We start from the raw sequence: 56479 nt of genomic DNA, 5'->3' as shown, positions 1-56479 counted from the left end.
ACGCTGCTTGTGCTTTTCGAGATAGCCTTCCGGATCCATCTGAAAAGCTCGCAACTTTTTTAGGTATTCTACCTCTAAACGCAGAAGTTCGTTTTCTCTCTCCAATTTTTGTTCGTACGTCATTTCTTTTTCTTCTGCAACTTTTTTATTTCTTTTGTTCTTATTAAGATCAGACATGGATGGCCGTCCTTTCGGTCTATCCAGGGCCTCAGGACCACCCTCCAAAAAAGCTTTCTTCCAAGAAGCTACCATAGAAGGGTTGGTTAGTCCAAATTGAAGGGCTGTATCAGTCTCTGAAGAACCTGTTCTTTTCATAAAGCTTAATACATCTAGCTTAAATTGAACAGAATAAGTTTCCTTGTTCTTCTTTCTCATTAACCCTTTCTCCCCAAATTTAAGCTTTTACCCATCTCAAAATACGTGTGGAGTCTTTCATATTATACTTTTGTGCTAATAATCTATATCCCAATTTACCTTCTAAATACTCTTTTACAAGCTTCAACTTAAATTCTTCACTATATTTAGCCACTAAAAAACACCCCAATAATTAGATTTCACTCTAACTTTTGGGGTGCAGTCCAGGAAAGCTGCTTTATTAATTGGAATCATTCTTCTATATAAAAGTCTGCATTATGATTAACAGGTAACCTGCCAAATCTAAAATGTAATATTACGAAACTTATTTGGAGGAAGACCATTTGCTTTTTTAAAAGAATTTATAAAATGTGTTTCGCTATGAAATCCACAGGTAAATGCAATACTTTTTATTGAATAATCGGTATTATGCAATAAATGTTTGGCGTGATTTAATCGGTGCCGAATTAAATATTGAATAGGTGTTAAATTAGTTGATTTTTTAAATAGTCTTAGAAAGTAATATGGACTTAAATTGACATGTGATGAAATTTCCTCCAAAGTGAGTTCATGACTAAAATTGACTTCAATAAAAGAAATGGCTTTAGTAACAACAGCATTCATTTGTTCTTGCTGCTTGAAGGCAATTTTGTTTAACTCGTAAAGAATCTTGCTGATAATAATAGACTGATTTTCTTCATCAATTTGTCTTTTTTCTGTATCTTCGAGAAGTTGGCTCAAATGCATTCTAAGGTTGTTCTGAATGGTGGGGAATACACACCCGTGTTTTGGAAAAATCTGTTCAAAATAGGCTTGGCTGGCATTTCCTGCAAAATGAACCCATTTAAATGTGCTATCTCCTTCCGAGTAATAGATATGAGGTTTATAGCAGTTTAGGAAAATGAATTCTCCTTCAGTAGCACAATACTCCTTGTTTTCAAACTTTACAACCATTCTGCCTTTTTCTACATATAAAAATAAAAAACTGTTCCAGTTATTGCGATTAACATAGTAATCACTATTTGTGTAAAATGTTCCGCTGTAAATCAAATGATATAAGGCCTTATAGGCGAAGTCGCTTGGTTGATAAAAACGCATTTCGGAATGAGGTAAAATACCTTTTTCATTCATTTTCATGTAATCACCTTCGTTTATATACACATTATTTATTTTAGAAACTTTTGAACTAGTAGAGCAATTATTTACAATATAACAGCAATAATCAATGATGACAACGCTTTCTGAAATCGATAGTATTAAATTAAATTTTTAATAGGGGGAGTAAAGAAGATGAATGTACGAATTGGTTTAGTAGGAGCAGGGTGGATGGGAAAGGCACATGTCACTTCATTTCATCAAGCTGCAATGGTTTTTGGAAGTAAATATGGAAATCCGGTTTTTGAGATCATTGCAGATGTTAATAAAGAGGTTGTTGAATCAGCCAAAAAAACCCTTGGTTTCAATCGTTCAACGACCAATTGGCTTGATGTTGTGACTGATGCCCAGGTAGATGTCGTTGATATTGCCACACCGAATGCCTTTCATTTTGAAGTCGCAAAGGCTGCGTTAGAAAATGGGAAACATGTGTATTGCGAAAAACCCTTAACACTTACGTTTGAACAATCCTATGAATTGGCGGAGTTAGCGAAAAAGAAAGGGGTAGTCAATTATGTAGGCTATAACAATGTCGTTAATCCTGCATCGGCCTACATTAAAGGGTTAATTGATTCTGGTAAACTGGGAGAAATCATTCGATTTAACGGTACTTATGATCAAGATAGCTTGCTCAACCCAGAGATACCGCTATCATGGCGCCATATCAACAAATATTCAGGATCAGGTGCATTAGGTGATCTTGGCTCACATTTACTAAGTTTGTCACAGTACTTAATGGGAGATATAAAAACAGTTCAAGCAACATCAAAAACATTCATTAAAACAAGACCAAAAACAATCGGCTCTCAAGAACATGGTCAGGTGGAAAATGAAGACGTGATCATTTCAATCGCCCAATACAATATCGGGGCAATTGGAACTATATCTTGCAGTCGTGTTTCCGCTGGAAGAAAGAACTATTTAACCTACGAGATTCAAGGTACAAAGGGAAGCGTGTACTATTCCCTTGAAGACATGAATGAAGTTCACGTGTACTTTACATCTGATGATCCTATTGATAGAGGATTCAGAAGGGTGTTTTTAAACGAAGGGCATGAAGGTTACAGTGCTTTCCAGCCAGCTGCCGGTATTGCAATTGGTTATAACGATATGAAGGTAGTAGAAGCGCATAAATTGCTGAAAGCTGTTACACAAGGTGAGTCATATACATGTGATTTTGCTTTTGCCGCAAAGGTCGATGCAACTGTCAAAGCTTTGTTGGAATCAGCCAAGAATAATATGGCGGTAGATGTGGCTTCAGAAGGGGGAGTTAAAGTTGCGTATTAAAATTGGTACTGCCCCTGATTCTTGGGGTGTTTGGTTTCCGCAAAATGAAAAGCAAATCGATTGGAAAACATGTTTAGATGAAATGGAACAGGCTGGCTATGAGGGGATCGAATTGGGACCTTGGGGTTATTTGCCTAATGACTATAAGTTGTTAAAACATGAATTAGATTCGCGTAACCTTGAATTAGTTGCTACGACTTTAGTAGGCGATTTGATGTCTGTTGAAAAAACAGACGATTTGATTGAGCAACTGCATAAAATGGCAAAGTTGCAAGTGCAGTTTGAAACGGCCCCATATGTCGTTTTAATTGATGATTGCTATACCGATTTATTTACTGGTGAGATTGTACGCCCAGTGGAGCTGGACGAACAGCAATGGAAGCAATTTATTGAGAATATAAATCGCATAAGGAATGTTGCAAAGGAAGACTATCAGCTAGAAGTTGTTTTTCACCCTCATGCACAAAGCCACATTGAAACAGAAGAACAAATTGAACGCTTGTTAAATGATACGGATATAAATCTATGCTTGGATACGGGCCATCATGCGCACAGTAACGGGGACCCAGTTACTTTTATGAAAAAGCATCATGAGCGAATCCCTTACTTGCATATTAAAAGCTGTGATCTGGAAGTAAAAAAGATGATGGAAGCAAATAACTGGTCATTCGCAGAAGCAGTTAAGAGAGATGTCATGTGTGAACCTGAGTTAGGTGTTGTGGATATGGAAGCATTCTTTAATGTGTTGGCTGACATTCATTATGAAGGTTGGTTAGTTGTTGAGCAGGATATGTACCCGGCACCTTTTGATAAACCATTTCCAATTGCAAAGCGGACAAAAGGGTATTTAGATAGATTGCTAACTGAGAGAGTGCATATATACAAATAAGAGCTGCTGTGAAAAGGATAGCAGTCGGACCAAGGACAACCAAGATGCCATTGCTATAAACAGCCGTACAATACCTAGGTAACAAAAAAAGATTTATGCGGTGTATTTGTACAGTCTTCGAAGCCTGATGATTGTACACCGCATAAATTTGCTGCAGGACTAAAAGATGCAGCACCAAAGCATAAAGAATTCGATTGATCAAATAATCTAGTAAGGGAGATGAATATTCTGAAAGCGTATTCAAACGAAAGAGAGAATCATTCCTCTAGGAAATACTTAATGTTAGTCGTAACCATCGCTACTTTTGGGGGATTATTATTTGGGTATGATACAGGTGTTATAAATGGGGCATTGCCATATATGTCGCAGCCTGGACAACTAGACTTAAACCCGTTAGGTGAGGGATTTGTTGCGAGCTCTTTATTGCTTGGGGCAGCGTTTGGTGCATTATTTGTTGGCAGATTATCAGACTTTCAAGGAAGGCGTAAAACAATCTTACAACTATCGGTTGTTTTTATCATAGCAACCATTGGTTGCAGCTTAGCACCGAATTTTCTGATGATGATCATCAGCCGATTTATTTTAGGAATCGCAGTCGGAGGTGCTTCTGTTACTGTTCCAACATTTTTAGCAGAAATGGCTCCTGCAGAAAAGAGAGGGAGACTTGTAACTCAAAATGAATTAATGATTGTCTCAGGGCAATTTTTGGCTTTTTTATTTAATGCACTTCTTGGAAATATGTTTGGAGACACAAGCCATTTTTGGCGTTATATGTTACTTATTGCAGCTATTCCGGCAGCGGTGTTGGGAATTGGCATGTTGTTCATGCCTGAAAGTCCGAGATGGCTTGCGGGAAAAAGAAGAGACCGGGACGCATTGGATGTGTTTAAAAAGGTGAGGGAGCCAAAACAAGCCTCTGCAGAATTAGAGGAAGTCAAAACGGCTATTTTACTAGAATCCAAACAAGCAAAGGTATCAATAAAAGATTTAAATATAAAATGGATACGAAATATTGTATTGCTCGGAATTGGGATTGGAGCTATTTCTCAATTAACCGGCGTAAATTCTATTATGTATTATGGTACACAAATCTTACAAAATTCAGGTTTCGAGACAGAAGTAGCGTTAATTGCCAATATTGCAAATGGGATTATATCTGTATTGGCATGTATTACTGGACTCTATTTGTTAGGGAAAGTCGGTAGAAGACCAATGTTTATTACAGGTCTAGCAGGAACAACAACGTCTTTAGTGTTAATAGGCATATTTTCCATTGTATTTGATGGTTCCGATTGGCTTCCATATCTTGTCCTTTCTATGACTATCATGTTTTTAGCGTTTTACCAAGGCTCGATTGGCCCGCTTACATGGCTGACATTAGCAGAAATTTTCCCAATGCGCTTAAGGGGATTAGGTATGGGAGCTGCAGTTTTTTGTCTCTGGATGATGAACTTTCTTGTAGGTCTTTTCTTTCCGGTTTTAATGAATAGTGTGGGTATTTCTATGACATTTTTTATTTTTGCAGGATTTGGTATTTTGGGTCTTGTTTTTATCATATATTATTTGCCGGAAACAAAAGGATTGAGTTTAGAAGAAGTCGAGCGTTATTTTAGAAATGAAACGGAAGAGATTCGAAAAATAAGCGGATAAGGGATCCAATAAGAAAGGCGAAAATTTTATTACAGAAGAACTATTTATCATAACAACCACATCGATTTCGCTATCAATAGAAATTGGTAAATAAACAAGTCAGAATTACTGAACTTCATTTAGCAGCGTAGGGTATCTATTGGTCTAAGACCGATGGTATCCTTTTTTCTTCTCAACATATACCACAAATAACTTAACTTTCCCATTCTCTATTATTTTTTTAAAAATCTCTTCCTTTTCACCAAGTTTTCACCAACCTCTACTAAACTACAACCAATGATATCGAAAGGAGGAAAGAAAACGATGAATACTAAAGTCAAAAAATCAATCTTTTGGGGGACGATCATCACTCCAATGATGCTGGGAGTCTACTTTCTATTTGGTGGGAAGAGTGCTCTGGCAGGAGGTCCTCATGGACATGGTCCAGGTGGTATGGGACCGCGGGGAGGCTTCGGTGGCCACCACATGATAAACGGTCCTCATCATGTTGGATTTTCCTGGTTGGGCTTCCTATTATTCCTGATCATCGGAATCGCTATTTTGTTTCTTTTAGTGAAATTCCTTAGAAAGAAAGCGAAAGCTTCCTCGATGCAACAGTTTATTGATACATCCCTGATGAGTTCACGTCAACCGGTCATGAACAAAAATGAGAGCTTCTTAGATCAGTGGGAAAAAAATGTAACAACGAAAAAGGAGAATGAGTAGGATGGGAATTTTTAAAAGAATAAAAACAATTGCAAAAGCTGATATTAATCAACTGCTAGATGGGATGGAAGATCCAATTGCCATGTTGAATGAATATACGAGAGAAATGGAGAAAGAAATGGCTAATGCTCAGAAGGCTCTTTCTCGGCAGATATTTGCAGAAAATAAACAAGCTGCGCTTATTCTTGAAACAAAAAATATAGTGGAGAAAAGAAACAGACAGGCAAAGCTGGCTGTCGAGCATGAGGAGGATTCGATCGCGAAACTGGCGATTCAAGAAAAATTACTTCACGAAAAGCAACTAAGTCTTTATCAACAGCAATACGATGCAATTCAAGGACAAACACAACTTCTCAAGGAAAAAGTAAGTGAGCTTCTGGAAATCTATTATGAACTGCAAAATAAGAAAGTTCTATTGGCTTCGCGAGTAAATGTGGCTCAGTCAATTAAACAAATTCAGAATACAACGGCTTCCTTCCAGACAGAAACGATTGCCAGAGGGGTTGCCCGTGCAGAAGAACGAATTTTATTAATGGAAGCAGAAGTACAAGCGGGCAGCCATTTAGTTAATCCTTTGGCACAGCATGAAGCTTCCTTCAGAAACTATGTCAATGAAGAGGAATTAAATAGAGAGCTGGACAAGCTAAAGGGTGAAAAAGAGAGTCTTTTTAAGTCGGAATAGGATGAATACTGGAAAGAAAGCACCAGCGCGATATGCTTAGGTGCTTCTTTTCTTAATCTGAAAAAGAAAGGAGAATTAATCATGAATCTGAATCTAAACTTCAATTATACATTTCCTATTTATGTTTACTTGCTTACTGCATTGATCGTATCCCAAATTCCTTATGTAAGAGTGTATTTTTCTCTCTGCAACACCCTCCTCCACGAGGTCATTCGTGTCATTTTAACAGGGGGGGTGTTCAATAAAATGACATTGCATAACAAACAGAACTTAAACAGTGAACATCCACGATTTACACACACGCTTATCAACTATGCAGGATATACAGGAGAGTCACTCGCGGCCATTGGCTTATTTTATTTAGTATCAAAACAAAACTATGAGTATATTATCTATTTGTTTATCGGAGTGATAGGGATTGCGATGTTATTTTGGATACGAAATGTTTGGGGAATCCTCTGGGCATTGTCTTTTAGTAGCTTACTAGCTTTGCCGATTTATTTTAGGTATGACATCTTACTTATGCATATAAGTATCCTTCTAGCATCCTTCATCCTTATCCAATCGATTATGAACGGCATTCAAGTGTGCATGGAGATTCTTCTTAAACGGAGGAACCCAGCCTTGTCAGGATTTTTTGCCAGGATCAAAATAATCCCGGCTATGATTTTAGGGGTAATTCTTCTTGGACAATCTGTTTATACAGGATATTTTATTGTGAAAAATATTATCTCTTTATATTAATCAAAAATGAATGAATGATACGTGAGGAAGTGGGCATTTATTGGTCCTGCCTTTCAAGTTTTCTGATGAAATGATTCTGTATTTGAAGGGAAAATGAAAGGTGTTTTCCCTCCTGCTGCAGAACTTTTAGTATGTGAAAATAAGCCTAAAAAAGAAGAAGCTAATTATTATTCTATTGAGAAGTTAAAGGAAAGTCTGTTTTTATATGTTTAGTTAAAAAGAGGAGAATTTCGCTTTGTATATTGCAATTTTAAAAGTCAAACTGGGAGGATAAAAAAATGAAAATACAAATTGAAAATGCATCCGTCGGGCAAAAAACGGTATTAAGGAGATTACTAGAGTTTTATAAATACGATTTCAGTGAATATGATCCAGAAGATGTTAATGAATATGGAGAGTATGGTTATAAGTATTTAGATCATTATTGGACAGAACCTGAACGTTTTCCATTTCTGATTAAAGTGAATGAGAAATTTGCAGGTTTTGCCCTCGTGCGGAAAATAACTCATGAAACATTACATAAGGAATATTATTTTTCCATGGCTGAATTTTTCATTATGAAAAAGTTTCGAAAAGAAGGTATCGGTAAACATACGGCATTTTATTTATTTGATTTGTTCCCTGGAAACTGGGAGGTTGCAGAAATAGAAGAGAACGTTCCGGCTCAAACGTTTTGGAGAAAGGTCATTTCTGAATACACAAAAGACAATTATAAAGAAATTCAAAGAATTAATTGGAAAGGACCAATTCAAATTTTTAAAACAAAGAATAAATAAAGCAGCATGTATAGTATGGAAGTAACCCCCTCTAACCGATAATAGTGGTGGAGGTGAGAGAATGAACGAGAATTTATCTTTTATAAATGGAAGAATAGCCATTTTATCATCGCTTTTAGACGGTAAGGTAACGACAGCAGCAGCCTGCAATGTTACAGCAGAAGACTTCGCAAAGATTTGCGGGGACTTGAAGAATGAAGGATTAATAAGACAAGTGAATTTTGGAAATGTATTAAATGTTGAAGTAACGGAAAAAGGAATAAATTATATTGATAACTCCACGAATAGAATAAGAATCTAAAGGCAATCAATTCTTCCGATTGTCTTTTTTAGTCTGTTCTCGTAAACATTGTGATAGTAAAACAAAGAAATGACATAAAAGAACAGAAGCTAAATTAGATGAAACATTCAGCTTCTGCTTTTGAATTTACATGATTTTGACGCTAATTGGATAAAGATAAGGCTCCTTAGGTTCATTTATTTGTGTCCAATGGGTAATCCTAATGATTGGGAGCTCAGTTCCATTATATGAACCAATGTCCAATACGCCCTTTGCTTCAATCCATGTATCCTCATTGACTGTCAGGGCCTCAGGGAATTCTGTCAGAAACCCAATGATACTGGAGTCTGCTACACAGTGGGTAATTAAAAATCGAGAAAGCACTGCTTGATTTTGATTGAGACCATCTTCTTTGTAAACAAATCCTTTTAATTCAATTTGCTTGCCTTTAAATGCTTTAATATTCATATTGATTTCATCATAATAGGCAGCAAACATTTTATCATCCATCACGATAGCAGAACTTTGCGATAAATTTTGTGTAAGCTGATCATATTCTTCTTTTGTCAAAACGTTTTGTTCCAAGTTATTCGGTTCTGCGTTTTCTTCATGTACCGTATTTTCTTTGGCCTGCGTTTCTTCCTCTTGTTCAGAGCTTTCGCCACTCGTTGTTTGTTTTTGGCTTGTTAAAATCGCCATGCCGCCTTTTTTATCAGCAATAGAGGCGTCCAAAATCTTTGCCGGGAGCACGAAACCTGTTAACAAAGGGAAAACAATAATAGAATAAGAAACGAGCTTTTTTATCGTAAAAGGAGTATCACCATGATCATGATGGTGGTGATCACAAGTATGTTCCTCATGGTCATGCTGACAATGAGGATGATGAGTTTCCTTTACGGACCATATTCTTGTCAGCTGAACAATAAATAACAGCAAGAAAATAACGGCCGCAGACTGGCTCAAACCTTCGTATTTAGGATTAATAAATTTTGCCGTTTCTCCTGTAACATGAAGCTTAAAAATAAATAGTGTAAACGTCAGTAAAATAAGTGCTCTCAGCGCTTGCTGAATATGGAATGTCACAGATGATCCCTCCTAAAGAAAGCTTTGCAGCAGCATGATGATGATAAATACAGATGCAGCAACTAGACCAAGCACAGAAATGACGAACTTGACTCGGAAGACGCTTAGCATCATCAAGGTATTCTTTAAATCAATCATTGGTCCAAAGGTTAAAAATCCAAGGATGGATGAGGTTGGGAAAATACTGCTAAAGGATGCGCCAATAAAAGCGTCTGCTTCAGAGCAGAGTGATAAAACATAAGCCAGTCCCATCATAACCAGTAAGGATGAGACGGGATCATTACCTGCTGCAAGCAAATTTTTTGCAGGTAGATATGTTTGAACAAAGGCCGCTAAAAAGGCACCCATGATTAAGTATTTCGCCATATCAAAAAATTCATCGATTGAGTGAGTCAGCATTGACCAAAGTCGATTCGTAAAAGCTTCGTTGTTTGCCTTTTTGTGAGAATGACCGTTTGTAACCTGTGCTTTAAATTGCTGTCCTTTAAAAAGGCAGCTTACTGCAAATGCAACCAATATAGCAATAACAAAACCTACTCCCATTCGTAAGATAGCAATTTTTGCATCATTGCCAAATGCCATATAGGTTGAAGCGATCACAATCGGATTGATTAATGGACCAGTCAGCATAAAGCCGATAGCAGCATAAATTGGTACCCCCTTGGTCACAAGCCTCCGGATAATCGGAACAATTCCGCATTCACAAGCAGGAAATAACGCACCGACCACACAGCTCATCAGCACGGCCAACAGTCTATTTTTCGGAATGAACCGGCTAATATGTTCTTCTGTTACAAAGATTTGAATGACACCCGCTATCAGCACCCCTATTAATACAAAAGGCAGAGCTTCTATTAAAATACTGATAAAAATCGTATTTAAATCTAACAAAGAAGATGGGAAACTAGAAGGTAATGCAAATCCGGAGCTGAATGAAATAAGAAATAGAGCAACGACGATCAAAAAGACACCGGTAAGATCAATAATATTTGCACGAAGTATCCGAGACATATTTTCCTCCCACTATTAAGTTCATTTTTTCTTCTTACTATTTATATAAAGCTGCTCACATAAGTAGAATGGTTAATATGATTTTTACTAGAAGAATAAATCGTAATTGTTACGCTTTGTAGTTTAAAATAAGTTTATGAGCTTGTAAAGAAAAATATGATTAATTATGTAGTAGTGGAATACCTTGGAAATAGGAAATTTGCCATAATCATTTTATGATAAAATGTGGTTTGTGATAGACAAAGGAGGGGATATAGTTTGCCTAATTGTATTATTTTTGATGTAGATGGAACCATATTAGATACCGAAAAAGCTATCCTAAAATCCCTGCAACAGGTTTTAAGAGAAGAGGGTAAGGAGTATCCATTACATGATTTAAGATTTGCTTTAGGAATTCCGGGAAAGGAAACGCTGAGAAAACTAAATATAAGTGATGTGGAACGTGTCCATCCAAAGTGGTCACAAGCAGTACTAGACTTCTCTCACGAAGTAAAACTGTTTGATGATTTTGAAGATCTATTAAAAAAAGTATCAGAAAGTCCTGTCAAAATAGGCATTGTCACATCAAAAACAAGGCAGGAATAAAAGATGAATTTGACCCATTTGGATTAAGTTCATTTTTTGAACACACCATTTGTGCCGATGATACAAAAAGACACAAACCACATCCGGAGCCACTTCTAGCTTGCTTATCCGAATTAAATGCCGCTCCAGATGAAGCAGTCTATATTGGAGATTCGATTTATGATATGCATTGCGCCAACAGTGCCGGAGTGAAATTTGCACTTGCTTTATGGGGGGCGAAAACAGCCGAATCCTTTAAATCAGCAGACTACATCTTAAAGGAACCGAAGGACATATTAGATTTACTAAAAATCTAATGTGCCTGATTTAGTGATGGTCATTGAAGGAGATAAGGAGTATGAAAATAGGTCATAACTTTTTCATAAGACAAGCAACAATTCAAGATTTACCAAAGTTAGTTCCAATCTTTGATTCCTATCGTGAGTATTTTAAACAAGAAAAAAACCCGCAAGAAGTGCTTTGTTTTTTATTTGCAAAATTTGAAAGACTTGAATCGGTGATCTTTATTGCCGAAAAAGATAATGAAATCATTGGATTTGCCCAACTATACCCTGTTTTTTCCTCCCTATCATTACAACGTGTATGGTTACTAAATGACTTTTTTATTTCTGAGGATTTTCGTAACCTTGGAGTGGGAAAACAGCTTTTCTCGAATGTAAAAGAATTTACCATACTAACTAAACCAAAGGGTATAGAGCTTTCAGTTGAACATGAAAATAAACAAGCATGGACATTTTGGGAAAAACAAGGTTTTAAACTTGATGATGAATTTCGATCCTACTTTTGTAAGATTTAGGTAATGCGTTAATGTATAGGGATTGTTAAGAAATTTACAAATTGAGCTTTCTGTTAACATAAACGATTGAATGGGAGTTAAAAAACCTAAATCGCTAAAACTAATGGAATTTTACGTCTTCAAATTTTAGTGGTTTAGGATTTCTCTTCTGCAATCATCTCCTAAGCGGATTAAATAAGAAAATACCAAATTGATTTTAATCGAATAATCCCTAGCCTAGAGGCTAAGGATCACATCTGTAAGAAATTAAGTTGATTTTATCTGAGGATTCTTTATATAACTTCCAGTTAAAACCATTATGGAAATAAAGGATTACTGGGACATTTCTCGAAAATCCTGGCTATAGCTTAGAATCATGTAGTTGTAAAAAGTCTTCAAACGATTTATGAGTCTTAACAAAATCTCGATTCACTGCTTCCCATAGATAGAGTGAAGCGATTGAATGGTAGGGATCCCAGCTTCCGCCTTTTTCCTCCAAAACCTTTCTCCCGTCATCACTGTTATATAACCATTTTGCTCCGCGTTGTAATCCAACATCCAAATAGGATAAAACATTTTCTCTGCCAAGAGAAAAAATCAAAAACATTTCAGCTGTCCATTTTCCGATACCTTTTACACTAGTTAATTCAGCAATAACTTCATCATTAGGTAAGGCCTTAAGAGTATCTAATCTCACTTCTTTATTTAACACTTTCTGCGATAAATCTTTTATATAGTTTGTTTTTGATCGGGATATACCACTGCTTCTTATTTCATCCTCTGAAAGCATAAATACTTTTTCAGGTGTAATGATTCCACCTAATAATTTTTCAAAACGATCAATAATTGTTCCTGCAGCTTTCACTGAGAGTTGTTGACCAATGATGGATTTAACAAGTGAAAGATAATGATCATCTCGTTGATTTAGTTTCAACTCTCCAATAACTTCTATAAATTTACCCAGTATCGGGTCATTCTGACTCAAAATGTTTAACTTCTTTTCCATATCGATCACCTAATTTTAAAAAATTCCGTGGTATTTTCTTTTTCTTCATATCTATCTTCGAAGCCGCTTTATAATCAATCCTTGTATTTAATTTTATCTTTTCGATATTCATCATAAAAGTCAAGAAACCCTTTAAATTTTGTATTTTTTTGTAAAAAGTAAAGGTTTTTTTTGCTATAAAGAGAATTGGTATAAAGGTCCCTGTTACTTAACTTTAGGAAGTCGGAAATAAAATGGTGAAGTGTCGATTAGTTTTGAAGACACTGAAAAAAGGGAAATTTCGCTGAAAAAGTGGAGAAGCGCTGATAAATTGAAGGAAGTCGCCGATAACCTGGCCAAGTCGCTGAATGGAATAGCCGCAGAAATAGCAGAATTACACTATTAGTCTGGAAAGCCGGAAAATATTTCCGTGGCAGACACCAGCTATTGCAAACCTCTTATACGATAATAAAAATACGATTAACCTACCAAGGAGTCCTGCTATGAAATTCAATTCAAAGATGCGCAGAGTACAACAGAACTATCGCGAAGCAATTGAGCAAAATGGTAAGAAGAAAAAGCATACAGTGGAGGCCGTAATTGTGATCTGTTTGTTGGGCTCACTTGTACTGCTGAGTGAATTAGTTGGAGGTCATTTTAAGATTACTGACTCTGATCAGATGTTTGTAGAATCCAAAGCAGATGATGAGAGTAATTGGATGCGGATACTTCCAGAGATTGATAATAATTTAAATCAATTGACTGATGAATATAAGGGGATTTCAATCGATTTCAATCCGAAACCGATCAAGTATATTGTTCGAACATCTTTTCAAGACCCATACAATGAGAAGGTAAATGAGCTGGTGAATGTTAGTAATGAAATCATAAAGTCACATAACTTACCGGCCTTACAAAAGGAAAAGAAAACCTATGAGATTATTGTCATAGGAAAAAGTAATGTAGAATTAACACGAGGCATGTTCCGAAAGCGTGAAGACTTCTAAGTGACTCACTGCATTTGGATAGACAGAAATATAATAGATTGGGGTTTTACGATGAAAAAGGCAGTTATAGCGGGAGGTACGGGCTTCATCGGGGAATATTTTCAGAAAAAGTTTCATGAGCTTGGGTATGATGTGAAGGTTATCTCAAGGCAGCCGCAGTATATTTCATGGGATGATACCTCTGGAATAATTGATGCGTTAGAGGGGGCTGATCTTCTGGTCAATCTTGCTGGAAAATCTGTGAATTGCCGCTACAATGAAAAAAATAAGCATGAGATTATGCAGTCAAGGATAAAGACGACGAACATTCTCGGAGAATCGGTTTTGGCTTGCCAAACACCTCCTAAGGTTTGGATGAATTCCAGTACGGCAACAATTTACCGGCATGCTGAGGATCGTCCGATGACAGAGGAAAAAGGGGAGATTGGTTCAGGGTTTTCTGTGGATGTTGCGACAAGCTGGGAGAATGCTTTCTTTTCGTTTACTTTGCCAAACACAAGGCAAATTGCTCTCCGGATCGCCATTGTACTAGGTAAAGAAGGAGGGGTCATGACTCCTTATCAACATTTAGTGAGATTTGGCCTTGGCGGGGTTCAGGGGACAGGTAAGCAGAGATTTAGCTGGATCCATATTGAAGATTTGTTTCAAATCATTCTATTTCTAAAGGAAAGGGAGGATCTTAGCGGGGTATTTAATTGTGCTGCGCCAAATCCAGTAAGCAACAAGGAGCTTATGACTTTATTGCGGACTGAAATGAATGTACCTTTTGGAGTCCCTTCTCCAAAATGGATGCTTGAAATAGGCGCAATCTTAATCAAAACAGAAACCGAATTAGTGCTTAAAAGCCGCTGGGTAATACCAGAACGATTGGAGCGAGAAGGGTATACATTTACCTTCAATACGCTTCAAAAAACTTTGCGGGATATTATCAATAATTGAGAATGGTGATGGTTGGTTTATCCAACAACAAAAAGCCGATCAACTCTTTACAAGAGTTTTGATTGGTTTTTTTTGTTTTAAATGTGAGTTTCTATTTATGTTAGCTGGGTATTTATTATTTACCAGTATGAATTTTTCGAATTTTAAAAGGCGAGGGAGGAAGAAACGTGGAATGGTTTCATGCAAAAGGTGAGCAAGTTGCAATAATCACAGGTGGAGGCTCAGGTATTGGCAGAGCGGCAGCAAGAAAATTGGCTGCACAAGGAATTAAAGTTTGCTTAATGGATATCGAAGAATCTCGGGTTAAAAAGGTGGCAGAAGAAATAAATCAAAACGGTGGACAAGCCATTGGTGCGGCTTGTGATGTTTCCGATGAAGCGCAGGTAAAAAGAGGGATAAACGAGGTCATTGATCACTGGGGCAGACTTGATATTGTTTTTGCCAATGCAGGAATTAACGGAACTCTTGCTCCGATTGAGGACTTAACATTCGAGGATTGGAACAAGACATTATCGACGAATTTATCAAGCACGTTTTTATTGGTTAAGCACTCCATCCCTCATATGAAATCAAGTGGCGGCAGTATTATTATTGCCAGTTCTATAAACGGCAACCGTACCTTCTCGAATATAGGAATGTCCGCTTATAGCACCTCAAAAGCCGGACAAGTGGCCTTTATGAAAATGGCCGCATTAGAACTGGCCCGTTATAAAATACGTGTTAATGCAGTTTGTCCAGGGGCAATTGAGACAAATATTGGTCAGAATACACATCACACAGAACAATTGAAAAAGGTGGAAATTCCAGTTGACTATCCAGAAGGAAATCAGCCGCTGGAGCATAGACCAGGAGAGCCGGAGCAGGTTGCAGATCTTGTCCTCTTCTTAGTCTCTGATATGAGCAGCCATATTACTGGGACAAAGGTTTATATCGATGGTGCAGAATCATTATTATAGTTTTTCGGCTATAGAGGTTTTTTGGAACGAATTGGTGAGAAAACTGCTTAGAAAATCGAGTCAAAGGGAGACCCTGCAATTGCACTTAGCCGTGAGGCTCCCTGACAAGTGCAAATCTATTGTTGAAATCACAGGTAAGTTTAACAGAACCTAATGCTCTTTAGTAACAAAGTAAAGGGGGTTCAAATGATAACAATTTGTCATGCATAGGTTAATAGGAGGTAAACAAAATGGAACGAAACCATACCATGATGCAATTTTTTGAATGGCATGTAGAAGCAGAAGGAACCCTCTGGAGCAGTCTGAAGGAGTTAGCACCAGAACTGAAGGATAAAGGGATTGATACGGTATGGATCCCCCCGGTAACGAAGGGGCAATCAGGAGAAGACCCAGGCTATGGCGTGTATGATTTATACGATCTTGGTGAATTTGATCAAAAAGGAACAGTCCGCACGAAATATGGGACAAAGCAGGAGTTACTTGATGCGATTGCTGCATGTCATGAGTATGGTATCCATGTTTATGCTGATTTGGTCATGAATCATAAAGCAGGAGCGGATGAAACTGAAGTATTTCAAGTAATTGAAGTTGATGAAGAGGATCGATTGAAAGAAATATCCGAGCCCTTTGAGATCGAAGGATGGACGAAGTTTACTTTTCCTAATCGAGATAACAAGTATTCCTCTTTCACATGGAGCTTTGAACATTTTAGTGGGACAGATTTTGATGCAAAGCGGAATAATTATGGAATATATCGGATCGTAGGCGATCACAAAAGTTGGAATGACAATGTAGATGATGAGTTTGGAAATTATGATTATTTAATGTATGCCGACATTGACTATAATCATCCAGAAGTAAGAAACGAAATGATCCAATGGGGGAAATGGCTTGTAGATACATTACAATGTGACGGCTACCGATTAGATGCTATTAAACATATTAATTATGAATTTATCAAACAATTTGTAGAAGAGGTACGTCAGCATCAAGGGGATCAGTTTTATGTTGTAGGGGAGTTTTGGAATCAAGAACTCGAAGCATGCCAAAAATTTCTGGACAATGTTGACTTTAGCTTCGATTTATTTGATGTATCCCTTCATTATAATTTACATACAGCCTCAAATGCCGGCCGTGACTTTGATCTCACGATGATTTTCGATCATACTCTTGTCCAATCCCATCCAGAGCATGCTGTAACCTTTGTTGATAATCATGACACTCAACCAAATCAGTCACTAGAATCATGGGTTCAGGATTGGTTTAAACAAATTGCCTATTCTCTTATTTTACTTCGTAAAGACGGTTATCCATGTGTTTTTTACGGGGATTATTTTGGTATTGGCGGGGATGAACCTATTGAAGCAAAGAAAGCAGCCATTGATCCGCTTCTATTTGCCAGATGCTATAAAGCATATGGTGAACAAAATGATTATTTTGACCATCCAAATTTGATTGGCTGGGTTCGCCGTGGCGTAAAAGAAATAAAACAATCAGGATGTGCCGTTGTCATTTCGAATGCGGAAGAAGGAGAGAAACGAATGTATGTAGGTGAAGAACGGGCTGGAGAGGTATGGGCTGATCTAACTGGAACAAGAGAGGATTCTATTAAAATTGAAGCGGATGGATATGCAGCATTTCCTGTTAATGGGGGTAGTGTATCAGTGTGGACACATCTATAATTTGATTAGTATATTGACTCCATAAGACTTTATTAATTTTGGTAGAAGTCCTCCTTCATAGTGTTTAAAGACTTTTTCTGCAGGGTAAAACTCTTGTAAATAAAAAAGGAGGAAGTTAGGTAATGGATCATCATCCTTGGAAGAAATGATTCCCAGTAGGTGGATTTGGTGCAACATGAACCTTAGGAGGATTAAGCTGGATGTGCTGGTGGAGTAGACAAGATAATGATACTAGTGATGGTGAACAGAATGATGAGTCAGATATCGAAAATTAAAATACAGAAACAAATTAAGCATCTTCATTCCTAACTTTTAATCCAGCATTAAAAATCAATTTCTAAGGAGGGTTTCATAACATGAAAGAGGTAAAAGTTGTACAAAATGCTGTTGAAGCAAGAGAAGCAATTGGTCAATTAATCACTCAAGGGTTTAGCAAAGATGAGGTTTTTGTCTTGGCTCATGACAAAGATTTTTCTGAGAATCTAACAAGAGCAACGAATACGGAAAAGATCAGTGTAGAAGAGCAAGGTGTCTTTGATTCAGTAGCAAATGTGTTTCGATCACGTGGAGATGAACTACGCTCCAAAATTCAATCTTTAGGTGTTTCTGATGTTGGTGCTCAACAATTAGAGGAAGAATTGGATCGAGGAAGAATAGTAGTGGTTGCAGCAAAATCAGTATCATAATATTCCCGAAAGGCTCGTCAGCAGGCGGGCCTTTCTATATAAATACATACACTACTTTTTATCTAGATTCTCTAACGTCAAAATCATTAAACAAATGTTGGAGGACCATTTTATGAAAAAACGACGAATTGAATTCTTATTTGTTCTCATTATTATCGGATCAGTCTATATGATTTTCTTTACAAATAGCAGCTACCTGTTGAAGGGATGTTTTTTGGTTTTATACGGACTTATTATTCTGACAACTATTTTCTCATTAATGCTTGAAAACCGAACAGCTCACAATACTTTGCTATGGATGTATGTATTGATCTTTCTCCCTGTTATCGGTTATATCTTTTATCTGTATTCAGGTCAGTTGTATTTGAAAGGCTATCTTTTTCAAAGCAAGCGGAAAAATGATCGTGATTCCTTGAAGAACATGTCAACTAAACAGCAAACTCCTGATATTTTAAAGCTTAAAGAACATCAGAAATGCTTTGTCCAATATTCCCAACGGGTTGCGCTGACGCAGATGAATATGCGCACACAGACAAAGGTCTTAACAAATGGTGCCGAGACGTTTACTGAAATGAAAAAACAGCTAAAGAAAGCAAATCATTTTATCCATATAGAATACTATATTTTTCGTTCTGACCGGCTTGGAAAAGAAATCATGGATATTTTAATTGACAAAGCAAAAAATGGAGTGGAAGTACGGTTTATCTATGATGCCGTTGGAAGTCGATCATTGTTAAGTAAGGATATAAAAAGGATGAAGAATGCGGGTGTTTCCGTCTATTCTTTCTTACCCATTAAATATGGATTTTTTAACCAAAAGTTTAATTTCCGGAACCACCGAAAAATCATTGTGATTGATGGGCAAATTGGGTTTGTCGGAGGGTTAAACGTCGGCATTGAGTATCTCGGCCAAGATGAAGAGATTGGTTTTTGGCGGGACACCCATTTAATGCTGGAGGGGGAAGCCCTACAAACACTGCATTCTATATTTCTCTTAGATTGGGAATATATTAGCAATGAATGCTTACTTGATGACCCGCGCTATAACACGGCATCTTCTGTAGAAGGAGATGGGTTGGTCCATGTCGTGGCAAGCGGCCCGGATACACAAGAGGACATTATAAGTGATATGTACTACACGATGATTTCCTGTGCCACCAAATCAATTTGGATTGCAACGCCATATTTTGTTCCAAATGAATCCATCCGGACAGCCTTGAGAATAGCTGCGAAAAAAGGAGTTCAGGTTCGGGTCATGGTGCCAGAAATTAATGACGGGTTTCTTACCCAATATGCGACAAGGTCATACTTTCCAGAACTATTACGGTGCGGTGTTGAAATTTATTCCTATCAAAAAGGGTTTTTACATCAAAAAATCATCATAGTTGATGGTGATCTTGCCTCAATTGGTACAGCGAATATGGATATGCGGAGCTTTCAGTTAAACTTTGAGGTAAATGCTTTTTTAATTGAGGCAAGCACTATACAGGATTTAGTGGCTGATTATGAAGCGGATATAAATGTAAGTAAACGAATACGGCCGGTTGAGTTTTATAAGCGGAGTCTCATCGAAAAGTTAAAGGAGTCAATTGCTCGACTGTTCTCTGGGGTTTTATAAGATCATTTAAAGAAGGGGCGGTTGAAAAAAAGCCGGCCCTATTACAATTTGATCGTTTCATGTAAATTTTTTTAAAGCACATAAATATTTAAATGGCCCGGCAACACCTTCAGGTTGAGAGGTAAACGATCACCCTCATCTCCATCAATATTGGCCTTCAAATGATGAGAAGAAAAGATTTGAAGTGCAGATGTACTAATATACTCGACAGCTGGGTCATTAATATGTTCCCCTTTAAGAAGAGCTTTCACTAACTTTATGAATTGAAGGTAGGAGACATCTTTGATCATCATACATTTTAACAGGCCATCATCTACTTTGGCGTCAGGGGCAATTTTTTCAAATCCTCCTACTGAGTTCGTTAAAGCAGCCAGTATGAGTAAAACCTCTCCTTCCCATGCGCCTTTATCGTGTTGAAGTCTTACGTGAAAAGCCTGTTTTGAGGTCAGGGATTTTATCCCCTCCATAAAATAAGCTAATGGACCAAGGAGCGTTTTTTGTTGGGCTGATACAGAAAATGAGGCTTCGGCAATTTCTCCAACTGCAAGAACATTCAAGAAATACTTGTTATTGACTTTGCAAATATCAACTGTACGTAGTTTTTCCTTCTTTAACACTTCTACGGCCTTACTGCTATCAAGCGGGATATGTAATGCGCGGGCAAAATCGTTGACTGTTCCTAAGGGAATAATCCCAAGTGATGGCCGGTGTTCTTGTTCAGCCAAGCCGTTAATGATTTCGTTTAACGTTCCATCCCCACCCATAGAAATCACAGCATCAAATGAATGCTTACAGGCAAGCCTTGCAAACTGTAATGCATCACATTCTTTTTCAGTCAGGTAGATTTCCAAATCAAACCCTTGTTTTTGCAATGTTTCTGCAACATGTGGAAGGTTTTTTTCTGCTTCTTCCTTTCCAGAAGAAGGATTCATAATAATCATGGCCCTTTTCATCTAATTTCTCTCCATTCATTCCTTTTTGACGAACATTGATTTATTTCCCGATAAATGAAGAGTAAAACCAAATAAGAAAGAATAACTTAGAAGAAATCAAACGGCAGAAAGTGCGATTGAGGCATGGTAAATGAAATCTTTTTGATAAAGAAGTTAAACTAAGGGGGAGTAAGTGCCCTTTTTGTTAAAGATTTGTGTTAATACCCTTTGACTTTTTTTAAGTGGGATTTTATAATGGCATTGTACTTTTATACATTAAGGAGGATTATTAAAAAATGACACATTCGATGAGACTTCGATTCCCAACTTTGAACCGGTAATTGAATACGTTCAAAGGCTCTGCTTCGTGATTGCAGAGTAAACGGGATCAGTCTGTCCTTTTTTAATAATCTTCATTTCATATATTCTTTTGCCCATATTAGTCCATTGCGATGAACTGTGGGCAAGGAGATGAAAAATATGTAATGTCCAGAAAGGCGGATTTTTCTGCCTTTCTTTCTTTTTGTTTAGATTTTCCTTCTTTTGTTTAGTAAAAGGAAGGCTTATTTGCTGACGGCTCCTAATAGCCCCTTAACTAATAAGGATAGGTATGTTTCTTCCCTTTACTCTCAAATCACAGGCAGATGCCTGTGATTTTTTTATTTTAACAAAGCGAGGTAATGAATAATGGAAAAAATATGTCTTGAATTAGAAAAGATAGAACTCTCATTTTTAGATCGTATAGTGTTAACTATTCCCCGGCTGGCCGTCCATCAGTTTGACCGGATTGGAATTGTTGGTAAGAACGGAGCTGGCAAGAGTACGTTATTGAAACTTATGAACGGACAAATTAAGCCTGATAAGGGTCATGTCAAACAATTTGTGGATTTTGCTTATTTTGATCAGGTGGAATCACCTGTTGAAAGAGACGTAGATTTTGAGCTAGTTGGAAAGTTAGCTATTCCACAAACCAAGATTGAAAACTTTAGCGGCGGTGAACAAACAAGGCTGAAGTTAGCACAGATCTTTTCAAATTATCATGAAGGTCTATTGATTGATGAGCCTACAACACATCTTGATGAAGAGGGGACACGCTTTTTTATCGATGAATTGGCCTATTATTACGGAGCGCTCGTGCTTGTCAGTCATGACCGTTATATCCTGGATAAACTCGTCTCGAAAATTTGGGAGATCGAAGATGGATGTGTAACTGAATACACAGGAAATTATTCAGATTATGCAGCGCAAAAAGAGCTCCAGAGAAGACAGCAGCAACAGCAGCATGAAAACTATTTAAAAGAAAAAACACGTTTGTTAAGGGCTGCAGAGGAAAAAATGAAAAAGGCAGAAAAAATAACTCAAGCTAATGGCCATATTTCAAAGAAGGAAACGAAAGCAAAAGCGAATAAAATGTTTATGACAAAATCAAAGGATACGAGCCAAAAAGCTGTTCAGCGTGCAGCGAAGTCGATTGAGCAACGAGTGAACCAGCTTGAAGCAGTTGAGGCCGCGAAAGTTGAACAAACACTTAGGTTTCATCAGCCAATCGCTCTTCAGGTGCATAATAAGTTTCCAATTATGGCAGATCGTCTGACACTAAAGCGAGGAAATAACCTTCTCCTAAAGGAAACAACCTTCCAATTTCCATTGGGAAATACTATTGCTATTAAAGGAAAGAATGGTTCAGGAAAAACAACCTTACTCCGGCACATTTATCAAAAGGGTGAGGGGATGATCATTTCTCCGAAAGCGGTAATTGGATGTTATGAACAAATGAGTTATCAATTTGAAAAAGATGAAAGTGTATTGGCCTATATAAAAGAAAGAAGTGACTATGATGAAAGTAAAATTCGTGCAGCTCTTCATGCAATGAATTTTATTGGAAATGATGTTAAGAAAAATGTCCGGGAGTTAAGTGGTGGAGAAGCGGTTCGTTTGATATTGTGCCAACTATTTTTAGGGAGATATAATGTCCTGATTTTAGATGAGCCAACCAATTTTTTAGATGTTTTTTGTATTGAGGCATTGGAACGCTTTTTGAAGGCATATGAAGGAACTGTCCTTCTCGTATCACATGATCGTACATTTATTGAAAGAGTCGCTGATTGTGTATATTCAATAGAAAATCAAAAATTAATTGTAATAAAATAATGTGACAGGAAGCAGAAGGACTCTGCTTCTTTTTAGTTTTAAATGGAGTTAAAGGATCTACCCCCTAAAAAACGTTGCTTAACACGGTCAAATTATATGTATGTAAGGGCTTGAATTTTTGAGGGAAAGTAGGATATCTTGTATTATCTTAAGAAGATAACAGTCAACGAATGAGGCCAATTTATATTGCCAAAATGTTTCATGGCTTAATATTAGTAAACATTCTTTAATGTTTTTCTCAAATTGATCACCATCCGTTACATGGCCGCTTACCAAGTAAATAATATAATAAAGGGGAATCATACATGGCTGCAAAAACAGAATTTTCAGAACATGAATTAGCAAAGATAATGACAAATTATAACCTTGGTAAATACATAGACTCCGAACCTTTTAAAAACGGAAATGTTCAAACGAACATTAGAATTCAAACAACGAATGGTCAGTTTGTTTTCAGGTATTATGAAAACCGCACTGAGAATTCGGTTTTATTTGAAACTGAATTACTTAGGTTTTTAAAGAATCACAATTATCCCTGTCCAAAACCAATAGAAAATAAGAATGGAAAATTTGTAAATAGTTATAACTCAAAACCTTATGCTGTATTTGACTATATGGAGGGACATCACGTTCAAGAGCCGAACGAGATACAAAAGAAACAGCTCATTCAAATGGCTGCAGAATTACATACGATTACGAAAGATTATCAACCTATATATAAAGAGAGTCGCTGGAATTATAATGTTGAATTTTGCAAGGAACAAGCCCAAAAGGCATCAGAGCGCATAAATAACTTACATTCAAAAAAGAAATTCAGTTGGCTAAAGAATGGCTTGAATGAATTAAATCTGCCTCAATCATTACCGAAAGGGATTTGTCATGCGGATTTTCACTTCTCTAATGTTTTGTTCAACAATGGTGAATTTAGTGCATTGTTGGATTTTGATGATGCCAACTATACATATCTGCTGTTTGATTTAGTTGGTTTATTAGAATCTTGGGCTTGGCGTTATGATCAAAATGAGTTCATTAACTTTAACGAAGCGAGGAAAATTGTCTTAGAATACGTAAAACACAGACCGTTAGAAACAGTTGAAAAAAAACATTTATTTGATGTGTATAAATTAAGTATTTTTATAGATTGTGTTTGGTTTTTTGAAAGAGGAGACTCCGAGGATTTTTATGAAAAAAGAAAGATTGATTACCTTGATCACATAGGAAGACAAAGATTTTTTGAGGAATTATTTTAAGAATACAGAATGAGGTTACATTTGTCCAAGGAGTAACCTAACATTGTCCCTAAGGAAGAAACCAATGTTGTTTTGAGGATCTTCCAATTGTAGCGTCTATAATCCATTTTTAATAACTATTAAACCAAGATGATATGAAACGAAAGGAATTAGGTATAACCATGGATGAATATGATGTAAAAATGGGTTTGAAACGCAATAATTACACTTTAATGCACAGGGAAATCTATTATTCTTAGGTGCAAACTTTTTGGCCGTTCTTATCTATCATTGGAAACAGAAAAGAAGCTGAATAAGAAAGCGGGAATGCTTCTTTATAGAAGCTGTCCAAAATAAGAAATTTTACTTCTGATGATTGAGATAATGCTTGTACTTTTACGTATCCTGAAGTATTTTTAATCTATTAAATTTACTTTGAACAAAGAGGAGACCCACATGGAAGAATCCCGCTTAAAAGAACTATTAAAGGTCGTGCAAAAAAACACATCTTATTATCATCTAAAATGGGGGTCGGTAAGTGATCCTGGAAAGCATAACACGTGGAATTGGGCTGCATTTTTCTTTACCATCTTCTGGCTGGCCTATCGGAAAATGTATAAGTTATTTTTTATTTTTCTCGGAATTGAGCTGATTTTGACCATTCCTATCTATTTTGTAGATATGCCCGAATGGCTGCTGTATAGCTTTTATCCGCTTGTAGGAATCATTACAGGCTGGTACGGAAATCGCTGGTATAATTTGCACACTGTTAAGATATTAAATGAAGCACAAGAACGACCTGATTCTCAGCAAGAACCTTATATAAAAACGAAAGGCGGAGCACATCTTGGGATCATGTTCGGACTCATGGCCTTTAGCCTTTTCTTCTTTCTCCTAACGGACTTTGCTCTTGCTTATGTACCAACTAAAACAAATATTAAAGATATCGTCCGCTACAGTGACGATGCGATTACACTTGAAGTATTTACGGAAGATTATAGGTGGAATTATGTGAAGGAAGAGGATCGCTACCATGTGGTAGAATTCAAAGGCTATGACTATACGGAAGATGAAGATGTACGCATACTCTTTCATGTATTTTTTGATAAACAGCTCTATGAATGGGGTGATGTTTACCTGAATGGTGAGAAACTCAGTAAAGAAGAAGCGATCGACTATGAATTGTGGATTGAAGAAAACTGGTAGATTGCAGTGATAGGTAAAAAGCTTTCCTATTTTGTCCCTCTATAAAACACCCCTCAACTAACTCTGAGGGGTGTTTCAGTTTTTGTTGTTTTACTAGTTTTAGAGGAGGATTTTTTATTTAACGCTAATAATAAAATCATCGTGATAATACAGGCTGTACCAACCCATTGAAAAATTCCAAACGATTCCTTTAACCAAATGACGGTTGTTAAAACCGCAGCTAAAGGCTCTAGACTGCTGAAAAGACTTGTTTCTTTAGGCGAAAGACTTTGTAAGCTTTCGATATAAAACCAAAAGGCCAACATCGTACCAAAGATGATCACGAAAAGTAAATAGAAGGAGGTTTCCAACTTAAAGCTTGAAACATCCACCTGCCAAGGAGGGTGCATAAAGCTTAAGGCTAAACCGCCGATGACCATCGCCCAGCCAACAATGACAAGCGAATCGTACTCCTTCAGCAGAGGAACGGCATATAACGTATAAAATGCTAACGCCGCTCCTGATAAAATCCCCCAAATAATCGCTGGTGAAGACACAGATAATTGTGTGATTGAGCCGTTTGTTAACAGGAAAAAGCAGCCAACTAAAGCAAGTGAAATCGTGACCCCATCACTTACAGTTAAAACCGTTTGCTTACGTAAAATGAGATAAATGATAATCATAACAGGTGCTAAATATTGCAATAATGTAGCAACAGCTGCATTACCATAATGTATCGATGACATGTAGGTATATTGAACAGCAAGCATACCAACTAGACCAAAGATGATCAGTTGAAATGCTGACTTTTTATTTTTCCACACACCAACAATTTGAGAACGGTCTTTTCCAATAAATTGAACAAATAGCAGTAATAAACCAGCTATAAGCAATCGTACCGTAACAAGCCAATTTACATCGATTGCGTATTGAAAAAGCTTTTGTGCAACTGTTCCTCCAACTCCCCAAAATACCGCTCCTGTTATCACAAGGAACAATCCTGTTCTTTTAGCAGGTTTACTCATGATTGTTTCTCCACCTTTAAATATAATAATATTGTTATCATAAGGGGAAAGTTTGGTTTTTTCTACTCGTATTGAACGAAAAAATATCAATATATTGAGGTGTTGGGTTTGCAGATAAAGAATTTCGTGATTGATCAACAGCTAAAAGAGCTTACTGAGCATCGAACAGTTTCGTTACCGATCGCCTGTTATGAAACAACGATTAATGAAAATATACATGGTTATATACCTCTTCATTGGCATGAAGAAATACAATTTGTCTACATTATAAAAGGGGAAGCCATCTTTCAAATAAATAAAGAAAAAGTGGAGGTCCGAGAAGGTAATGGTCTATTTATAAATAGCGGCTGTCTCCACATGACAGAGGATAAAAATCAATCCGGGTGTATCTATCTTTGCTTGAATATTTCTCCTCATTTCGTTTTACCACAAGAACTCTATGCAACCTATGTATATCCCTATATTCAAGCGACTAATTTATCTTACTTATACATAGATTCCGCTGAACCTTGGGGGAAAAACATTTTAGATGCTATGATCAAAATCAATCATTGGATTCAGCAAAAATCATCATACTATGAAATCGACATCACCATTCAGCTATCCTTAATTTGGAAAAGCTTGATTATAAGCGGTTTTCAATTAGAATTCGATGAAACAGAGATGGTGAAAAATAGCCGGATGAAGGAAATGTTAAATTGGATCCATTTCCATTATGCCGAGAAAATTTTGCTGGACGATATTGCAAAAGCAGGCCAATTGAGCCGCTCTGAATGCTGCCGGTATTTCAAGAGAATGTTAAACACTACCCCATTAAAGTATGTAACAGATTATCGAATTCAAAAAAGCTTACGTTTATTGCAACAAACAGAATCGAATGTGACGGAAGTGGCTTATCAAGTAGGATTTAATAGCACAAGCTATTTTATTGATAAATTTCGAAAGTCGATAAATATGACGCCGTTGGCCTATAAAAAAGCTAAAATGGATGATTAATAAATAGTAAGGATATAAAAAAAGTTACCCCGTGGAAATATGGGGGAATCAAGATCATAGTGGATCAATCGTTTAAAGCCCTTGAGAATATTTTTAAGGGCTTTAAACGATTGGCTTTTTTGAATTTGTGGAAACTTTACAAAAGCTTCATAAACTCTAATGCTGTTGCAATGAAACATTAACATCTGCTTAATATCTTGTTTTTATAATAAAAATCAATTGTTTCAATGTAAGAGCTTCTTAATGTCCGTGCTTATTTTAAAGTTCATATCAGTGAGAAGAATGACAAAAACATGGCTTGGATTATTTTGCTGCCAAAATTGGTTTTATAGTAGTCGATTAACTTAAGGAGTGGGAATAGTGAGAAAAACGATGAAAAAAGCTATGATACCTATCGCATCGATCAGTCTAGCTTCTGTTCTGCTTTTAAATAATGCCCAAATATTGCAGGTTCAAGCTGAGAACAAGGAAAATTCGATAAGGCAAATAATAAATGATGAGCTCCCGCTTGGTGCACCTAATTTAAAGGAAAAAAGAACAGCTGAAAATTTAGCACCTGGAGTTACTCACACTAAAATCACACGCGGAAAACAATCAGATGAAGATTTTTTTACAGTGGATGTTGATTTCGTTGACACATATAAACAAGCAAAAACATTAGCAAAAAAACTTGAAAGTGATGGATATGATAAAACTCGTATTGAGAAGATAACAGAAAGAGCGATGGATGACAAAGAAAAGGGGCCGCTAGGATTTCTTGTCCGTGTTGGAACTTTCAAATTGGAGGAAGATGCAAAGGCTCTTCAGCAAGAAATGTCTAATGATGGATATACTGGCCTTCGTGTTGTTTTTACCGGTGAGGATGGAAAGATGACAACAGGACCATGGGTGATTAATGTGATTGAAGTTGATCCGGAAAAATATAAAGGAAAAGTTGTGCCTGCGTTAGCTAATGATGAAGTACAAGGAAAAGAAACGTTAACCGAAATGGTTGAAAGAAACCACGCATTAGCTGGAATAAATGGAGGATACTTTGTAGTAGGAAGCAATGATGGAACACCTGGTGATCTTGCGGGTATATCTGTCATAAATGGAAAGCTTATTAGTGAAGCGGTCAACGGCCGCTCGAGTCTTCTTTTTCCTTCATCAGGAAGCGATGCGTCCATCGCTTCAGTTTCATCTTACATTAAAGCTACTTCAACAGACGGCGCTGATCGGGAAGTTGATGGTGTTAATCGTATGCCTGGATTGATTCGCGGCTGCGGCGGAACAGGAGGAGATATGACAACTGAGAAGCCGAAACATGATTATACTTGTAAAGATGATAGTGAATTGATTCAATATACTTTTGCATTCGGTGAGAACACGGAATCTGGTGAAGGAGCCGAAGTGGTATTAAATGAGTCTGGTGATGTTGTTGATTTTCGCAACAATCGCGGCGGAGAAATTCCAAATAAAGGTTCAGTACTTGCTGGGACGGGAGAAGCAGCACAGTGGTTGAGAGAACACGCACAAGAAGGGATGAATATTCAGGTTAAAAGTGAAATGACTGCGGATGATAAACCTTTATTGCTAAAACAAACAACCGGAATTATTAACGGAGGACCACGTTTATTAGAAAATCGTAAACTATCAATAAACGCAGTAGAGGAAGGATTTCACTGGGAAGAGAATCCTGAGTTTTATTACCGATTCGGGGAACGTCGAAACCCAAGGACACTTGCAGGAATTAAGGAAAACGGCAACCTGCTGTTCGTAACAATTGACGGACGAGCCCCAGGCTGGAGTGTAGGTGCGAATTTTGAAGAAAGTGCAAGGATTATGAAATCACTAGGTGCAGTGGATGCTCTCAACCTTGATGGCGGCGGGTCTACATCCATGATCGTTGACGATACATTAGTTACAAGACCATCAGATCAAACTGGTGAACGCCCGATTGCTGATGCCATACTTTTAATGCAATAAGTTCAAACGATAAAAATCTGGTTATACAGGTAATTATTTAATAAGAAAACCGGTCTTCTAAAAAGTCTCTTTTAGAATGAATAGTACAAATAAGAAGGGGTAATTGCTAACGGTAAAAACGTTAACGATTACCTCTTTATCTATTTCAGCAGCCATTTAGACTAAGCATTATTCCAGATCCAATAATGTCTTCACCGCTTTAGTCTTGAGGAGTCGAGTAACATGTGGTTTTTATTTTATAAATTTCCTCTTGTTAACTCTATTCTCTTAGGTTACTATCTTAGTAGTAACCATAAAGGAGCGTAGATAATGGATAAACGTGTTTACTTATTAACAATTGTTTCGTTTGTAGTTGGAATGGTTGAATTGATAATCGGAGGAATCCTTGATTTAATTTCGTCAGATTTAAATGTAAGTCTGGGAAAGGCAGGATTTCTCATCACGGTGTTCTCGCTTGTATTTGCGATGGCTGCGCCGATTTTATTGACCATGACAGCAGGTGTTGAGCGGAAGCGATTAACATTGCTTGCTTTATTAATCTTTTTTATCGGGAACGGCTTGGCAGTCTTCAGTCCTTCCTATAGCATGCTATTAATTGCACGAATTATTTCAGCTGCAAGCGGGTCTTTGCTTGTCGTATTATGTGTAACAATTGCATCAAGCATTGTGGCAGAAAAATACCGGGCGCGTGCAATTGGTGTGGTATTTATGGGTGTCAGTGCTTCCCTTGTGTTAGGTGTTCCAATCGGATTAATGTTAGGAAATGCTTTTGGTTGGCGTGCCCCGTTTATCATGATTCTCGTTTTAACATTACTGTCGATCATCGGTGTGACTTTCTATATGGATACCATTGAACCAAAACCGTCAATTTCGATTAGAATGCAACTACGCACATTGAAAAATCGAAGGGTATTATTTGCCCAGCTAACATCTTTTCTGTTTTTGGCCGGACATTTAACCTTATATGGTTATTTAACGCCATTTTTAAAAATGGAAGTTGGACTCGATGGAACTTGGGTTAGTGTTGTGTATTTAATCTTTGGGGTTGCAGCAGTAGCCGGCGGTGGTTTTGGCGGATTACTGGCTGACAGGTTTGGTACAAAGCCTACTATTCTATTTGTAATTATAGTTTTTGGAGCTGCCATTTTTTCTATTCCTTATACGACTTTCGCTCTTCCGTTATTTTTAGTAGTCATGATGATTTGGAGTATGTTAAGCTGGGCGATTACACCAGCAATGCAAAGCTATCTTATTGAGGCTGCTCCGGAAACGTCTGATATTCAGCAAAGCTTAAATAATTCAGCACTGCATTTTGGCATTGCTTTCGGATCGTTTGTCGGGGGGATTGTCATTGAGGGGGGATCTGCCGCTCTAAATCCTCAAATTGGCGGTTTATTTATCATTGCTGCATTGGGAGCTGCAGGGATATCAATGGCTAAACAAGGTCATTCTTTTTTGACCCTTGCTAGAAATCAAGAATAATAAAATGGAGGTGAATTTCATTGCAATTGGTACCCAATTGTAATGATAAAAAAATGAGTACACATATTAACGCAAAACAAGGTGAAATTGCAGAAAATATCTTATTGCCTGGTGACCCGTTACGAGCAAAGTATATTGCAGAGACTTTTTTGGAAGATGTTAGTTGCTACAACAATGTAAGGGGAATGCTTGGATTTACTGGAACATTTAATGGGGAACATGTGTCTGTGCAAGGAACCGGCATGGGGATTCCTTCGATTTCCATCTATGTTAATGAACTGATTCGAGATTATGGCGTAAAAAATTTAATTCGCGTTGGAACATGCGGGGCTATTCAAAAGGATGTGAAGGTGCGTGATGTCATTTTGGCAATGACCGCTTGTACCGACTCCAATATAAACCGTCTTACCTTTCCGGGGATTGACTTTGCTCCGTGTGCAAACTTTGATTTAGTGAGAAAAGCCTATGATGCTGGCATCAAGAAAGGACTGTTTGTACGGGCTGGAAATGTCTTAACAGCTGATGTATTTTATCGTGATAGCATGGAAATTGTAGAGAAATTAGCTGATTACGGAGTCATGGCTGTGGAAATGGAAACAACAGCATTATACACCCTTGCAGCAAAATATGGTGTAAATGCCCTATCCATCTTAACGGTAAGTGACCATATTATGACAGGTGAAGAAACAACTGCTGAAGAACGCCAAACAACCTTTAATGACATGATTGAGATGGCACTTCAAGCAGCTATTTCTTACTAAGTTCTCCTGAAAAAGAGGCTGCTCATATGAGTCGCCTCTCTTTATTTTGACCAAATCCCTAATAGCGTAACTTCATCAATATGCTTTTAATCTCTTCATCCTTCATTAACAGATCAAAATGCTTTTCATTAATTTTAGCCAATGCCACATCATGGTAGAAAAACTCGGTAAACACCTTGATAAATGGTTTGGCCATTGTCTTCATTGCCTGCCAGGATCGATCTTCCACACCTGCAAAGATGACTTCTTTATCATCTGCGATGATCAAACGGAACCGTTCTAATGAATGGTGTTCTTTTGCTGGAATCAATGTGTGGATATTGGATAAGGTTGTATCTATTTCACCAACAACCAGCACCTCGACATCTACCCCATGTTTTTCTTTTTCAGTTAACAAAGGCAAGTATTCACTTAGGTCATCCTTCCAAGCCGATAGACGAATTGATTCTTTGGCATCTTGAACAAGCTGTTTACTTTGAGCCCGGATGGATGTATCCACCTTCAAGCTCCAAACATGCTCATCATTGTAGGAACGCTTTTTGATGCCGTTATTTTTTAATTGTTCCACGTTCGCTTGAAATTCACTTGTTAGTTTTTCAATCGCAATCGATAATGGCAGTCCGGTATAAAGCTTTTTATTGTCCGAAATTGAATCCATGATCATGCCTTTTTCAATCATACGTGAGATCACTTCATATATTTTTGCCTTTGGGACACCTGAATATTTAACAATAGTCGTTGCATCCATAGGTTCCTCGCTTGTCGCCAGTACTTCATAAACTTTACTTTCATATTGAGAAAAGCCGAATTTTTGTAACATGGTTCCTCCAGTGTTATCCCTTTAGATTTTCTATTGTAATAATGGGGGTATCTGTTAATCATAATCATAATGTAAGTGGAAAATCAATTTCAATAACAGAGTACTATGGGACAATCGTTCAACTCGAAGGTTTTAAAATAAAGAAAATAAGCTGCCATTTTATAAAGCTTAAAAAGACAGTATTATCCAAAAATATGACAATATTCGGGAGAAATGGACTAGTTATTGAAATAAATATTCATAGGATATTTACTTACCCCTAATACTCTATTAATAAAATCATTTTATGATAAATACATAGAGTTTAAATTTTGTAGAAATTAATATTGCTAACTGCCAAGGGTGGAGTATAAGGAGAAAACCCAGGTATAGTTGCAAGTTCTCTGATCATACACATTTGCTTAGGTTAAGCCATGTGTTTTTTTCGGGACTGGCTATACTTGGGTTTTTTTGTGGATTTAAGCAGTTAGCTATTAGAGGAGCTCTTACTATTTCAAGGGAAAGTGGAAATTCAGTCAAAACAATAAAGGAGAGATTAACTTGAAATTTGACAAATGGCTAGAAGACCTTTCTTCAAGAAAGATTAATCGCCGAAGCTTTCTAGGAGCATCAGGAAAAACTGCAGTAGCAACAGTGATTGGTCTTTCCCTTCCAAATATCAATCCAAATGGATGCAGAAGAAGCACCTACTTTCTCGGCTTATCCGTTTACACTTGGAATTGCCTCTGGCGATCCGCTTCCAGACGGTGTTGTCTTATGGACAAGGCTTGCACCGGATCCTCTTGCAGAAGATGGAAGCGGTGGAATGGAAAAAAGATATGTTTCTGTCCAGTGGGAGGTTGCGGAAGATGAAAAGTTCAAGAAGATTGTTCGCAGAGGAACAGAGGTTGCTGCTCCCGAGCTTGGTCATTCTGTGCATGCTGAAGTTTATGGGTTAAAATCCGGTCGTGAGTATTATTATCGGTTTATAGCTGGAAATGAAATAAGCCCGGTAGGTAGAACGAAGACAGCTCCGGATTATGATGATCATGTGAAAAGTCTTTCGTTTGCCATCGCTTCCTGTCAATCTTGGGCAGGTGGACGTTACGCTGCCTATAATAATATGGTTAAAGAAGATCTTGATTTTGTTCTTCATCTTGGAGATTACACGTATGAAAGCAGAGATATGGAAACATTAGTTGACTTCCGAAACAATCATGCAAAATATAAAACATCGCCGGATTTGCAAGCGGCACATGCAAAATTCCCTTTCATCGTAACCTTTGATGACCATGAGATTGAGAATAACTGGGCAAATGATACTTCTCAACCGGATAATGAAGAGTCAAATGAGCGCGAGCGCTTCCTTAAATTGCTTGCAGCAGCATTTCAAGTTTACTATGAGCACTTGCCTCTTAGACGTCGATCAAAGCCACAAGGATCGGACATGCTTCTTTATCGGAAATTTACGTTTGGCGATCTAGCTGAATTCAGCGTAATGGATACACGGCAGTACCGTGATGATCAAGTAGGTGAAGGGTTTCCCGGAGGGCCTGTTTCTCCTGAAGCTTCAGATCCTTCAAGAACAATGATGGGGTCTGAACAAGGACAATGGGTGATAAAAAATTTACTTCGCTCACGCGCTAAATGGAATGTCTTGGCACAGCAAACTATGATGGCACAATACGACTATGACACAGGGGAAGGATTAAGCGTCAATCATGACCAGTGGGATGGATATACTGCAGATCGTGATCGCCTGCTTACTTTCATTAAAGAACGACGTCCTTCAAATCCAATTGTATTAAGTGGGGACTGGCATTCAAGCTTTGTGAATGATGTAAAGAAGGATTTCAACAATCCTATATCAGAAACTCTCACAACAGAGTTTGTCGGTACTTCGATCAGTTCAGGTTGCGGATGGAAGGATGCTGTAGAAGCCGCTCTTTCAGTGAACCCACATGTTAAGTTTTTTAATGGTGACTATCGTGGCTACGTTGTTTGCAACGTGACACACAAATCTTGGCAAAGTGACTTTAGGGTTGTTACATCAGCCAGCGATCCAAACGCAGATGCCAGTACGCTTACATCATTTACCGTAAACAATGGCAAATATGATTGTTATATTTGTCCGAAGGATCAAATACTTCCTTACCGTACAACGACCAGGGATGGTTACAGACAATACGCATAATGGTGATGGAGCATATAAATCCTATGTTGAAACTGGTGGGAGATTATTTGTTGGAAAAATACGGAAATGTCCGAGTGAAAACGTTTGGTACACTTGCACTTGAGCAGTCCATTAAGTCAAGCGGTCACATTGTATTATCTTTAGGTAGTAAGGAGCCATGTGATGTGGTCGTTGTAGGACGCGATCCCTCGTTTACCTATGAAAAGCTCTATGATTGTACAAGAACGAACTGATTCATATTCTTTATAGCCTGTTACCGCTTGGATCGCTGCAATAAGTGCCCCAGTTTCAGGAACCCTGCTGCCGTCTTCACCTGGGTGAAATAGATCCGGATTTACCGCCACAAGTTTTACACAATCAACATGCCTTTCTGTTGTAATCCGGTGCTCTTACGTATGTCTCATCTAATCTATTTAATGTACCGTAATTGCCCTTCTTTTAATTTGTTTTCTGTATATAAGATTGAGAAAATCATACATACCCTTCCTGAAACTCCCCAAATGAAAAGTAAGGAACTAATTCACCAATGTTTGAAACTGTAACATCCGGATTAAATCCAAGCTCAGAAGGAAATAATTCACCATGGGAAATCCATACCGTATGCATCCCGCCAAGTGTCCTAAAGTAGCCAAGAAAGTAATAATGATCACTGATCTTACCAAATTGGGGAAATCACCTAGTGTAAATGCACCCCGCATTTTAAATCAATGCATTAAAATGCGGGTGCTTAGAGACTGACATATACCCCAAAAGAGGTACGATTCTTAACAATCTTCCGTTTTATTAAGATGTAACGGCGGAGGAATTAACCAGCCTTTTTCCTTATTAAGTCTTAACGCTTTGCCTCCTAAAGCGGCTTTTTGAGTGTGAATTTGTCCAAACATCATAGCAATATCTTCACGGATAGATTGACCAATAATCATACTGCAAGATACTAATCCTGCCGCGATATTAGCTGATAATGCTGCAGCAATTTCTTGATCCATCATTTTTGCTCCAACTGGTATATCTTCAAGCCGAGCTTTAGGTCTTTCTGGGGGAGTAGGAGGGAGGCCGACTCCGTTTTCCTTTAAAAGAGCCTCAATTTGCTGAATTTCTTGTTGGCAATTTTGAATTGATTCCTCTAATAATTTTTTTAAATCTCCATCTCCTGCATGATTCAACTGTGTTTGATACCCAGCTACAGCCCCTTTTGCAGTAAGAAGGAAAGACCAAGTAGAAAACACTTCACCATAATGCAGTGGCTCATTTTGTGGATTTCCGCTTAAAATACCCATGAAAACACTCCTTATTGTTTTTTTTACATCCATTAAAATTCTCCTATCAGAGTTAACATGATATAAATCACAGTTTTATATCAAAAATGGAATTACAAAAACAATTAAAGTATTTGTAACAAAGTTAAATTTATTCAAGGTTTTTAAACTTAACCTAACTTATTAAGGAGGATCGAAAATTGAAAGCTAGTTACAATGCAGGTGTGTGATAACACTTAAAGTGCCATTTGATTAATAATTGATTGACAGATCCAAACAAAAGTTAAAGTTTTTCAATTTAGGATGATAAGAATCAAAAACGTAACATATAATAAAAGCGACACTGAGTATGTGTGTCGCGTTTTTAAATGCTTATTATTTGTGGTTATTTATTATGAACGCTTACCGGTTCCGCCTACATCTCTTGTTACATCTTTTCTTTCATCTTTCGTCATATAAAGCACCTCACTTACATTTTCTTGTTACTCATAAGTTGTCCACGAAAAGGAGGCGATATACATAATGAATAAAAAAAATAATTCCGAACAAAATAAGATCACATATGTTAGTTTTGGCGATAGTCAAACAACTGAAACAGAAGAACGATCTGAACAAGACGAATTTGTATTTATAAAAGTGGGCTTTAAAAAAGAAAACTTTGATAAAATTAAAGATTATACAACCTATGCAAATGTAGAAGCAAAAATGGATAAAGTCGATGTGGAGTATACCCCAGAGGATTTTATAAAGGGCGCAACCATGCTTTTTATCGACTCTATGCTCGACAATATTGATGCTCACCAGCCGAAGGAAATAACGAGAAAATTATATGAATCCCTGCCAGAATTTCTGCCGATATTAAATGAGGGAGCTAAGCAAATGAGTGACACGCCGAAGGAAAATGTTGAATCGCTCATTAATCGCCATGAGGGGACGATTAAAAATAATATTAAGAAAATCATGAAGCAGCAAAAACTTTCGCAAAAAGAGCTTTCAGAACTGACCGGTATTGATAAAAGCAATTTATCCATTTATATGAATAATAAATCTCAACCATCAATTGAGTTTTTTTTGAGGATATGGCATGCCTTGGATTATCCGCCTCTGAATGAAATGTTATATAGGGAAAAAACACGTGATGCTTAAAGGAAAGGCATCTTTTTTTTGTGTGAATTAGTTGAAAATATTTAACTTTTATTAAATATTTTTAAAAAAAGGTAATAAAACATGCACCAGCCTCAATATGCTATACCATAACGAGTTAGTGAACATTTTTTGCAATGGCATCATGTCAATAGCTAACCGGGTTGGCATAAAGCCTCCCCATCATGGAGGTGCACCTATGGATATTAATACAGCGATGTTTATGATTGCCTTAGTTACGTTGGTTGTTTTATTAGTTGAAAAAGTTAAAAAGTAATCATCCCTACTTATTAGCTGTTAGGGTTGATTACTCTTTTTTTGTTGTATTTATTTCCCTATAAAAAATTCACACTATATAACTTTCTCATCCTGTGTGAAAATGTAGGATAGTTTCTTAAATTTTTTAGGATTATCGCTTTTTCAGAAAGCGTTTAATTTATTGACAGCAATGAATTTAATACATAAACCATTTCGAATAATCATTTATATATAGGTATTAAAATCAGATAAATACCTTACTAATTATCACCTGATTTTTGTGAAAATTAGTAAGGTATTTTTACCGTGTTTCCTCATTTAGAATAAATATACAGAGAAGGAGGAGTCTTATGGAAACGGTAAAAAAGAAACCAATTATAAGCGGGAATCTGACAATGAAAACGAAAAAGACACGGAGTTTTTGGAAGGTGTTTTCAAGTCAAAAAATTCTTTATATGATGTCACTCCCTTTTGTTGCATGGGTTTTTGTTTTTAATTATTTGCCTTTATGGGGTTGGACGATGGCGTTTCAAAATTATCGGCCAGCAAGGTCATTCTTTGAACAAGAGTGGGTCGGCTTCGAACATTTTATCACCTTATTTACTGATGAACGTTTTTTTCTGGTGTTAAGAAATACGTTAGCGATGAGTTTTCTTAGTTTAATCGTTGGGTTTACTGTTCCGATTTTGTTTGCTGTTTTGCTCAATGAAGTTCGGCATTCTGTATTTAAACGAACTGTGCAAACTGTAACATATTTGCCTCACTTTGTTTCGTGGGTAGTGGTGGCTGGGATCGTGACAAAAATGCTATCAATTGATGGCGGTATCGTTAATGACCTTTTACTGAAGTTAAATATTCTTGATGAACCTTTTCAGTTTATGGCTCAAGGGACATGGTTCTGGGGAATCGTAACGGCCTCGGATTTATGGAAGGAAATGGGCTGGAATGCCATTATTTTTTTAGCAGCGATTGCCGGACTTGATCCTCAGCTTTATGAAGCTGCAAAAGTAGACGGAGCGGGCAGATTAAGAAGAATCTGGCATGTGACATTACCGGGCATCCGTCCAACCATTCTTGTTGTGCTGATTTTAAATATCGGTCACTTGGTCAGCATCGGATTCGAAAAACAGATGCTGTTAGGAAACTCACTTGTTGTTGATTATTCAGAGGTCCTGGATTTGTATGCGCTTAACTACGGAATTGGATTAGGGCAATTTTCTTATGGGACAGCCATTGGCATTTTTAATTCGGTCGTTAGTATTATCCTCTTGTTTATTGCGAATGGAATCTTTAAGCGCTTTTCAAATCAAAGTGTCATGTAAAGGAGAACGGATAAATGGCTGGGAATCGAGCTTTAAATAAAGGTTTAAATAAAGACCGTGTCTTCGACCTGTTAAATTATGCATTCTTAACGGTTGTCATGGTTGTCACATTGTATCCCTTTTTAAATGTATTGGCGATTTCATTGAATGAATCAACCGATACAGTGAGAGGCGGGATTTATTTATGGCCGAGGGAGTTCACATTTAATAATTACTTAGAAATTGCTAAATACGATAACTTAGTTACCGGCTTTATTAACTCGGTCCTGCGGACAGTGGTCGGTACCGTTTTAGGTGTTTTTGTCCAAGCGATGGTTGCATTTACTTTAAGCCGGGCTGACTTCCAGGGACGGAAGTTTGTATCCACCTTTATTGTGTTAACGATGTATTTTTCAGGAGGATTAATTCCTGGTTATATGCTGGTAAGAGATTTAGGCTTAATGAACTCATTTTGGGTTTATATTTTGCCAGGCCTGGTAAGTGCCTTTAATATCATAATTATTCGGTCGTTTATGGATGGTCTGCCATTTTCCCTCCAGGAATCAGCGAAAATGGATGGAGCGAATGATTTTACAATCTTTTATCGGATTATCCTGCCGCTATGTAAGCCAGTATTAGCGACAATCGCATTATTTGTCGCAGTAGGACAATGGAACAGTTGGTTTGACACCTATTTATACAATAGCATGAATGAAAGCTTAACAACCTTACAGTATGAATTAATGAAAATTTTGGATAATACCTCCATGAGTGGAAGCGTTGATGCGAATCAGATGCGGCCAAATGCGGAGCAGCAATCAAACATGGTATCACCTGAATCCATCAAAATGGCGATCACCATGATTACCGTTATCCCGATCATTTTAGTGTATCCATTCGTGCAAAGATTTTTTATTCAAGGGATGACATTGGGAGCAGTAAAACAGTAAGAGCTGCTTATGTTGTCTGCAGGTTCACCTATTTTTACAAACAACTGTATATCAAGGGGGAGAAATGGGATGAAATCTTTTAAAAGAATTTGCGGTATGGTTTTTATCACAGCTTTATTTGCGATGTTGATGGCATGTCAAGGTTCAAATGAGAAGGCTTCAACTGAAAATGACAGCAAATCAGATGGAAATGGGGAAATGACCTTTACGGTTTTTGATTCTGACGCGAACTCTGACTGGGAGAATATGGAGAGCCCGATTGGACAAAAGATTAAAGAGGATACAGGGGTAACACTTGATCCAGAATTTGATATGGAAGGCGGTCAAACAAAAATTCCTTTAATGATTGCCAGCGGTGAATATCCTGATCTCATTACATCAAAGGGTGCTAGTCAGCTTGTTGAAGCAGGAGCGTTAATTGACCTTGCCCCGCTTATTGAAGAGCATGCACCAAATATTAAAAAAATGCTTGGTGATGAAATCAATCGGATGAAGTGGAGTAAAGATGACCCATCCATATATGTTTTACCTAATAGTCCAGTTAAAAATGAGGCAATGACTCCAGGTTTCGCAGCACTTGTCCAGCACGATGTTGTGAAGGAATTGGGTTATCCGGAAATGAAAACGCTTGAGGACTTAGAAAATGTCTTGAAAGAATATTATAAACGTCATCCTGAAATCGATGGACAGCCAACGATTCCATTAACCCTCCAGTCAGATGGCTGGCGTTTTCAAGCTTCTACCTTAAATAGCGGATTTATGATGACGGGGGCATCAGATGATGGTGAGTATTACGTTGATCCACAGACCTATGAAGCGACCTTGCATTATCGCCGTCCAGCTGAAAAAGAAGTTTTCCGCTGGTATAACAAGATGAACACAGAAGGTCTGTTAGATCAGGAATCTTTTGTCCAAAAAAATGATCAATGGTTAGCAAAATTGTCTACAGGACGGGCATTAGCAACTATCGCTCCGGATTATATGATCAATGACGCACAGAATGCCTTACGTGATGAAGGGAAATATGAACGAATGTATGGCTACTATCCTATTACTTTAAGTGAAGAATATAAGCACCATGCATATCAAAGCTCAGGTTTCCAAGTAGGATGGGGGATTGGCATCACTGTTGATTGTGAAGACCCTGTTCGCGCTATCAAATTCCTCGATTATTTAGTTTCAGAAGAAACACAAATCATGTTAAATTGGGGAATTGAAGGGGAGCATTATGAAATCGTTGATGGCAAGCGTGTTATCCCAGAAGAAGAATGGGATAAACGCAGAAATAATAAAGACTATTTAAAGGAAACAGGAATAGGCTATAACTTCCTTCGCTTTGCCCCGCGTTATGGCGATGGTGTGTTAGACTCAACAGGACAAACCTTTACAGTCAATACCCGTGAACTGGCAATCGAAGGTTTAACAGATGTTGAAAAAGAAGTACTGAAAAATTATGATGCTGAATTATGGAAGGATCTATTCCCACCTGCTGAGGAATTTCCTGTAAAACCTTGGGGTGCAGGCTACAATCTTGCAATCCCTGCAGGTTCTAAGCTTGAGGTATCAAACAAAAAAATGATAGATATCACGTTTAAACGAATTCCAGAGGCTATTCTTACTAAACCTGATGACTTTGATCGAATATGGGATCTATTCATGAAGGACTTAGAGAAAGCCGGAGTTGAAGAGGCAGAAAAAGAATTCACGAAAATAGTGAAGGACACAGTTGAATTATGGAGCAAGGAATAGATTGCTAACTTGAAATAATGCCGTCACAAAAAAGGGCCAGACCTCTTTATTACAATATAATGGATCTTAAATCGTTTAAAATCCTCTATATTGAAATTGTTAAAGGGGTCTGACCCTTTTAAGGCGGTATTATTTTGTTAGTTCAATTAATAATTTCAATGCATTTTCTTTATTTTTTGAATCCGCCCGTATTGCCGCAATTTTCTTCTCATCATTGACTTGGACTCCCTCAAAGAACCTTGTGTCAGAAACGACAATTCCGTATAAATGTTCAGCATTATCTTCAGGTGATGTTGCATAGACAAGCTTATCTGCTTCAACGTTTTCTTTAAGCGATGGCTCCAATTCATCTAGTGGCAGGAACATTTCATTCGTCATGAGCAGTTCAAAGTTATCAGGATCCATTACATAGACATCTGATTTATCAGATGTAAGCGTCACAACACTTTTTTGCTGCATGCCAACATCCATCGAGTCGTTTATTTCTGTCGGCGAATAATTCAAATTAACGGTTACCCTCTTCCATGAAGGAATGTCAGCCAAGACATTCTCCGAAACAGCCATTGTGTCACTATTTGGTTCAAAATAGTCACCATGCAGCAAAATGCTTACATTTTCAGGAGGAAGACTTGCCAATCTTTTTTGTTCCTGAAAATGAGAAACGACACTTTGGGTCACATAGACACAAAGTGCAATTAGAAGGATCACCCCAATGATATGGAGCTTGTAGTAATGGAGAAAATGATCCGATTTCTCACGGAAGGTAGCAGGGCCTTGCTTTTCCTCGGTACCATCCCGATAAGCTTTAATCTTATTATAGGCATTGGTTATCAGATCAAAATCAAAAGGCTTTTCTCCATCCTCCTGACTTTGATATGCATGATTCCGCCGAATCCATGTCATATATTGTTTTTCAATTTGGTCATCAGTAGCATCTTCTGGAACACCTAGTACTTTGTAAGCTTCTTGTATGTCCAATTCAGCGTCACTCCTCATTTCCTGGTTTGCTTTATAGTTTATAAGTGAAAATGTGAGGTAAAAAAAATAGATTACTATAAAGATACCTCAAATTGAAGGCGTTTGCACTATGTATCAAGATTTTGCGAAAAGAATTTTTAAAGATATTTAAATAGGTTATGAAGAAGATAGTAAATATGTAATAAGCTTATTGACTAATTTAAAATGATGTTGTCTTTTATAGGCGGTGTTATGCTCTTTTATCCAGCTTTCGTTTTATTTTGGAGTTATAAAAACTTATATCAATGAGTTCTGGCAGATAGAATCTATTATTTATAATAAATAACTAACCATGAGGTACTTTATAAGTTACTATTATAGATGTGTAAGCGGATAACAAAAGTTAAAGGTGGAAAAAGGATGTTAACTAAAGAAGAGATTCGGCTTCGCGATCCATTTATTTTGCCGAAGTATGAGACAAAGACGTATTTTCTTTATGGAACGACCGATGAAAATGTATGGGATGGAAAGGGAACGGGATTTGATGTTTACAAGAGTAAGGATTTGCTAAACTGGGAAGGTCCCTTTCCTGCCTTTCGACCAGATGAAGGATTTTGGGCAGACCATCATTTTTGGGCTCCAGAGGTTCATTTATATAATGGGAGATATTATATGTTTGCCTCATTTAAAGCAGTGGACAAATGCCGGGGTACGCAAATTCTTGTTTCAGATAATCCACTTGGCCCATTTACGCCACTTACAGATGAACCGGTAACTCCAAGGGATTGGGAATGCCTTGATGGCACACTGTTTTTAGATGATCAGCAGGATCCATGGATGATCTTTTGTCATGAATGGCTGCAAGTCGAAGATGGAGAAATTTGTGCGATCCGCTTGACTAAGGATCTTCGGAAAGCGGCAGGTGAACCGGTGCTGTTATTTAAAGCAAGTGATGCGGGCTGGACTGTACCTGCACATGAAAGAAATTATGTAACAGATGGTCCCTTCCTTTTTCGAAATAGTCAAGGGGAGCTGCAAATGCTGTGGTCTAGCAGGGGACAGGAGGGGTATGCGATCGGTGTGGCCCATTCAACATCAGGCAATATTTTAGGTCCGTGGGTACATGATAAAAGGGCACTTTTTGATAAGGATGGCGGTCATGGAATGTTATTCTATACTTTTTCAAATCAGCTAATGCTCACCATTCATGCCCCAAATAAAACGCCGAATGAACGGCCGGTCTTTTTTAACCTGGATGAGGTTGACGGGAAATTGATCATAAAATAATTGTACATTCTTGAAAACATCAAGCCGAAGGGTGGATCCCTTCGGCTTTGCTATCGGTTTTCTTTATTCTTCTTCAACCGCTACAGCAAGTAAAGCTGAATGACTAGCTGCATGGTTTATAGCTGTTTCGCTTGCCTTTGAACTAGCCTTTGCTTCTGCTTTATTTGTAATGGAAGGATTAACTTCGGCATCTCCTTCTTCTGCAGCTTCAAGAGGTGTTTCATCAACAGCTGCCTCTTCTGTAGATTTATCAGAAGCTTCTTCCTCAGTACCTTCTTCCTTATTTGTAACTACAGTCTCATTCGTAGCTTGCTCTTCTGATGTTTCCGTTTCAATAACAGCTAGTACAAGTACGGCTGAGTTACTAGCTGCATGTGCTTTCGCGTTCAAACTAGCGTGTTCACTAGCCATCGCTTTTGCTTTATTTTCAGCAGAGGGAATTACCTTCTTCTCTGTTTTTGCATCTGCTTTGGCATCAGCATCAAGTTCAACTTGTTCCTCATTCTTTTCTGTTTTAACCTCATCAGCAGCATTTAGATCTTCTGCTTTTTTAGATTTTTTAACAACAACCTCAGCTGCATCTACTGTTTCGACTTCTTCTGATATATCGTCAGCAAAAACAGCAGAGTTTGCAGCTGCATGCGATTTTGCATTTTGGCTTGAACGCTCATTAGCCATAGAGTTTGCTTTGTTAGCAGCAGATGGGTTTGTTTTTTCTTTTCCTTCCACCTCTGCCTGCTCTTTCGCTTTAACCTCAGTTTTTTCCGGTTCTGCATCGTTGTTTGCTTGTACTGCAGAATGTACATTTGCATGGGCTTTTGCTGTTTCGCTTGCTTTTACACGGGCCTGTGCATTGACTTTATTAGCTGTACTTGTTTTTACTTGAACAGCTTTCGTTTCTGAAGCTTGCTCAACCTTTACAGCAGCTCCTTGACCGCCATGGTTTCCTTGACCAGCTGCTTCACTTACCTGTCCTCCAGCAAAAAAACCGACTGAAAGTACGCCTGCCAATACAAATAATTTTACAATTGTTGTTCCTTTTAAGTTAAACGTCATCATTATTCTCTCCCTTTTTCTTCATTTGATCTCCATAAATGTCATGATGTTTGTTTATAAGAAAAAAGGAGCAGTCTTTGGCGGCTTTGCTGGCGGGGCATTAATCCATTGATTACGATACACGTGTGCTTTTGAGACAAAGGTCTGAATAAGTCTCAAATTCCACTGTTTTTCAAATTCAATCCATTTCTCAACCGTACTATTCCAGCTTTTACTGGTACCTGAACGATCTTTTGCTGACCCCCCTGGTAGCTTCGTATTCTGTGAAGAGCTTATTGTCTGGATGTCTATAGGATATTGATGTTTGTGAGAAGGAGTATTCTGTTCTTCTTGCGAATCCTTGCTCAAATAATTGATTGAGGCCTTTTCGGATGGATCTTGCTTACTTATGATAGCTTTATTTTGATTTTTCTCATCCGCTTCTTTCTTAGCTTTTCTGATTAATAGATCCTTCTCGGCATCAATAGTAGATGTAGTATTTTCAATAGGCTCTTTTGTAGGTTTTCCCGGTCCATTCTTAGTTGAAGGCTTAGCTTGAGTTGATGGTTGCTGAGCCTGTTTTATGATTGGTTCTTTATTTTGCCCCTTGCTGATTTCCTCTTTATTGGGTTTTACAGGCAAAGTATGTTCATTATTCGTAACAACTTTAGATGTTCTTGCCCTTTGCGCTTTTTCACTTGCTTGCTCCCGTAACTGACTGCTTTGAGTTTTAACCGAATCGATTGGATTGTCCAACGTTTTGCCAGTCTTTTCGGAAAGGGAGGACACCGTTTGTTTAGGAGTATTGATTGAACCAGACAGTTGATCGGAATTCTCCTCTTCCCTTATTTGAGGACTTATCAATGCTGGTTTCTTTTCCTGAGGCTGTTCTAGTTGCTGAGAAGGATTAACCTCTGTATCAACTCCATTTTTTTCAGCGAATGCATCTGCTGGAAAGAATAGCGTCATACCTGCGATGAAACCGCAAAAAATGAAATGTCGGAAGTGCATGCTCTCACCTCCTTTCAGATTTTTTAGCAAACATATAGATATAAAATTCATCATAAGTTGACAATTTCCGTCCGTTGAAAGCGTTTTTAGTAGAGGTTTTTGCTTTTACCCTATACAGTTCCTGGGCTTCAAGTACTATTTCATGAAAGATTAAGAAATTATTTATTCAAATTTTAACGGGATGTAAAATCAAGTTTCCAGATTCAAGAGAAGCTAAGAAGATAAGCCGGGAATAAATGGTTGAGTAGAACGTAGTGGAGCTTCACAGGGATAAGGATTTACTTCTAATAATGACTATTCACCTATATGGATGAAGTTAATGTGTAAAATCACCTATAAATTTACATTTTCATTCATTTTTTTACAAAATATTAAAATTTTTCTAAAACGAGGACAATATTGTATTTCTAGTATTGTAATTGTTCTTAATAGATTAAAAGAACAAATTAAAAACAAAAAAGGAGGTATAAACATGCATTTTTTAAAGGGATCATCACTCTATCTGCCAGAACATGGACACATGGACAGAAGGAGATTTATGAAGTATACAGGCGGTACCTTTGCTTCTTTGGTTGCACTTAGCTTGCTTCCAGTTGATAAGGTGTTAGCAACTTCTGAATCTCCTAAGTTTAAAGACAATCCCTTTAAACTTGGGGTGGCATCAGGAGATCCCCTCCCTGACAGTATTGTGTTATGGACAAGGCTTGCGCCTGAGCCGCTTGCTGAGGATGGACTTGGCGGAATGCCTGACCGTAAAGTTCCCGTACAGTGGGAGCTTGCAGAAGATGAGAATTTTAATAAGATCATCAAGCGCGGTACATCACTCGCTGTGCCAGAGCTTGCTCACTCGGTGCATATTGAAGTCCATGGTTTACAACCATCAAGGTATTACTGGTATCGATTCAAAGCTGGCTCGGAGATAAGCCCTGTTGGCCGTACGAAAACCGCACCATTACCAAATGATCATCTTTCTGAGTTAACATTTAGTGTGGCATCTTGCCAAGCATGGTACCATGGCTACTTTACTGCTTACAAACATATGGTGAATGATCATCCTGATGTGGTCTTCTTTCTTGGTGACTATATTTATGAGTACGCTATCAACTCTAGCAATTTAAAGAGAGATGTTACTTTGTCCAGTGCTCACAACAGCAAGACCACCACTTTAAGCCAATATCGTTTACGATATTCTTTATTTAAGACAGATCCTGATTTACAGGCTATTCATGCGGCTGCTCCGTGGATTGTTACGGGGGATGATCATGAGGTTGAGAATAACTATGCTGGCGGTAACTCTCAGTACGGTATTTCCGAAGAGGAATTCCTTCGCCAGCGGGCTGCTGCTTATCAAGCATTCTATGAAAATCTTCCTTTAAGAAGTACTTGTATTCCTAGCGGCCCTGATATGCTCATGTATCGCAATTTCCGTTTTGGTGATTTAGCTGACTTCAACGTCCTTGATACACGCCAGTACAGGGATAATTATGCTTGCGGTAAAGTTATCGCAAATTGTGAGGAGCGTTTAGACCCATCACGTTCGATTCTTGGGAATGAACAAGAACGTTGGCTCATTCAGGGGCTTAGCAAGTCGGATACGACATGGAATGTATTGGCACAGCAGATCGTAATGGCACAAATTGACCGCGATACGGGAGATGGAATGACATACAGTATGGATCAATGGGATGGATTTGTCGCTTCACGCGAGCGGATATTCTCTGCGTATAAACAATATGGCATTAAGAATCCTGTCGTGCTAACCGGTGATATTCATCGACATGCAGCTGCAGATCTCAAGGCCGACTTTAACAATCCTGATTCAAAAACAATTGGCACCGAGCTAATCACTACATCTATCGCTTCTGATGCGGATGGTGCAGAAACTGATTCTCTTGCAGCATTATGGTTAGGCAACCCTCAAGTGAAACTATACAATGCACAGCGAGGGTATGTTCGCTGCAAAATGACTCACAAGCAAATGCAAGCAGATTTTCAAGTTATGCCTTACGTTACTCGTCCAGGTGCTCCGAGCTCAACCTATGCTCGTTTTGTTGTTGAAGCTGGTAACCCGGGTTTGCAAAAAGAGAAATTGATATCCAATTGGTGAAAATTAGTTAAGCCTTTACAATTAAGGACTAGTCATTCCATCTAAATGAGAACAGAGAAGAGAAAGAGGAGGAATAGATATGTTTTACAAGAAAAAATCATCACTTTATGTACCGGATAAAGAGCATATGAATAGACGACGTTTCCTTAAATTTTCAGGCGGGACATTTGCATCGTTAGTTGCAGCGAGCTTTCTCCCTGTAGATGCAGTTTTGGCTGCTTCTGAAACGCCTAAATTTAAGGATAATCCTTTTAAGCTGGGGGTGGCATCAGGGGATCCGCTGCCAGACGGAGTTGTATTGTGGACAAGGCTGGCACCTGAGCCGCTGGCAGAGGATGGTCTTGGCGGAATGCCTGATCATAAGGTTCCTGTTCATTGGGAGATAGCGGAGGATGAGAATTTCCGAAAGGTAGCAAAGCGCGGGACGTCTGTAGCCATGCCTGAGTTAGCCCACTCGGTTCATGTAGAGGTCAGCGGTTTGAAACCATCTCGTTATTATTGGTATCGATTTAGAGCTGGAACAGAAATAAGTCCGGTTGGCAGAACGAAAACAGCTCCAGGATATGGTGCAAAAGTTCCTTCTTTGTCATTTGCATTTGCTTCATGCCAGGCTTGGTATGAAGGATTTTACACAGCGTATAAACATATGGCGCAAGAAGACTTGGATCTTGTCTTACACCTTGGTGACTATATTTACGAGTATAAGATTGGTCCGACAGGAGGAGTAAGAAACGTACCGCTTCCACCTGTTCATAACAACCAAACCGTTACATTAAGCCAGTATCGCCTTAGATATTCCTTATTTAAAACCGATCCAGATCTTCAAGCCGCACATGCTAAGTTTCCTTGGGTAGTAACAGGCGATGACCACGAAGTAGAAAATAATTATGCAGACGATATCTCAGAATATGGAGTATCACGTGAAGATTTTCTCGCACAACGAGCAGCTGCTTATCAGGCATTTTATGAAAACTTACCTCTAAGAAGCACATCAATTCCGAACGGTCCAGACATGCTGCTTTACCGTAAACTATCCTATGGGAATTTAGCCCAATTTAATGTGCTCGACACCCGTCAATATCGTGATGATCAGATAAAAACAAACACGCCAACAGAGGAAACGATGGATCCGAATCGCACGATGCTTGGAAAAGAACAGGAGCGTTGGCTGTTAAATAACCTTGGCAACTCGACTGCTACTTGGAACGTTCTAGCCCAACAAATTTTTATGTTTCAGGCTGATCACAATTCCGGCCCTGAAATGATAATTGGTAATGACACATGGGATGGTTATGCAGGAGCCCGAAAACGTCTCTTTTCTGAGATAATCGAACGGAAGGTTAAAAATTTCGTTGTGTTGACGGGGGATGCACATCGGAGCGTTGCTGCAGAATTAAAAGAAAATTTTGATGATCCAAACTCAGCAACAATCGGGACTGAGTTTCTTGGAACCTCCATTACTTCTGGAAAAGATGGTGCGGATATGGATAACTTAGGAAGGGAATGGTTAGCGGCAAATCCTCATATGAAATTTCACAACGCTCAGCGCGGGTATGTGCGATGCAACCTTACACCTGATCGCTGGCTGACAGATTTCCGTGTCCTTCCTTACGTGACAAGACCTGATGCACCAATTAGTACCCGTGCTAGCTTTGTTGTAGAGAATAATCGTCCAGGTTTACAGCAAGCGTAAAATGATACATCTGTAGGAAATCCCTTTAGGATAAAGGGGAAGATTTAGTATTTATAAGATTGATTTTTCTCACCTGAAATCGTCCTTATCTATTTTTTATGAATAGAATAATTAAATAGAAAGTAAACGATAACTATTTTTAATTTGTAGCATAAAAATGGGCCCTAGTAGTGAAACTGGAGGCTCATTTTTCTTTTCTAGAAACATAACGATAAAGTTGAAGATGCCAGAGTGCTATAGTAAAAGAGTATGATTGCAGGATGGAAGTTTTTAATAATTTGATTGAGGTGAAAAAAATGATTTTAGACTTAAAAGGTGAGCCGAATATGGATCCAGTTGTAGGGATGCTTTATTCAGCTGTAGATGGCAATTACAACCGATTGAAAGCAATTGTTGCAGATATGTCACAAGAGGAAATCGATTATAAGGGTTCAAAACAACAATATAATAGTACTGCACAATTAATAAGGCATTTAGCCTATGTGGACCTCAACTGGATTTTTAGACTAAAGGGTGAGCCGGTACACAAATTACTTGAGGAAAGGTACGGACCAATGTTAGATAAAAACAATGAAATTCCGATGATAAAGGGAGTTTCTTTAGAAAGGATTCTCACTGATTATGATGAGGTATTCAACATATTTAAATCTTTATGCTTACAGTTAAAGGATAATCAATTAAGTAAGATTGTTGATTATCAAAATGGAGCGACAATCCGTTGGGGAATCTGGCATATTGCCGATCATAATAGATACCACTAGGCTCATATTAATCAACTTCGTAAATGGTATAAAGAAGAGCGGGAATTAACAGTAGGGTAAGGATAGAAAGGAATTAGCCCTTCCTTTCTATCCTCTTAAAATAGGTGAAATATTTATAATCAGTTTTAGTGTCAAGCTCTAGGCACTATCGGTCATGCATAGTACGTATAAATGCAGATTCGAGATTAGGACATCGCGTTTTTATTTGTCTCTAGGATTTAACTACTCCGGAATTGAAAGTAAAGTTCACCTTCTATTCCGGAGTGCTTTATTTGCACTTGATTAAAGTGCCCTGAGCCTATGTTTCGTGTTTTAATACAATTTTCCATGCCGATATAAAATCGTGCATAGCTTCATCACAGCTTGAATATAGCAGTTTTGCCGCAAAGGATATGGATCGTCATAGAATTGCGGCAGAATGGTGGTCATGGTAGAGGTCATTTTGTCGAAAAGGAGCTTGAAAACCTCTTCCTCGCTGTAAAATTGTGTTTCTCTTCCTTGCATCCATTCTAAATAAGAAACGATAACCCCTCCCGCATTGGCAAGAATGTCAGGGATGATGATCACACCTTTATCGCTTAAGTATTTATCTGCATCACCAGTGACTGGCGCATTTGCCCCTTCCACAATGATTTTCGCCTTAACTTGCTTCATATTGGCTTTATGGATTTGATCCTCTAAGGCAGCTAACAATAAAACATCCACATCAAGATAAAGAAGTTCATTGCGATTTAGGATCACTACTTCAATACCGAGCTCAGATAACTGTTTTTCTGTGGTAGGAAGCTCGCCCTTATTCGTTCTGGCAAACGTAACTAATGCAGGAATATCTAACCCATTTGAATTGAATAAGGTAACATTTCTATCACTTACAGCAACAACTTTATTTTGCAGATGGGTACAGCGGCAGGCCTCCAGAGCAGCAATAGAGCCAACATTTCCAAAGCCTTGTACCGCAATTTTTAGAGGCCGATCTCCAAGCGATAACGTAGTTTTGGCGAAGGGATTAGGATTTTCTGAAAGCCATTCCTTATGTTCTATGAGAAAATTGTGAAGCATATAGCGGAAAGTAAAATAAACTCCTTTACCTGTTGCTCCGCGGCGTCCTAATGATCCTCCGTTAACAACACTTTTTCCCGTGAAGCTTCCGCGATATGGTTTTCCGGGGTTGATGCTTTTATATTCTGCCATCATCCAATCCATTTCACGCTCACCTGTCCCGACATCTGGCGCAGGAATATCCTTGTCAGGACCTAGAATATCACTGAAATATCGGACATATTTTTCACATATTAAATGCAGCTCCTTATCAGAGTAATCCTTTGGGTTAATGACAACGCCTCCTTTTCCGCCGCCAAAGGGAACTTCGTGAAGGGCATTTTTTAATGTCATTAATGCAGCAAGGTTAACCACCTCGTCTTCATTGACCGATTCGTGAAAGCGAATCCCTCCTTTGTAAGGTCCCAGGGTATCATTATGCTGAACGCGAAAGGCAGGAATTCGGATGACTTTCCCTTTTTCCAAAGGTACACGCAGAAAGGATTTATGGATATGATTTGGAGTGGAAAGGATTGCAGCTAATGAAGTAAAAGCCTGTTTTCTTAGATCGTCCATGTAAATCAGGCAAAAAGGATTTGTCTTCTAACAAAGCATGTAATGATTGTTGGACAATATCCCCTGTTTGGCTTGCCATATGCATAACCCTCCTTTTCTTTTAACATGCCATCATACGAAACGTTTTTGTTGATTATGTCAGTTTAAGAGAAGGAGTATTAATTATTAAACTTATTGATTCATAGAGGATAATTCCTTTTAGATGACGAATCCACTAGGATCATGTTACTTTTACAGTAATCTGCCAATTGAAGTTGAAAACGAAATGATTGACTACAGAAGCTGTACAGGAGGATTTCATTTGAACACCAACAATGAAACACGAAAAATTTCATTATACTACCATCTATTTTTCATTGTCATTACATTTATTTATTGGTTCTCGCTTTATATCTACGTCCCTGTTTTTGTTGAATATTTAGATTATCTTGGAGGAGCCTATACGCTAGTGGGATTTATCGCGGGGAGCTACGGAATTATGCAAATATTGCTAAGACTGCCGATCGGGATTCTATCAGATAAAATGCAAATACGAAAGCCATTTATTATTGCAGGGCTTGTAACAGGTGTGATTAGCTGCTTTGGGTTTGCTTTGACAGATAGCTTAGGCTTTGCTTTTGCTTCCCGGGTTCTTTCTGGCGTTACCGCATCCATGTGGGTTGCCTTTACTGTATTGTACGCAAGTTATTTTAAAGCGGAAGATACAACGAAGGCCATGGGGAATATCCAGTTTGTCACTGTTGCCTCACAGCTTATCAGCATGGGCCTTAGTGGTTATCTTGTTAGTGAATGGGGATGGAAGGCACCTTTTTGGTTAGGAGGAATCATTGGCTGTCTCGGTATTATCATGTCATTTGGGGTGAAGGAAGTCCAGAGTCAAACAGGCGATAAAAAAATCGAGATGGGAGAATTGCGTGCCGTCATTAAAGACCCGATTGTGCTGAAAGTAGCTCTTTTATCTGCGTTAGCAAATGCTGTCCTGTTCATTACTATGTTTGGCTTCACGCCAACCTATGCTTTAAATATAGGAGCAACAAAAGAAAGCTTAATTATCCTAGTTTTTAGCTTTATGGTGCCGCATGCGATTGCACCGATTATTACCGGAAGATATTTACTCAATCGCTATCATAAGTGGTCTATTTTAATCGTTGGATTTTTAGGAACATTTGTCTTTACCTCTATTATTCCTTTTGTTTCAAATTTGCAATGGCTATATGTGACACAGGCATTAAATGGCTATGCCCAAGGAATGACAATCCCTCTTTTAATGGGAATGGCAATTCAAACGATTTCATTATCAAAGCGGGCAACAGCTATGGGGCTATTCCAGGCGATCTATGCACTCGGAATTTTCCTTGGCCCTTTTGTGGCAGGAATGTTTAGTCAAATGGTGAACTTTTCAGCTGTGTTTTATCTGGCTGGTGCAGTGGGGTTGATTGGTATGATGCTTTCCATTGCATGGGGACGGAAACAATTGAATTCTAATAGGATGGTAAATAACGAAAAAAAGATACATTCTTTATAAATCATTAGGACTTGTCGGCTGCGGCAGGTCCTTTATCCTTTTTCTAAGAGTGGTGGATAGGTGCTTGTCATCCAATTCTTAAGCACAGGACATGCAAGTGCAGGAAGATAAGAACATTGCCCTTTTGACTGACAGCGATTTGCTCTCTGGAGTCCAGAGATTCATGAGCTAAAGGTAAGGAAAAGTACCTTGTAGTCATGTGCTCTTAATTGCCCATGACTCCAGGCCCACTGAGCTTTTGTTAATAAAGTGCAAAGAAAGATTTAATAAAATGTTAAGAAAAGAACTATTCAATCATTTGTAAATTAAAGGTATACTAACATGTGGGATTAAAGAATATCTGGATCCTATTTATTTTGCATGAGAAGGATCACATTGTAAATTGAAACAATAATTTTTTGGAGGTTTAAATGGAAAATTGGATAACAGGTATAATTGAACAATTTGGTTACGTAGGAATCTTTCTGATGATTGCGCTGGAAAATGTTTTTCCTCCAATACCATCTGAGGTGATTCTTACATTCGGGGGCATGCTGACGAATTTTACTGACTTAACGGTCCCGGGCGTAATTCTGTCGGCGACTTTGGGATCTGTTGTCGGAGCAGTCATTTTATATAAGATTGGAAATCTTCTTGATGTTGAAAGACTTGAGAAAATAGTTGATCGCTGGGGGAAGGTTCTTCAAGTAAAGAGAAAGGACATTTACAAGGCGGATCAATGGTTTGATAAGTACGGATATTGGACAGTCCTTATCTGCCGCGTTATCCCGTTAATCAGAAGTCTCATTTCGATCCCAGCTGGAATGGCAAGTCTGAACTTTTGGCTCTTTCTCCTTTTTACAACGGTTGGAACATTAGTATGGAACGTTATTTTAGTTACAGTTGGTGCAAAATTTGGAGAGTCATGGGAAAAAGTTGTTGAAGTGATGGATATTTATTCAAATGTTGTCTATGCTGTAATTGCACTTGGAGTGATTGTTGTGCTGGCATTGTTTATTAAAAAGAGAAAAAGGAATAAGGGAGATTAATAAATGGATATTCTAACAATCTTAAAAGCCGTTATTCTAGGATTAGTAGAAGGATTAACGGAATTTGCGCCTGTATCGTCAACAGGTCATATGATTATCGTTGATGATATGTGGCTGCAGTCTGAAGAGTTTCTTGGGAAATATGTAGCAAATACGTTTAAAATTGTCATTCAGCTCGGATCCATTTTAGCTGTTGTAGTCGTTTTTAGGAATCGTTTTATTGATTTACTAGGTTTAGGCCGTCTCAATAAAGAGTCAGTTTCTGAAGGTCAAAATCGTCTGAAGCTTTCACAAGTAATTGTGGGATTGATTCCAGCTGGTGTACTTGGTGTTCTGTTTGAAGATTTTATTGATGAGCATTTATTTTCAATCGAAACGGTATTAATCGGTTTAGTTGCCGGGGCCATTTTGATGATTTTAGCAGATATCTTCGGACCAAAACAGCCTAAGACTGAAACAGTGGACCAAATCACTTATAAACAAGCGTTCACGGTTGGACTTATCCAATGTCTTTCTTTATGGCCTGGCTTCTCTCGTTCAGGCTCAACCATTTCCGGCGGGGTTTTACTAGGCATGAACCACCGTACAGCTTCTGATTTCACGTTTATCATGGCAGTTCCGATTATGGCCGGCGCCAGCTTTTTATCATTACTGAAAAACTGGGAGTACTTTACGCTTGATGCAATGCCATTTTTTATTGCAGGGTTTATTAGTGCGTTCGTGTTTGCATTAATATCGATCCGCTTTTTCTTAAAGCTGATTAATAAAATTAAGCTTGTTCCATTTGCGATTTACCGCATTCTTTTAGTAGTGGTTATCTATTTAGTTTATTTTTAAGTATATCGGCTAAGAAGCACATTTTGTGTTTTCTTAGCCTTTTTGTTTGAAATGAATGGGGGAACGGAGAAATGAAAGCTATAAAAATAGCTGCAGCAGCTTTACTCATCTTAATTGTTTTAGGCTATGGGTTCTTGCAATTAATTAATTCTACAAGCTTTCAACTTTTCGGTGAAATCATCCATAAAGCAGAGACAGAAGAAAAGGTTGTCGCTTTAACATTTGATGATGGACCGACAATGAAAACAGAAGATATTCTAAAAATTCTTCAAGAAAAGGACATAAAAGCCACCTTTTTTCTAACAGGAAAAGAAATTGAGGAAAATATGGAAGAAGCGAAAAAAATCGCTCTAGCAGGACATGAAGTAGGAAATCATACGTTTTCCCATCAAAGAATGGTCTTCAAATCTCCTTCTTTTATAAAAGAAGAAGTAGAGAATACAGACAAACTTATTAGAGAAATTGGCTATGAAGGAGACATTCTCTTTCGGCCGCCATATGGGAAAAAGCTCTTTTTTCTGCCAAAATACTTAGCAGACCATGATCGTAAATCAATCCTATGGGATATTGAGCCGGAGACAGATCCAGAGATTGGCGCTGATTCAGAAAAAATCGTTCAACATGTTAGTGATCATGCTAAAAGTGGATCGATTATCTTACTGCATGTTATGTATGATAGCCGAAAGGAATCACTAGGATCGGTTGAAGGGATCATAAATAAATTAACTGAGCAAGGATACGAATTTAAAACCGTATCAGAGCTCCTAAAATATGAAAAAGCTAATAATAATTAGGTTAAAGGTCCGAATGCATCGGGCATTTTTTTATTAGGTTGGCCGATTGCCTGATGAAAAATAGATTTCAATATTAATAACTTTACATTCCCGGAGGAACATACAGATTTAAAAAGACAAATACAGAGAGATTTCCAATATCAACTAGGACATGTGAAAATAAAGGCCAACGTAAGCTTTTTGTTTTATACCTGATAACTGACCAAATGATACCCATGATAAAGAGGACTATGAATAATTGGATTGAACGATTTCCAATTGAGAAGATACCCCAAAGCAGCGAATGACTTAGAGAAAATAGAAAACTGGAATAAAAGACAATTGCCCAGGCAGGAAGGTTTTTACCAGCATCCAATAATAATCCCCTCCAATATCCTTGCTCAAACCAAGGATTAATCAGAGCAAAAAATAAAACAAAGATGGCAATCGTCGGATATTCAATAATTAATGAGTAATTTGGAATAAGAATTCCTGCAACAGGAAAGAGCCCAATTAAAATTCCGATGATCAGCCACTTCTTTTTAAAGAGTGGTTTTTTAAACCAGTCTTTAATGGTGGTAATTGAAACAAAACCAACAATCATCAATCCTAGTAATGTCCAGTAT

At 37.9% G+C, this 56479-nt stretch carries 52 protein-coding genes and 3 pseudogenes (1 of these 55 only partly in view); 39 read left to right on the top strand and 16 right to left on the bottom strand.

Annotation, left to right across the window (positions count from 1 at the left end; genetic code table 11):
• The 3 genes from WQ54_RS04585 to WQ54_RS31750 all read right to left on the bottom strand — a co-directional run.
• Nucleotides 1-375 (bottom strand): helix-turn-helix domain-containing protein (locus WQ54_RS04585; RefSeq protein ID WP_156177693.1); only part of this gene is annotated, 375 nt, incomplete at its 3' end.
• Nucleotides 376-394: 19 nt separating this feature from the next.
• Complete coding sequence (locus WQ54_RS34210) at nucleotides 395-529, bottom strand: transposase (protein ID WP_197089536.1); 135 nt, start codon at nucleotides 527-529, stop codon at nucleotides 395-397.
• Between the two features lie 128 nt (nucleotides 530-657).
• A complete protein-coding gene (locus WQ54_RS31750) occupies nucleotides 658-1491 on the bottom strand; it encodes an AraC family transcriptional regulator (RefSeq protein ID WP_052737654.1) in 834 nt (277 codons plus the stop codon).
• Nucleotides 1492-1644: 153 nt separating this feature from the next.
• On the opposite strand from WQ54_RS31750, the gene WQ54_RS04575 reads away from it, so the two are divergent.
• The 8 genes from WQ54_RS04575 (at nucleotide 1645) to WQ54_RS04540 (ending at nucleotide 8543) form a co-directional block, all read left to right on the top strand.
• The gene (locus tag WQ54_RS04575) at nucleotides 1645-2796 is read left to right on the top strand and encodes a Gfo/Idh/MocA family protein (RefSeq protein WP_046512740.1); all 1152 of its coding nucleotides are present in this window, start codon (nucleotides 1645-1647) and stop codon (nucleotides 2794-2796) included.
• Nucleotides 2786-3685, top strand: a complete 900-nt coding sequence (locus WQ54_RS04570; RefSeq protein ID WP_052737653.1) for a sugar phosphate isomerase/epimerase — start codon at nucleotides 2786-2788, stop codon at nucleotides 3683-3685. Before WQ54_RS04575 ends, WQ54_RS04570 begins: the two co-directional genes overlap by 11 nt.
• 219 nt (nucleotides 3686-3904) lie before the next feature.
• Entirely contained in the window at nucleotides 3905-5335 is a 1431-nt protein-coding gene (locus WQ54_RS04565; RefSeq protein WP_046512735.1) for a sugar porter family MFS transporter, read from the top strand.
• Nucleotides 5336-5638: 303 nt separating this feature from the next.
• Complete coding sequence (locus WQ54_RS04560; protein ID WP_046512732.1) at nucleotides 5639-6040, top strand: hypothetical protein; 402 nt, start codon at nucleotides 5639-5641, stop codon at nucleotides 6038-6040.
• 1 nt (nucleotide 6041) lies between these two features.
• Nucleotides 6042-6722, top strand: coding sequence for a PspA/IM30 family protein (locus tag WQ54_RS04555; RefSeq protein WP_046512730.1), 681 nt, complete (start codon nucleotides 6042-6044; stop codon nucleotides 6720-6722).
• A gap of 81 nt (nucleotides 6723-6803) precedes the next feature.
• Nucleotides 6804-7466: a M50 family metallopeptidase gene (locus tag WQ54_RS04550; protein ID WP_046512727.1), complete on the top strand. Its 663-nt coding sequence runs from the start codon at nucleotides 6804-6806 to the stop codon at nucleotides 7464-7466.
• 278 nt (nucleotides 7467-7744) lie between these two features.
• The gene (locus tag WQ54_RS04545; protein ID WP_046512725.1) at nucleotides 7745-8242 is read left to right on the top strand and encodes a GNAT family N-acetyltransferase; all 498 of its coding nucleotides are present in this window, start codon (nucleotides 7745-7747) and stop codon (nucleotides 8240-8242) included.
• A gap of 61 nt (nucleotides 8243-8303) precedes the next feature.
• Complete coding sequence (locus tag WQ54_RS04540) at nucleotides 8304-8543, top strand: hypothetical protein (RefSeq protein ID WP_046512722.1); 240 nt, start codon at nucleotides 8304-8306, stop codon at nucleotides 8541-8543.
• A 126-nt stretch (nucleotides 8544-8669) separates the two neighbouring features.
• On the opposite strand, the gene WQ54_RS04535 is transcribed toward WQ54_RS04540, so the two are convergent.
• Nucleotides 8670-9605, bottom strand: coding sequence for a TIGR03943 family protein (locus WQ54_RS04535; RefSeq protein WP_046512719.1), 936 nt, complete (start codon nucleotides 9603-9605; stop codon nucleotides 8670-8672).
• A 12-nt stretch (nucleotides 9606-9617) separates the two neighbouring features.
• On the bottom strand, nucleotides 9618-10616 hold the full coding sequence (locus tag WQ54_RS04530) for a permease (protein WP_046512717.1): 999 nt from the start codon (nucleotides 10614-10616) through the stop codon (nucleotides 9618-9620).
• 258 nt (nucleotides 10617-10874) lie between these two features.
• Between WQ54_RS04530 and WQ54_RS04525 the strand changes: the two are divergent.
• Both WQ54_RS04525 and WQ54_RS04520 read left to right on the top strand, forming a co-directional pair.
• Nucleotides 10875-11497: pseudogene (locus WQ54_RS04525) on the top strand (HAD family hydrolase).
• A gap of 41 nt (nucleotides 11498-11538) precedes the next feature.
• Nucleotides 11539-11997: a GNAT family N-acetyltransferase gene (locus WQ54_RS04520; protein ID WP_046512715.1), complete on the top strand. Its 459-nt coding sequence runs from the start codon at nucleotides 11539-11541 to the stop codon at nucleotides 11995-11997.
• A 340-nt stretch (nucleotides 11998-12337) separates the two neighbouring features.
• Here WQ54_RS04520 and WQ54_RS04515 read toward each other — a convergent pair whose 3' ends face one another.
• A complete protein-coding gene (locus WQ54_RS04515) occupies nucleotides 12338-12982 on the bottom strand; it encodes a DNA-3-methyladenine glycosylase (protein ID WP_046512712.1) in 645 nt (214 codons plus the stop codon).
• A gap of 482 nt (nucleotides 12983-13464) precedes the next feature.
• Between WQ54_RS04515 and WQ54_RS04510 the strand changes: the two genes are divergently transcribed.
• The 6 genes from WQ54_RS04510 to cls all read left to right on the top strand — a co-directional run bounded on the left by WQ54_RS04510 (nucleotide 13465) and on the right by cls (nucleotide 19849).
• The gene (locus tag WQ54_RS04510) at nucleotides 13465-13968 is read left to right on the top strand and encodes a hypothetical protein (RefSeq protein ID WP_046512711.1); all 504 of its coding nucleotides are present in this window, start codon (nucleotides 13465-13467) and stop codon (nucleotides 13966-13968) included.
• Nucleotides 13969-14019: 51 nt separating this feature from the next.
• Nucleotides 14020-14907, top strand: coding sequence for a TIGR01777 family oxidoreductase (locus tag WQ54_RS04505; protein ID WP_046512707.1), 888 nt, complete (start codon nucleotides 14020-14022; stop codon nucleotides 14905-14907).
• Between the two features lie 167 nt (nucleotides 14908-15074).
• On the top strand, nucleotides 15075-15863 hold the full coding sequence (locus WQ54_RS04500; RefSeq protein ID WP_046512704.1) for an SDR family NAD(P)-dependent oxidoreductase: 789 nt from the start codon (nucleotides 15075-15077) through the stop codon (nucleotides 15861-15863).
• A gap of 230 nt (nucleotides 15864-16093) precedes the next feature.
• On the top strand, nucleotides 16094-17545 hold the full coding sequence (locus tag WQ54_RS04495) for an alpha-amylase (protein WP_046512702.1): 1452 nt from the start codon (nucleotides 16094-16096) through the stop codon (nucleotides 17543-17545).
• Between the two features lie 356 nt (nucleotides 17546-17901).
• Nucleotides 17902-18231 (top strand): general stress protein, encoded by a 330-nt coding sequence (locus WQ54_RS04490; protein ID WP_046512699.1) that lies wholly within the window; start codon nucleotides 17902-17904, stop codon nucleotides 18229-18231.
• Nucleotides 18232-18343: 112 nt separating this feature from the next.
• A complete protein-coding gene (cls, locus tag WQ54_RS04485) occupies nucleotides 18344-19849 on the top strand; it encodes a cardiolipin synthase (RefSeq protein ID WP_046512694.1) in 1506 nt (501 codons plus the stop codon).
• Between the two features lie 71 nt (nucleotides 19850-19920).
• Here cls and WQ54_RS04480 read toward each other — a convergent pair whose 3' ends face one another.
• On the bottom strand, nucleotides 19921-20802 hold the full coding sequence (locus WQ54_RS04480) for a YegS/Rv2252/BmrU family lipid kinase (protein ID WP_046512690.1): 882 nt from the start codon (nucleotides 20800-20802) through the stop codon (nucleotides 19921-19923).
• A gap of 275 nt (nucleotides 20803-21077) precedes the next feature.
• Between WQ54_RS04480 and WQ54_RS35580 the strand changes: the two genes are divergently transcribed.
• The 5 genes and pseudogenes from WQ54_RS35580 to WQ54_RS04465 all read left to right on the top strand — a co-directional run bounded on the left by WQ54_RS35580 (nucleotide 21078) and on the right by WQ54_RS04465 (nucleotide 25367).
• A complete protein-coding gene (locus WQ54_RS35580; RefSeq protein WP_156177705.1) occupies nucleotides 21078-21122 on the top strand; it encodes an erythromycin resistance leader peptide in 45 nt (14 codons plus the stop codon).
• Between the two features lie 346 nt (nucleotides 21123-21468).
• Nucleotides 21469-22932 carry an Msr family ABC-F type ribosomal protection protein gene (locus WQ54_RS04475; RefSeq protein WP_046512687.1) on the top strand — a complete coding sequence of 488 codons (1464 nt, stop codon included), beginning with the start codon at nucleotides 21469-21471 and terminating at the stop codon, nucleotides 22930-22932.
• A gap of 305 nt (nucleotides 22933-23237) precedes the next feature.
• Entirely contained in the window at nucleotides 23238-24182 is a 945-nt protein-coding gene (locus tag WQ54_RS04470) for a homoserine kinase (protein WP_046512683.1), read from the top strand.
• A gap of 211 nt (nucleotides 24183-24393) precedes the next feature.
• Nucleotides 24394-24474 (top strand): annotated as a pseudogene (locus tag WQ54_RS35575) (hypothetical protein); the annotation flags it as partial.
• A 143-nt stretch (nucleotides 24475-24617) separates the two neighbouring features.
• A complete protein-coding gene (locus WQ54_RS04465) occupies nucleotides 24618-25367 on the top strand; it encodes a DUF2628 domain-containing protein (protein ID WP_046512680.1) in 750 nt (249 codons plus the stop codon).
• Between the two features lie 53 nt (nucleotides 25368-25420).
• Here the strand turns inward: WQ54_RS04465 and WQ54_RS04460 are convergent, their stop codons facing one another.
• Nucleotides 25421-26371, bottom strand: a complete 951-nt coding sequence (locus WQ54_RS04460) for a DMT family transporter (protein WP_046512677.1) — start codon at nucleotides 26369-26371, stop codon at nucleotides 25421-25423.
• A gap of 108 nt (nucleotides 26372-26479) precedes the next feature.
• Here WQ54_RS04460 and WQ54_RS04455 point away from each other — a divergent pair, with 108 nt between their 5' ends.
• From WQ54_RS04455 to deoD, 4 genes are all read left to right on the top strand, one after another.
• The gene (locus WQ54_RS04455; protein ID WP_046512673.1) at nucleotides 26480-27367 is read left to right on the top strand and encodes an AraC family transcriptional regulator; all 888 of its coding nucleotides are present in this window, start codon (nucleotides 26480-26482) and stop codon (nucleotides 27365-27367) included.
• Nucleotides 27368-27727: 360 nt separating this feature from the next.
• Nucleotides 27728-29332, top strand: coding sequence for a phosphodiester glycosidase family protein (locus WQ54_RS04450; protein ID WP_052737652.1), 1605 nt, complete (start codon nucleotides 27728-27730; stop codon nucleotides 29330-29332).
• Between the two features lie 309 nt (nucleotides 29333-29641).
• Entirely contained in the window at nucleotides 29642-30814 is a 1173-nt protein-coding gene (locus WQ54_RS04445) for an MFS transporter (protein ID WP_046512670.1), read from the top strand.
• A gap of 53 nt (nucleotides 30815-30867) precedes the next feature.
• On the top strand, nucleotides 30868-31575 hold the full coding sequence (gene deoD, locus WQ54_RS04440) for a purine-nucleoside phosphorylase (RefSeq protein ID WP_046512785.1): 708 nt from the start codon (nucleotides 30868-30870) through the stop codon (nucleotides 31573-31575).
• Between the two features lie 58 nt (nucleotides 31576-31633).
• On the opposite strand, the gene WQ54_RS04435 is transcribed toward deoD, so the two are convergent.
• A complete protein-coding gene (locus tag WQ54_RS04435) occupies nucleotides 31634-32395 on the bottom strand; it encodes a TrmB family transcriptional regulator (RefSeq protein WP_046512667.1) in 762 nt (253 codons plus the stop codon).
• Nucleotides 32396-33032: 637 nt separating this feature from the next.
• Here WQ54_RS04435 and WQ54_RS04430 point away from each other — a divergent pair.
• Together WQ54_RS04430 and WQ54_RS04425 are read left to right on the top strand one after the other, a co-directional pair.
• Nucleotides 33033-34568: an alkaline phosphatase gene (locus WQ54_RS04430; RefSeq protein ID WP_052737651.1), complete on the top strand. Its 1536-nt coding sequence runs from the start codon at nucleotides 33033-33035 to the stop codon at nucleotides 34566-34568.
• Between the two features lie 50 nt (nucleotides 34569-34618).
• On the top strand, nucleotides 34619-34801 hold the full coding sequence (locus tag WQ54_RS04425) for a hypothetical protein (protein ID WP_046512665.1): 183 nt from the start codon (nucleotides 34619-34621) through the stop codon (nucleotides 34799-34801).
• 238 nt (nucleotides 34802-35039) lie between these two features.
• Here the strand turns inward: WQ54_RS04425 and WQ54_RS35185 are convergent, their stop codons facing one another.
• Together WQ54_RS35185 and WQ54_RS04420 are read right to left on the bottom strand one after the other, a co-directional pair.
• A complete protein-coding gene (locus WQ54_RS35185) occupies nucleotides 35040-35174 on the bottom strand; it encodes a hypothetical protein (RefSeq protein ID WP_269431546.1) in 135 nt (44 codons plus the stop codon).
• 158 nt (nucleotides 35175-35332) lie between these two features.
• Entirely contained in the window at nucleotides 35333-35845 is a 513-nt protein-coding gene (locus WQ54_RS04420) for a DUF3231 family protein (RefSeq protein ID WP_046512780.1), read from the bottom strand.
• Between the two features lie 501 nt (nucleotides 35846-36346).
• Between WQ54_RS04420 and WQ54_RS31745 the strand changes: the two genes are divergently transcribed.
• From WQ54_RS31745 to WQ54_RS04400, 4 genes are all read left to right on the top strand, one after another.
• Nucleotides 36347-36970 (top strand): helix-turn-helix transcriptional regulator, encoded by a 624-nt coding sequence (locus WQ54_RS31745; protein WP_052737650.1) that lies wholly within the window; start codon nucleotides 36347-36349, stop codon nucleotides 36968-36970.
• A 650-nt stretch (nucleotides 36971-37620) separates the two neighbouring features.
• Complete coding sequence (locus WQ54_RS04410; protein WP_231597448.1) at nucleotides 37621-38547, top strand: sugar ABC transporter permease; 927 nt, start codon at nucleotides 37621-37623, stop codon at nucleotides 38545-38547.
• Nucleotides 38548-38561: 14 nt separating this feature from the next.
• Nucleotides 38562-39476, top strand: a complete 915-nt coding sequence (locus WQ54_RS04405; protein WP_046512660.1) for a carbohydrate ABC transporter permease — start codon at nucleotides 38562-38564, stop codon at nucleotides 39474-39476.
• Between the two features lie 69 nt (nucleotides 39477-39545).
• Nucleotides 39546-41225: an ABC transporter substrate-binding protein gene (locus WQ54_RS04400; protein WP_046512658.1), complete on the top strand. Its 1680-nt coding sequence runs from the start codon at nucleotides 39546-39548 to the stop codon at nucleotides 41223-41225.
• Between the two features lie 129 nt (nucleotides 41226-41354).
• On the opposite strand, the gene WQ54_RS04395 is transcribed toward WQ54_RS04400, so the two are convergent.
• The gene (locus tag WQ54_RS04395) at nucleotides 41355-42203 is read right to left on the bottom strand and encodes a DnaJ domain-containing protein (protein ID WP_046512656.1); all 849 of its coding nucleotides are present in this window, start codon (nucleotides 42201-42203) and stop codon (nucleotides 41355-41357) included.
• A 399-nt stretch (nucleotides 42204-42602) separates the two neighbouring features.
• Between WQ54_RS04395 and WQ54_RS04390 the strand changes: the two genes are divergently transcribed.
• Nucleotides 42603-43469 carry a glycoside hydrolase family 43 protein gene (locus WQ54_RS04390; protein WP_046512653.1) on the top strand — a complete coding sequence of 289 codons (867 nt, stop codon included), beginning with the start codon at nucleotides 42603-42605 and terminating at the stop codon, nucleotides 43467-43469.
• Between the two features lie 63 nt (nucleotides 43470-43532).
• On the opposite strand, the gene WQ54_RS04385 is transcribed toward WQ54_RS04390, so the two are convergent.
• Together WQ54_RS04385 and WQ54_RS31740 are read right to left on the bottom strand one after the other, a co-directional pair.
• Entirely contained in the window at nucleotides 43533-44528 is a 996-nt protein-coding gene (locus tag WQ54_RS04385; protein WP_156177687.1) for a hypothetical protein, read from the bottom strand.
• A 51-nt stretch (nucleotides 44529-44579) separates the two neighbouring features.
• Nucleotides 44580-45515, bottom strand: coding sequence for a hypothetical protein (locus tag WQ54_RS31740; RefSeq protein WP_052737649.1), 936 nt, complete (start codon nucleotides 45513-45515; stop codon nucleotides 44580-44582).
• Nucleotides 45516-45987: 472 nt separating this feature from the next.
• Here WQ54_RS31740 and WQ54_RS04375 point away from each other — a divergent pair, with 472 nt between their 5' ends.
• The 3 genes from WQ54_RS04375 (at nucleotide 45988) to WQ54_RS04365 (ending at nucleotide 50076) form a co-directional block, all read left to right on the top strand.
• The gene (locus WQ54_RS04375) at nucleotides 45988-47622 is read left to right on the top strand and encodes an alkaline phosphatase (RefSeq protein ID WP_231597444.1); all 1635 of its coding nucleotides are present in this window, start codon (nucleotides 45988-45990) and stop codon (nucleotides 47620-47622) included.
• Between the two features lie 79 nt (nucleotides 47623-47701).
• Complete coding sequence (locus tag WQ54_RS04370; protein WP_084821821.1) at nucleotides 47702-49315, top strand: alkaline phosphatase; 1614 nt, start codon at nucleotides 47702-47704, stop codon at nucleotides 49313-49315.
• A gap of 296 nt (nucleotides 49316-49611) precedes the next feature.
• On the top strand, nucleotides 49612-50076 hold the full coding sequence (locus WQ54_RS04365; protein WP_197089540.1) for a DinB family protein: 465 nt from the start codon (nucleotides 49612-49614) through the stop codon (nucleotides 50074-50076).
• 312 nt (nucleotides 50077-50388) lie between these two features.
• Here WQ54_RS04365 and WQ54_RS04360 read toward each other — a convergent pair.
• Nucleotides 50389-51769, bottom strand: a pseudogene (locus tag WQ54_RS04360) (Glu/Leu/Phe/Val dehydrogenase).
• A gap of 222 nt (nucleotides 51770-51991) precedes the next feature.
• On the opposite strand from WQ54_RS04360, the gene WQ54_RS04355 reads away from it, so the two are divergent.
• From WQ54_RS04355 to WQ54_RS04340, 4 genes are all read left to right on the top strand, one after another.
• Nucleotides 51992-53215, top strand: coding sequence for an MFS transporter (locus WQ54_RS04355; protein WP_052737648.1), 1224 nt, complete (start codon nucleotides 51992-51994; stop codon nucleotides 53213-53215).
• A 410-nt stretch (nucleotides 53216-53625) separates the two neighbouring features.
• Entirely contained in the window at nucleotides 53626-54243 is a 618-nt protein-coding gene (locus tag WQ54_RS04350; RefSeq protein ID WP_046512647.1) for a DedA family protein, read from the top strand.
• A gap of 3 nt (nucleotides 54244-54246) precedes the next feature.
• The gene (locus WQ54_RS04345) at nucleotides 54247-55080 is read left to right on the top strand and encodes an undecaprenyl-diphosphate phosphatase (RefSeq protein WP_046512644.1); all 834 of its coding nucleotides are present in this window, start codon (nucleotides 54247-54249) and stop codon (nucleotides 55078-55080) included.
• Nucleotides 55081-55151: 71 nt separating this feature from the next.
• Nucleotides 55152-55874: a polysaccharide deacetylase family protein gene (locus WQ54_RS04340; RefSeq protein ID WP_046512641.1), complete on the top strand. Its 723-nt coding sequence runs from the start codon at nucleotides 55152-55154 to the stop codon at nucleotides 55872-55874.
• A gap of 82 nt (nucleotides 55875-55956) precedes the next feature.
• Here WQ54_RS04340 and WQ54_RS04335 read toward each other — a convergent pair whose 3' ends face one another.
• Nucleotides 55957-56479: the 3' portion of a CPBP family glutamic-type intramembrane protease gene (locus tag WQ54_RS04335; RefSeq protein ID WP_197089535.1), read on the bottom strand. 146 nt of this gene lie beyond the right edge of the window; the window shows 523 of its 669 coding nt (coding positions 147-669); its start codon lies beyond the right edge, outside the window — the gene reads right to left on this strand; its stop codon occupies nucleotides 55957-55959.

It is taken from the genome of Bacillus sp. SA1-12 (assembly GCF_000981385.1).
Lineage (GTDB): Bacteria > Bacillota > Bacilli > Bacillales > Bacillaceae > Metabacillus.
This window is presented reverse-complemented; position numbering and strand designations above follow the sequence as displayed.

Excerpts from the sequence above, each read along its gene's own strand:
- WQ54_RS31750 (WP_052737654.1), bottom strand. The coding sequence starts at position 1,491 with ATGAAAATGAATGAAAAAGGTATTTTACCTCATTCCGAAATGCGTTTT.
- WQ54_RS04460 (WP_046512677.1), bottom strand. The coding sequence starts at position 26,371 with ATGAGTAAACCTGCTAAAAGAACAGGATTGTTCCTTGTGATAACAGGA.
- WQ54_RS04375 (WP_231597444.1), top strand. The coding sequence starts at position 45,988 with ATGCATTTTTTAAAGGGATCATCACTCTATCTGCCAGAACATGGACAC.
- WQ54_RS04400 (WP_046512658.1), top strand. The coding sequence starts at position 39,546 with ATGAAATCTTTTAAAAGAATTTGCGGTATGGTTTTTATCACAGCTTTA.
- WQ54_RS04420 (WP_046512780.1), bottom strand. The coding sequence starts at position 35,845 with ATGGGTATTTTAAGCGGAAATCCACAAAATGAGCCACTGCATTATGGT.
- WQ54_RS04540 (WP_046512722.1), top strand. The coding sequence starts at position 8,304 with ATGAACGAGAATTTATCTTTTATAAATGGAAGAATAGCCATTTTATCA.
- WQ54_RS31740 (WP_052737649.1), bottom strand. The coding sequence starts at position 45,515 with ATGCACTTCCGACATTTCATTTTTTGCGGTTTCATCGCAGGTATGACG.
- WQ54_RS04410 (WP_231597448.1), top strand. The coding sequence starts at position 37,621 with ATGAAAACGAAAAAGACACGGAGTTTTTGGAAGGTGTTTTCAAGTCAA.
- WQ54_RS04565 (WP_046512735.1), top strand. The coding sequence starts at position 3,905 with ATGAATATTCTGAAAGCGTATTCAAACGAAAGAGAGAATCATTCCTCT.
- WQ54_RS04495 (WP_046512702.1), top strand. The coding sequence starts at position 16,094 with ATGGAACGAAACCATACCATGATGCAATTTTTTGAATGGCATGTAGAA.
- WQ54_RS04545 (WP_046512725.1), top strand. The coding sequence starts at position 7,745 with ATGAAAATACAAATTGAAAATGCATCCGTCGGGCAAAAAACGGTATTA.
- WQ54_RS04575 (WP_046512740.1), top strand. The coding sequence starts at position 1,645 with ATGAATGTACGAATTGGTTTAGTAGGAGCAGGGTGGATGGGAAAGGCA.
- WQ54_RS04345 (WP_046512644.1), top strand. The coding sequence starts at position 54,247 with ATGGATATTCTAACAATCTTAAAAGCCGTTATTCTAGGATTAGTAGAA.
- WQ54_RS04550 (WP_046512727.1), top strand. The coding sequence starts at position 6,804 with ATGAATCTGAATCTAAACTTCAATTATACATTTCCTATTTATGTTTAC.
- WQ54_RS04510 (WP_046512711.1), top strand. The coding sequence starts at position 13,465 with ATGAAATTCAATTCAAAGATGCGCAGAGTACAACAGAACTATCGCGAA.
- WQ54_RS04405 (WP_046512660.1), top strand. The coding sequence starts at position 38,562 with ATGGCTGGGAATCGAGCTTTAAATAAAGGTTTAAATAAAGACCGTGTC.
- WQ54_RS04560 (WP_046512732.1), top strand. The coding sequence starts at position 5,639 with ATGAATACTAAAGTCAAAAAATCAATCTTTTGGGGGACGATCATCACT.
- WQ54_RS04555 (WP_046512730.1), top strand. The coding sequence starts at position 6,042 with ATGGGAATTTTTAAAAGAATAAAAACAATTGCAAAAGCTGATATTAAT.
- WQ54_RS35185 (WP_269431546.1), bottom strand. The coding sequence starts at position 35,174 with ATGCATACGGTATGGATTTCCCATGGTGAATTATTTCCTTCTGAGCTT.
- WQ54_RS04365 (WP_197089540.1), top strand. The coding sequence starts at position 49,612 with ATGATTTTAGACTTAAAAGGTGAGCCGAATATGGATCCAGTTGTAGGG.
- WQ54_RS04490 (WP_046512699.1), top strand. The coding sequence starts at position 17,902 with ATGAAAGAGGTAAAAGTTGTACAAAATGCTGTTGAAGCAAGAGAAGCA.
- WQ54_RS04435 (WP_046512667.1), bottom strand. The coding sequence starts at position 32,395 with ATGTTACAAAAATTCGGCTTTTCTCAATATGAAAGTAAAGTTTATGAA.
- WQ54_RS04385 (WP_156177687.1), bottom strand. The coding sequence starts at position 44,528 with ATGATGACGTTTAACTTAAAAGGAACAACAATTGTAAAATTATTTGTA.
- deoD (WP_046512785.1), top strand. The coding sequence starts at position 30,868 with ATGAGTACACATATTAACGCAAAACAAGGTGAAATTGCAGAAAATATC.
- WQ54_RS04370 (WP_084821821.1), top strand. The coding sequence starts at position 47,702 with ATGTTTTACAAGAAAAAATCATCACTTTATGTACCGGATAAAGAGCAT.
- WQ54_RS04515 (WP_046512712.1), bottom strand. The coding sequence starts at position 12,982 with ATGGAAAAGAAGTTAAACATTTTGAGTCAGAATGACCCGATACTGGGT.
- cls (WP_046512694.1), top strand. The coding sequence starts at position 18,344 with ATGAAAAAACGACGAATTGAATTCTTATTTGTTCTCATTATTATCGGA.
- WQ54_RS31745 (WP_052737650.1), top strand. The coding sequence starts at position 36,347 with ATGAATAAAAAAAATAATTCCGAACAAAATAAGATCACATATGTTAGT.
- WQ54_RS04445 (WP_046512670.1), top strand. The coding sequence starts at position 29,642 with ATGGATAAACGTGTTTACTTATTAACAATTGTTTCGTTTGTAGTTGGA.
- WQ54_RS04350 (WP_046512647.1), top strand. The coding sequence starts at position 53,626 with ATGGAAAATTGGATAACAGGTATAATTGAACAATTTGGTTACGTAGGA.
- WQ54_RS04520 (WP_046512715.1), top strand. The coding sequence starts at position 11,539 with ATGAAAATAGGTCATAACTTTTTCATAAGACAAGCAACAATTCAAGAT.
- WQ54_RS04505 (WP_046512707.1), top strand. The coding sequence starts at position 14,020 with ATGAAAAAGGCAGTTATAGCGGGAGGTACGGGCTTCATCGGGGAATAT.
- WQ54_RS04340 (WP_046512641.1), top strand. The coding sequence starts at position 55,152 with ATGAAAGCTATAAAAATAGCTGCAGCAGCTTTACTCATCTTAATTGTT.
- WQ54_RS04480 (WP_046512690.1), bottom strand. The coding sequence starts at position 20,802 with ATGAAAAGGGCCATGATTATTATGAATCCTTCTTCTGGAAAGGAAGAA.
- WQ54_RS04475 (WP_046512687.1), top strand. The coding sequence starts at position 21,469 with ATGGAAAAAATATGTCTTGAATTAGAAAAGATAGAACTCTCATTTTTA.
- WQ54_RS04470 (WP_046512683.1), top strand. The coding sequence starts at position 23,238 with ATGGCTGCAAAAACAGAATTTTCAGAACATGAATTAGCAAAGATAATG.
- WQ54_RS04530 (WP_046512717.1), bottom strand. The coding sequence starts at position 10,616 with ATGTCTCGGATACTTCGTGCAAATATTATTGATCTTACCGGTGTCTTT.
- WQ54_RS04465 (WP_046512680.1), top strand. The coding sequence starts at position 24,618 with ATGGAAGAATCCCGCTTAAAAGAACTATTAAAGGTCGTGCAAAAAAAC.
- WQ54_RS04390 (WP_046512653.1), top strand. The coding sequence starts at position 42,603 with ATGTTAACTAAAGAAGAGATTCGGCTTCGCGATCCATTTATTTTGCCG.